60 protein-coding genes (1 of these 60 running past the window's edge) are annotated in these 56,237 nt (G+C 58.3%); 47 read left to right on the top strand and 13 right to left on the bottom strand.

Annotated features, from left to right (window positions below; all coding sequences use genetic code 11):
• From nusG to bfr, 41 genes are all read left to right on the top strand, one after another.
• On the top strand, window positions 1-3 hold the 3' portion of the coding sequence (gene nusG / locus D8U82_RS25670; RefSeq protein WP_007957598.1) for a transcription termination/antitermination protein NusG. It extends 531 nt beyond the left edge of the window; the window shows 3 of its 534 coding nt (coding positions 532-534); its start codon lies beyond the left edge, outside the window; the stop codon is at window positions 1-3.
• Between the two features lie 118 nt (window positions 4-121).
• Window positions 122-553 (top strand): 50S ribosomal protein L11, encoded by a 432-nt coding sequence (gene rplK, locus D8U82_RS25665; protein WP_003176435.1) that lies wholly within the window; start codon window positions 122-124, stop codon window positions 551-553.
• Complete coding sequence (gene rplA, locus D8U82_RS25660; protein ID WP_016772938.1) at window positions 553-1,248, top strand: 50S ribosomal protein L1; 696 nt, start codon at window positions 553-555, stop codon at window positions 1,246-1,248. The genes rplK and rplA overlap by 1 nt, the downstream gene beginning before the upstream one ends.
• 198 nt (window positions 1,249-1,446) lie before the next feature.
• On the top strand, window positions 1,447-1,947 hold the full coding sequence (rplJ, locus tag D8U82_RS25655; RefSeq protein ID WP_008081912.1) for a 50S ribosomal protein L10: 501 nt from the start codon (window positions 1,447-1,449) through the stop codon (window positions 1,945-1,947).
• 73 nt (window positions 1,948-2,020) lie between these two features.
• On the top strand, window positions 2,021-2,386 hold the full coding sequence (rplL, locus tag D8U82_RS25650; RefSeq protein WP_007962228.1) for a 50S ribosomal protein L7/L12: 366 nt from the start codon (window positions 2,021-2,023) through the stop codon (window positions 2,384-2,386).
• Window positions 2,387-2,607: 221 nt separating this feature from the next.
• Window positions 2,608-6,681 (top strand): DNA-directed RNA polymerase subunit beta, encoded by a 4,074-nt coding sequence (gene rpoB, locus D8U82_RS25645; RefSeq protein WP_016772939.1) that lies wholly within the window; start codon window positions 2,608-2,610, stop codon window positions 6,679-6,681.
• Window positions 6,682-6,745: 64 nt separating this feature from the next.
• A complete protein-coding gene (gene rpoC / locus D8U82_RS25640) occupies window positions 6,746-10,945 on the top strand; it encodes a DNA-directed RNA polymerase subunit beta' (RefSeq protein WP_016772940.1) in 4,200 nt (1,399 codons plus the stop codon).
• A gap of 216 nt (window positions 10,946-11,161) precedes the next feature.
• On the top strand, window positions 11,162-11,533 hold the full coding sequence (rpsL, locus tag D8U82_RS25635; protein ID WP_003186084.1) for a 30S ribosomal protein S12: 372 nt from the start codon (window positions 11,162-11,164) through the stop codon (window positions 11,531-11,533).
• A gap of 107 nt (window positions 11,534-11,640) precedes the next feature.
• A complete protein-coding gene (gene rpsG, locus D8U82_RS25630) occupies window positions 11,641-12,114 on the top strand; it encodes a 30S ribosomal protein S7 (protein ID WP_016772941.1) in 474 nt (157 codons plus the stop codon).
• A 30-nt stretch (window positions 12,115-12,144) separates the two neighbouring features.
• Window positions 12,145-14,250 (top strand): elongation factor G, encoded by a 2,106-nt coding sequence (fusA, locus tag D8U82_RS25625; protein WP_016772942.1) that lies wholly within the window; start codon window positions 12,145-12,147, stop codon window positions 14,248-14,250.
• A 31-nt stretch (window positions 14,251-14,281) separates the two neighbouring features.
• Window positions 14,282-15,475 carry an elongation factor Tu gene (tuf, locus tag D8U82_RS25620; protein WP_064361246.1) on the top strand — a complete coding sequence of 398 codons (1,194 nt, stop codon included), beginning with the start codon at window positions 14,282-14,284 and terminating at the stop codon, window positions 15,473-15,475.
• A 154-nt stretch (window positions 15,476-15,629) separates the two neighbouring features.
• Window positions 15,630-15,941, top strand: coding sequence for a 30S ribosomal protein S10 (rpsJ, locus tag D8U82_RS25615; RefSeq protein ID WP_003186070.1), 312 nt, complete (start codon window positions 15,630-15,632; stop codon window positions 15,939-15,941).
• A gap of 80 nt (window positions 15,942-16,021) precedes the next feature.
• Window positions 16,022-16,657, top strand: a complete 636-nt coding sequence (rplC, locus tag D8U82_RS25610) for a 50S ribosomal protein L3 (protein ID WP_003228738.1) — start codon at window positions 16,022-16,024, stop codon at window positions 16,655-16,657.
• Window positions 16,658-16,669: 12 nt separating this feature from the next.
• The gene (gene rplD, locus D8U82_RS25605; protein ID WP_003228735.1) at window positions 16,670-17,272 is read left to right on the top strand and encodes a 50S ribosomal protein L4; all 603 of its coding nucleotides are present in this window, start codon (window positions 16,670-16,672) and stop codon (window positions 17,270-17,272) included.
• Window positions 17,269-17,568 carry a 50S ribosomal protein L23 gene (gene rplW / locus D8U82_RS25600; RefSeq protein ID WP_002555488.1) on the top strand — a complete coding sequence of 100 codons (300 nt, stop codon included), beginning with the start codon at window positions 17,269-17,271 and terminating at the stop codon, window positions 17,566-17,568. The genes rplD and rplW overlap by 4 nt, the downstream gene beginning before the upstream one ends.
• Before the next feature lie 14 nt (window positions 17,569-17,582).
• Window positions 17,583-18,407, top strand: a complete 825-nt coding sequence (gene rplB / locus D8U82_RS25595; protein ID WP_016772943.1) for a 50S ribosomal protein L2 — start codon at window positions 17,583-17,585, stop codon at window positions 18,405-18,407.
• Between the two features lie 16 nt (window positions 18,408-18,423).
• Window positions 18,424-18,699, top strand: a complete 276-nt coding sequence (gene rpsS, locus D8U82_RS25590; RefSeq protein WP_011336172.1) for a 30S ribosomal protein S19 — start codon at window positions 18,424-18,426, stop codon at window positions 18,697-18,699.
• 11 nt (window positions 18,700-18,710) lie between these two features.
• Window positions 18,711-19,043, top strand: coding sequence for a 50S ribosomal protein L22 (gene rplV / locus D8U82_RS25585; RefSeq protein WP_003103908.1), 333 nt, complete (start codon window positions 18,711-18,713; stop codon window positions 19,041-19,043).
• A 13-nt stretch (window positions 19,044-19,056) separates the two neighbouring features.
• On the top strand, window positions 19,057-19,743 hold the full coding sequence (rpsC, locus tag D8U82_RS25580) for a 30S ribosomal protein S3 (protein ID WP_003176422.1): 687 nt from the start codon (window positions 19,057-19,059) through the stop codon (window positions 19,741-19,743).
• A gap of 12 nt (window positions 19,744-19,755) precedes the next feature.
• Complete coding sequence (gene rplP, locus D8U82_RS25575) at window positions 19,756-20,169, top strand: 50S ribosomal protein L16 (RefSeq protein ID WP_003228729.1); 414 nt, start codon at window positions 19,756-19,758, stop codon at window positions 20,167-20,169.
• On the top strand, window positions 20,169-20,360 hold the full coding sequence (gene rpmC / locus D8U82_RS25570; RefSeq protein ID WP_002555481.1) for a 50S ribosomal protein L29: 192 nt from the start codon (window positions 20,169-20,171) through the stop codon (window positions 20,358-20,360). The genes rplP and rpmC overlap by 1 nt, the downstream gene beginning before the upstream one ends.
• 2 nt (window positions 20,361-20,362) lie before the next feature.
• The gene (gene rpsQ / locus D8U82_RS25565; RefSeq protein ID WP_003194644.1) at window positions 20,363-20,629 is read left to right on the top strand and encodes a 30S ribosomal protein S17; all 267 of its coding nucleotides are present in this window, start codon (window positions 20,363-20,365) and stop codon (window positions 20,627-20,629) included.
• Between the two features lie 23 nt (window positions 20,630-20,652).
• Window positions 20,653-21,021, top strand: coding sequence for a 50S ribosomal protein L14 (rplN, locus tag D8U82_RS25560; RefSeq protein WP_002555479.1), 369 nt, complete (start codon window positions 20,653-20,655; stop codon window positions 21,019-21,021).
• Window positions 21,022-21,032: 11 nt separating this feature from the next.
• Window positions 21,033-21,347, top strand: coding sequence for a 50S ribosomal protein L24 (rplX, locus tag D8U82_RS25555; RefSeq protein WP_003186046.1), 315 nt, complete (start codon window positions 21,033-21,035; stop codon window positions 21,345-21,347).
• Window positions 21,348-21,367: 20 nt separating this feature from the next.
• Complete coding sequence (rplE, locus tag D8U82_RS25550) at window positions 21,368-21,907, top strand: 50S ribosomal protein L5 (protein ID WP_003210069.1); 540 nt, start codon at window positions 21,368-21,370, stop codon at window positions 21,905-21,907.
• Window positions 21,908-21,920: 13 nt separating this feature from the next.
• Complete coding sequence (gene rpsN / locus D8U82_RS25545; RefSeq protein WP_003186042.1) at window positions 21,921-22,226, top strand: 30S ribosomal protein S14; 306 nt, start codon at window positions 21,921-21,923, stop codon at window positions 22,224-22,226.
• Between the two features lie 208 nt (window positions 22,227-22,434).
• Window positions 22,435-22,827 (top strand): 30S ribosomal protein S8, encoded by a 393-nt coding sequence (rpsH, locus tag D8U82_RS25540; RefSeq protein WP_016772944.1) that lies wholly within the window; start codon window positions 22,435-22,437, stop codon window positions 22,825-22,827.
• 12 nt (window positions 22,828-22,839) lie between these two features.
• Window positions 22,840-23,373, top strand: coding sequence for a 50S ribosomal protein L6 (rplF, locus tag D8U82_RS25535; RefSeq protein WP_003228722.1), 534 nt, complete (start codon window positions 22,840-22,842; stop codon window positions 23,371-23,373).
• Between the two features lie 10 nt (window positions 23,374-23,383).
• On the top strand, window positions 23,384-23,734 hold the full coding sequence (gene rplR / locus D8U82_RS25530) for a 50S ribosomal protein L18 (RefSeq protein ID WP_003186037.1): 351 nt from the start codon (window positions 23,384-23,386) through the stop codon (window positions 23,732-23,734).
• 3 nt (window positions 23,735-23,737) lie between these two features.
• A complete protein-coding gene (gene rpsE / locus D8U82_RS25525) occupies window positions 23,738-24,238 on the top strand; it encodes a 30S ribosomal protein S5 (protein ID WP_007955637.1) in 501 nt (166 codons plus the stop codon).
• Between the two features lie 2 nt (window positions 24,239-24,240).
• Window positions 24,241-24,417 carry a 50S ribosomal protein L30 gene (gene rpmD, locus D8U82_RS25520; RefSeq protein WP_003176408.1) on the top strand — a complete coding sequence of 59 codons (177 nt, stop codon included), beginning with the start codon at window positions 24,241-24,243 and terminating at the stop codon, window positions 24,415-24,417.
• Between the two features lie 3 nt (window positions 24,418-24,420).
• Entirely contained in the window at window positions 24,421-24,858 is a 438-nt protein-coding gene (rplO, locus tag D8U82_RS25515; RefSeq protein WP_011336169.1) for a 50S ribosomal protein L15, read from the top strand.
• Window positions 24,859-26,187, top strand: a complete 1,329-nt coding sequence (secY, locus tag D8U82_RS25510; protein ID WP_016772945.1) for a preprotein translocase subunit SecY — start codon at window positions 24,859-24,861, stop codon at window positions 26,185-26,187. It begins immediately after the preceding gene.
• Between the two features lie 27 nt (window positions 26,188-26,214).
• Window positions 26,215-26,331: a 50S ribosomal protein L36 gene (rpmJ, locus tag D8U82_RS25505; protein WP_002555468.1), complete on the top strand. Its 117-nt coding sequence runs from the start codon at window positions 26,215-26,217 to the stop codon at window positions 26,329-26,331.
• A 130-nt stretch (window positions 26,332-26,461) separates the two neighbouring features.
• Window positions 26,462-26,818 carry a 30S ribosomal protein S13 gene (gene rpsM / locus D8U82_RS25500; RefSeq protein ID WP_003186020.1) on the top strand — a complete coding sequence of 119 codons (357 nt, stop codon included), beginning with the start codon at window positions 26,462-26,464 and terminating at the stop codon, window positions 26,816-26,818.
• Window positions 26,819-26,848: 30 nt separating this feature from the next.
• The gene (gene rpsK / locus D8U82_RS25495) at window positions 26,849-27,238 is read left to right on the top strand and encodes a 30S ribosomal protein S11 (RefSeq protein WP_002555466.1); all 390 of its coding nucleotides are present in this window, start codon (window positions 26,849-26,851) and stop codon (window positions 27,236-27,238) included.
• Window positions 27,239-27,256: 18 nt separating this feature from the next.
• Window positions 27,257-27,877: a 30S ribosomal protein S4 gene (gene rpsD, locus D8U82_RS25490; RefSeq protein WP_003176404.1), complete on the top strand. Its 621-nt coding sequence runs from the start codon at window positions 27,257-27,259 to the stop codon at window positions 27,875-27,877.
• A gap of 22 nt (window positions 27,878-27,899) precedes the next feature.
• Window positions 27,900-28,901, top strand: a complete 1,002-nt coding sequence (gene rpoA, locus D8U82_RS25485; protein WP_016772946.1) for a DNA-directed RNA polymerase subunit alpha — start codon at window positions 27,900-27,902, stop codon at window positions 28,899-28,901.
• 42 nt (window positions 28,902-28,943) lie between these two features.
• Window positions 28,944-29,330 carry a 50S ribosomal protein L17 gene (rplQ, locus tag D8U82_RS25480; protein ID WP_003176402.1) on the top strand — a complete coding sequence of 129 codons (387 nt, stop codon included), beginning with the start codon at window positions 28,944-28,946 and terminating at the stop codon, window positions 29,328-29,330.
• A gap of 239 nt (window positions 29,331-29,569) precedes the next feature.
• Window positions 29,570-31,006, top strand: a complete 1,437-nt coding sequence (locus D8U82_RS25475) for a catalase (RefSeq protein WP_130903218.1) — start codon at window positions 29,570-29,572, stop codon at window positions 31,004-31,006.
• Window positions 31,007-31,173: 167 nt separating this feature from the next.
• A complete protein-coding gene (gene bfr, locus D8U82_RS25470; RefSeq protein ID WP_016772947.1) occupies window positions 31,174-31,641 on the top strand; it encodes a bacterioferritin in 468 nt (155 codons plus the stop codon).
• A gap of 64 nt (window positions 31,642-31,705) precedes the next feature.
• Here bfr and uvrA read toward each other — a convergent pair whose 3' ends face one another.
• The gene (gene uvrA, locus D8U82_RS25465; RefSeq protein WP_016772948.1) at window positions 31,706-34,540 is read right to left on the bottom strand and encodes an excinuclease ABC subunit UvrA; all 2,835 of its coding nucleotides are present in this window, start codon (window positions 34,538-34,540) and stop codon (window positions 31,706-31,708) included.
• Between the two features lie 191 nt (window positions 34,541-34,731).
• Here uvrA and D8U82_RS25460 point away from each other — a divergent pair, with 191 nt between their 5' ends.
• Window positions 34,732-36,129: an MFS transporter gene (locus tag D8U82_RS25460; protein WP_110646972.1), complete on the top strand. Its 1,398-nt coding sequence runs from the start codon at window positions 34,732-34,734 to the stop codon at window positions 36,127-36,129.
• Between the two features lie 9 nt (window positions 36,130-36,138).
• Window positions 36,139-36,657, top strand: coding sequence for a single-stranded DNA-binding protein (locus D8U82_RS25455; RefSeq protein WP_003228709.1), 519 nt, complete (start codon window positions 36,139-36,141; stop codon window positions 36,655-36,657).
• A 195-nt stretch (window positions 36,658-36,852) separates the two neighbouring features.
• Here D8U82_RS25455 and D8U82_RS25450 read toward each other — a convergent pair whose 3' ends face one another.
• From D8U82_RS25450 to D8U82_RS25420, 7 genes are all read right to left on the bottom strand, one after another.
• Window positions 36,853-38,010: a glutathionylspermidine synthase family protein gene (locus tag D8U82_RS25450; RefSeq protein ID WP_130888364.1), complete on the bottom strand. Its 1,158-nt coding sequence runs from the start codon at window positions 38,008-38,010 to the stop codon at window positions 36,853-36,855.
• A gap of 1 nt (window position 38,011) precedes the next feature.
• Complete coding sequence (locus tag D8U82_RS25445) at window positions 38,012-38,713, bottom strand: DUF1190 domain-containing protein (RefSeq protein ID WP_130888363.1); 702 nt, start codon at window positions 38,711-38,713, stop codon at window positions 38,012-38,014.
• Between the two features lie 18 nt (window positions 38,714-38,731).
• The gene (locus D8U82_RS25440; RefSeq protein ID WP_016772952.1) at window positions 38,732-39,157 is read right to left on the bottom strand and encodes a DUF350 domain-containing protein; all 426 of its coding nucleotides are present in this window, start codon (window positions 39,155-39,157) and stop codon (window positions 38,732-38,734) included.
• Window positions 39,158-39,172: 15 nt separating this feature from the next.
• Window positions 39,173-39,823: a DUF2491 family protein gene (locus D8U82_RS25435; protein WP_130888362.1), complete on the bottom strand. Its 651-nt coding sequence runs from the start codon at window positions 39,821-39,823 to the stop codon at window positions 39,173-39,175.
• A gap of 210 nt (window positions 39,824-40,033) precedes the next feature.
• Entirely contained in the window at window positions 40,034-40,732 is a 699-nt protein-coding gene (locus D8U82_RS25430) for a PspA/IM30 family protein (RefSeq protein ID WP_016772954.1), read from the bottom strand.
• A 17-nt stretch (window positions 40,733-40,749) separates the two neighbouring features.
• The gene (locus D8U82_RS25425; protein ID WP_041477671.1) at window positions 40,750-41,418 is read right to left on the bottom strand and encodes a YjfI family protein; all 669 of its coding nucleotides are present in this window, start codon (window positions 41,416-41,418) and stop codon (window positions 40,750-40,752) included.
• Window positions 41,419-41,561: 143 nt separating this feature from the next.
• Window positions 41,562-42,116, bottom strand: coding sequence for a cysteine hydrolase family protein (locus D8U82_RS25420; RefSeq protein WP_130903217.1), 555 nt, complete (start codon window positions 42,114-42,116; stop codon window positions 41,562-41,564).
• A gap of 101 nt (window positions 42,117-42,217) precedes the next feature.
• On the opposite strand from D8U82_RS25420, the gene D8U82_RS25415 reads away from it, so the two are divergent.
• From D8U82_RS25415 to D8U82_RS25405, 3 genes are all read left to right on the top strand, one after another.
• On the top strand, window positions 42,218-43,198 hold the full coding sequence (locus D8U82_RS25415; protein ID WP_130903216.1) for a GlxA family transcriptional regulator: 981 nt from the start codon (window positions 42,218-42,220) through the stop codon (window positions 43,196-43,198).
• Window positions 43,199-43,495: 297 nt separating this feature from the next.
• Window positions 43,496-44,605 carry a DUF3182 family protein gene (locus D8U82_RS25410; RefSeq protein WP_130903215.1) on the top strand — a complete coding sequence of 370 codons (1,110 nt, stop codon included), beginning with the start codon at window positions 43,496-43,498 and terminating at the stop codon, window positions 44,603-44,605.
• Entirely contained in the window at window positions 44,595-45,353 is a 759-nt protein-coding gene (locus D8U82_RS25405; protein WP_016772959.1) for an alpha/beta fold hydrolase, read from the top strand. The genes D8U82_RS25410 and D8U82_RS25405 overlap by 11 nt, the downstream gene beginning before the upstream one ends.
• 111 nt (window positions 45,354-45,464) lie before the next feature.
• Here D8U82_RS25405 and D8U82_RS25400 read toward each other — a convergent pair whose 3' ends face one another.
• Genes D8U82_RS25400 through D8U82_RS25385 form a run of 4 tightly spaced genes read right to left on the bottom strand, consistent with a single transcriptional unit; the run spans window position 45,465 to window position 49,439 of the window.
• Window positions 45,465-46,451 (bottom strand): lysylphosphatidylglycerol synthase domain-containing protein, encoded by a 987-nt coding sequence (locus D8U82_RS25400; RefSeq protein WP_024014510.1) that lies wholly within the window; start codon window positions 46,449-46,451, stop codon window positions 45,465-45,467.
• Window positions 46,448-47,722, bottom strand: coding sequence for a cardiolipin synthase ClsB (gene clsB / locus D8U82_RS25395; RefSeq protein WP_016772961.1), 1,275 nt, complete (start codon window positions 47,720-47,722; stop codon window positions 46,448-46,450). Before clsB ends, D8U82_RS25400 begins: the two co-directional genes overlap by 4 nt.
• Complete coding sequence (locus D8U82_RS25390) at window positions 47,719-48,516, bottom strand: endonuclease/exonuclease/phosphatase family protein (RefSeq protein ID WP_056790768.1); 798 nt, start codon at window positions 48,514-48,516, stop codon at window positions 47,719-47,721. The genes clsB and D8U82_RS25390 overlap by 4 nt, the downstream gene beginning before the upstream one ends.
• Complete coding sequence (locus D8U82_RS25385; protein WP_130903214.1) at window positions 48,513-49,439, bottom strand: DUF72 domain-containing protein; 927 nt, start codon at window positions 49,437-49,439, stop codon at window positions 48,513-48,515. Before D8U82_RS25385 ends, D8U82_RS25390 begins: the two co-directional genes overlap by 4 nt.
• Before the next feature lie 291 nt (window positions 49,440-49,730).
• Here D8U82_RS25385 and D8U82_RS25380 point away from each other — a divergent pair, with 291 nt between their 5' ends.
• Window positions 49,731-51,833, top strand: coding sequence for a mechanosensitive ion channel family protein (locus D8U82_RS25380; protein ID WP_130903213.1), 2,103 nt, complete (start codon window positions 49,731-49,733; stop codon window positions 51,831-51,833).
• A 114-nt stretch (window positions 51,834-51,947) separates the two neighbouring features.
• Here the strand turns inward: D8U82_RS25380 and D8U82_RS25375 are convergent, their stop codons facing one another.
• A complete protein-coding gene (locus tag D8U82_RS25375) occupies window positions 51,948-56,234 on the bottom strand; it encodes a DEAD/DEAH box helicase (RefSeq protein ID WP_130903221.1) in 4,287 nt (1,428 codons plus the stop codon).
• Between the last annotated feature and the right edge of the window lie 3 nt (window positions 56,235-56,237).

The raw sequence follows: 56,237 nt of genomic DNA, 5'->3' as shown, positions 1-56,237 counted from the left end.
TAACTGGACAAGCAATCCCAACCCCGCAGCCTTAGGCTGTGGGGTTTTGTCGTCACTGGGATAAACGCGCAAGTAACCGGGGAGCCTTTCGAGGCGTTCGAACCCGTAATTGGAGTGCCTCATGGCCAAGAAGATTACCGCTTACATCAAGCTGCAAGTGAAGGCCGCTCAGGCTAACCCAAGTCCACCGGTTGGTCCTGCTCTGGGTCAGCACGGCGTGAACATCATGGAATTCTGCAAGGCTTTCAACGCCCGTACTCAGGGTCTTGAGCCAGGTTTGCCGACTCCAGTGATCATCACTGTCTACAGCGACCGTAGCTTCACTTTCGAAACCAAATCCACCCCTGCTTCGGTTCTGCTGAAGAAGGCGGCCGGTCTGACCAGCGGTTCCGCTCGTCCGAACACCGTTAAGGTTGGCACTGTTACCCGTGCTCAGCTGGAAGAAATCGCGAAAACCAAAAACGCGGATCTGACTGCAGCTGATATGGATGCAGCCGTGCGTACTATCGCCGGTTCTGCTCGTAGCATGGGCCTTAACGTGGAGGGTGTGTAATGGCTAAGCTGACCAAGCGTCAAAAGGCTATCGCCGGCAAAATCGAAGCAGGCAAGGCCTACAACATTGTAGACGCCGCTGCTCTGCTGGCCGAGCTGTCGACTGTCAAGTTCAGCGAGTCGTTCGACGTTGCTGTAAACCTGGGTGTAGACCCGCGTAAATCTGACCAGGTTGTTCGTAGCGCTACTGTGCTGCCGCACGGCACTGGCAAGACCGTTCGCGTTGCTGTGTTCACCCAGGGTCCAGCTGCTGAGGCCGCTCTGGCTGCCGGCGCTGACCGTGTAGGTATGGACGACCTGGCTGCCGAAATGAAAGGCGGCGACCTGAACTATGACGTAGTGATCGCATCCCCGGATGCCATGCGCGTTGTAGGTCAGTTGGGTCAGATCCTCGGTCCACGTGGCCTGATGCCTAACCCTAAAGTCGGCACCGTAACTCCAGACGTAGCCAACGCGGTCAAGAACGCCAAGGCTGGTCAGGTTCGTTATCGCACCGACAAAAACGGCATCATCCACACTTCCGTTGGCAAGATGGGCTTCGACGCCGTCAAGCTGAAGGAAAACGTTGAAGCCCTGATCGCTGATCTGAAGCGTATCAAGCCAGCTTCCTCGAAAGGCATTTACGTCAAGCGCGTTACCCTGAGCACCACCATGGGCCCAGGTCTGGTTATCGACCAGAGCTCGCTCGACGCGTAAGACAAAGGTTGGCGCGGTTTGCCGCGCCAATTGAAAGATTGGGGTCCCTGCCTGGCGGGGGCTATCCAAGACCGTAGGCGGCGCAAGCCTTAAACCTCAAGCCTACGCAGATGGTGCTCCCGGTTCCTTACCGAATCAGACACCAAAACGACATTCGGTTCCGATCGAATGAAACGGTAACAAGCAGGAGTTAAACCCGTGGCAATTAATCTCGAAGACAAGAAGGCCATCGTCGCTGAAGTCAACGAGGCTGCCAAAGTCGCTCTGTCCGCTGTCGTGGTTGATGCACGTGGCGTAACAGTAGGCGCAATGACCGGACTCCGTAAAGAGGCTCGTGAAGCTGGCGTTTACGTACGTGTTGTACGTAACACCCTGCTCAAGCGCGCTGTTGCTGACACTCAATACAGTGTCCTCAACGACGTGTTCACCGGCCCGACCCTGATTGCATTCTCGAACGAACATCCGGGCGCTGCTGCCCGTATCTTCAAAGAGTTTGCCAAGGGTCAGGACAAGTTCGAGATCAAGGCAGCTGCGTTCGAGGGCAAGTTCCTCGCAGCTAATCAGATCGACGTACTGGCAACTCTGCCGACCCGTGACGAAGCAATTTCTCAGCTGATGAGCGTGATTCAAGGCGCAACCAGCAAATTGGCTCGTACTCTGGCGGCAATTCGCGACCAGAAAGAAGCTGCCGCAGCCTAAGGCTCGTCACTTCTCGCGTTTTTTGTTTATTTCGATGGTCGCGTAGGCCGTCCCCCAATTCAGGAATTGAGTCATGTCTCTGACTAACGAACAAATCATCGAAGCAATCGGCCAGAAATCCGTAGTGGAAATCGTTGAGCTGATCAAAGCGATGGAAGAAACCTTCGGTGTTACCGCTGCTGCCGCTTCGGCTGGCCCAGCTGTAGCTGCTGCTGCTGTTGAAGAGCAAACCGAGTTCAACGTTGTTCTGCTGGAAGCTGGCGAGAAGAAGGTTAACGTGATCAAGGCAGTTCGTGAACTGACCGGTCTGGGCCTGAAAGAAGCCAAAGAGAAAGTAGACGGCGCTCCTCAGGTTGTAGCTGAAGGCGTTTCGAAAGAAGCGGCTGAAGACGCCAAGAAGAAGCTGGAAGAAGCAGGCGCTAAAGTCGAGCTGAAGTAAGCATCGACTTTGCTCCTCCAGCCCGAGCGTCAAGCGACAGGCTGATGGCTGGTGGCTCTTGCCACCGGCCTTTTTCCGTTATTGGCAGCCGACTGGGTCGGTGCTGATAAAGGCGCTGTAACCACCCGATGCGGTGGCGCAAACCATGGGGTTTGCACGATTTTCTGGCTGCTCCCGTCGGGAGGGGCCAAACAAGCAGGTGACCAAGCTGGGGAACGCTGATGGCTTACTCATATACTGAGAAAAAACGTATCCGCAAGGACTTTAGCAAGTTGCCGGACGTCATGGATGTGCCTTACCTCCTGGCCATCCAGCTGGATTCGTATCGTGAATTCTTGCAAGCGGGAGCGACTAAAGATCAGTTCCGCGACGTGGGCCTGCATGCGGCCTTCAAATCCGTTTTCCCGATCATCAGCTACTCCGGCAATGCTGCGCTGGAGTACGTCGGTTATCGCCTGGGCGAACCGGCATTTGATGTCAAAGAATGCGTATTGCGCGGTGTAACTTTCGCCGTACCTTTGCGGGTAAAAGTGCGCCTGATCATTTTCGACAAAGAATCGTCGAACAAAGCGATCAAGGACATCAAAGAGCAAGAAGTCTACATGGGTGAAATCCCCCTGATGACTGAGAACGGTACCTTCGTAATCAACGGTACCGAGCGTGTTATCGTTTCCCAGCTGCACCGTTCCCCGGGCGTGTTCTTCGACCACGACCGCGGCAAGACGCACAGCTCCGGCAAACTGCTGTACTCGGCTCGCATCATTCCTTACCGCGGTTCGTGGCTGGACTTCGAATTCGACCCGAAAGACTGCGTCTTCGTGCGTATCGACCGTCGTCGCAAACTGCCGGCTTCGGTACTGCTGCGCGCACTCGGTTACACCACCGAAGAAGTGCTGGACGCGTTCTACACCACCAACGTATTCCACCTGAGCGGCGAAACCCTCAGCCTGGAACTGGTGCCGTCGCGCCTGCGTGGTGAAGTTGCGGTTCTGGACATCCAGGACGAGAAGGGCAAGGTCATCGTTGAGCAAGGCCGCCGTATTACCGCGCGCCACATCAACCAGATCGAAAAAGCCGGTATCAAGACGCTGGACGTGCCACTGGACTACGTCCTTGGTCGCACCACCGCCAAGGCTATCGTGCACCCGGCTACCGGAGAAATCCTGGCCGAATGCAACACCGAGCTGAACACTGAAGTCCTGGCAAAAATCGCCAAGGCTCAGGTCGTTCGCATCGAGACCCTGTACACCAACGACATCGACTGCGGTCCGTTCGTCTCCGACACGCTGAAGATCGACTCCACCAGCAACCAATTGGAAGCGCTGGTCGAGATCTATCGCATGATGCGTCCAGGCGAGCCGCCAACCAAAGACGCTGCCGAAACCCTGTTCAACAACCTGTTCTTCAGCCCTGAGCGCTATGACCTGTCTGCGGTCGGCCGGATGAAGTTCAACCGTCGTATCGGTCGTACCGAGATCGAAGGTTCGGGCGTGCTGTGCAAGGAAGACATCGTCGCGGTCCTGAAGACTCTGGTCGACATCCGCAACGGTAAAGGCATCGTCGATGACATCGACCACCTGGGTAACCGTCGTGTTCGCTGCGTAGGCGAAATGGCCGAGAACCAGTTCCGCGTTGGCCTGGTACGTGTTGAGCGTGCGGTCAAAGAGCGTCTGTCGATGGCAGAAAGCGAAGGCCTGATGCCGCAAGACCTGATCAACGCCAAGCCAGTGGCTGCGGCGGTGAAAGAGTTCTTCGGTTCCAGCCAGCTGTCGCAGTTCATGGACCAGAACAACCCGCTGTCCGAGATCACCCACAAGCGTCGTGTCTCTGCACTCGGCCCTGGCGGTCTGACTCGTGAGCGCGCAGGCTTCGAAGTCCGTGACGTACACCCGACTCACTACGGTCGTGTCTGCCCGATTGAAACGCCGGAAGGTCCGAACATCGGCCTGATCAACTCCCTGGCTGCGTACGCTCGCACCAACCAGTACGGCTTCCTGGAAAGCCCGTACCGCGTGGTGAAAGAGGGTGTGGTCACCGACGAGATCGTGTTCCTGTCCGCTATTGAAGAAGCCGATCACGTGATCGCGCAGGCTTCGGCGACCATGAACGAGCAGAAAGTCCTGATCGACGAACTGGTTGCCGTACGTCACCTGAACGAATTCACCGTCAAGGCGCCGGAAGACGTCACCCTGATGGACGTTTCGCCGAAGCAGGTTGTATCGGTTGCAGCGTCGCTGATTCCGTTCCTCGAGCACGACGACGCCAACCGTGCGTTGATGGGTTCGAACATGCAGCGTCAGGCTGTACCGACTCTGCGCGCTGACAAGCCGCTGGTAGGTACCGGCATGGAGCGTAACGTAGCCCGTGACTCCGGCGTTTGCGTCGTGGCTCGTCGTGGTGGCGTGATCGACTCCGTCGACGCCAGCCGTATCGTGGTTCGTGTTGCCGATGACGAAGTTGAAACCGGTGAAGCCGGTGTCGACATCTACAACCTGACCAAATACACCCGCTCGAACCAGAACACCTGCATCAACCAGCGTCCGCTGGTGCGTAAAGGTGATCGCGTTCAGCGTAGCGACATCATGGCCGACGGCCCGTCCACCGACATGGGTGAACTGGCGCTGGGTCAGAACATGCGCATCGCGTTCATGGCATGGAACGGCTTCAACTTCGAAGACTCCATCTGCCTGTCCGAGCGTGTGGTTCAGGAAGACCGTTTCACCACGATCCACATTCAGGAACTGACCTGTGTGGCCCGTGACACCAAGCTTGGCCCAGAGGAAATCACTGCGGACATCCCGAACGTGGGTGAAGCTGCACTGAACAAGCTGGACGAAGCCGGTATCGTTTACGTAGGTGCTGAAGTAGGCGCAGGCGACATCCTGGTGGGTAAGGTCACTCCGAAAGGCGAGACCCAACTGACTCCGGAAGAAAAACTGCTGCGTGCAATCTTCGGTGAAAAAGCCAGCGACGTTAAAGACACCTCCCTGCGCGTGCCGACCGGCACCAAAGGTACTGTCATCGACGTACAGGTCTTCACCCGCGACGGCGTTGAGCGTGATGCTCGTGCACTGTCGATCGAGAAGTCCCAGCTGGACGAGATTCGCAAGGATCTGAACGAAGAGTTCCGCATCGTTGAAGGCGCGACTTTCGAACGTCTGCGTTCCGCACTGGTAGGCCACAAGGCCGAAGGCGGCGCCGGCCTGAAGAAAGGTCAGGACATCACCGACGAAGTACTCGACGGTCTTGAGCACGGCCAGTGGTTCAAACTGCGCATGGCTGAAGATGCGCTGAACGAGCAGCTCGAGAAGGCTCAGGCTTACATCGTAGATCGTCGCCGTCTGCTGGACGACAAGTTCGAAGACAAGAAGCGCAAACTGCAGCAGGGCGATGACCTGGCTCCAGGCGTGCTGAAAATCGTCAAGGTTTACCTGGCAATCCGTCGCCGCATCCAGCCGGGCGACAAGATGGCCGGTCGTCACGGTAACAAGGGTGTGGTCTCCGTGATCATGCCGGTTGAAGACATGCCGCACGATGCCAATGGCACCCCGGTCGACGTGGTCCTCAACCCGCTGGGCGTACCTTCGCGTATGAACGTTGGTCAGATCCTCGAAACCCACCTGGGCCTCGCGGCCAAAGGTCTGGGCGAGAAGATCAACCGGATGGTCGAAGAGCAGCGTAAAGTCGCTGAACTGCGCACCTTCCTGGACGAGATCTACAACCAGATCGGCGGTCGTAACGAAGATCTGGACAGCTTCTCCGATCAGGAAATCCTCGATCTGGCGAACAACCTGCGTGGCGGCGTTCCAATGGCCACTCCAGTGTTCGACGGCGCCAAGGAAAGCGAAATCAAGGCCATGCTGAAACTGGCAGACCTGCCGGAAAGCGGCCAGATGCAACTGACCGACGGCCGCACCGGCAACAAGTTCGAGCGTCCAGTTACCGTTGGCTACATGTACATGCTGAAGCTGAACCACTTGGTAGACGACAAGATGCACGCGCGTTCTACCGGTTCTTACAGCCTGGTTACCCAGCAGCCGCTGGGTGGTAAGGCGCAGTTCGGTGGTCAGCGTTTCGGGGAGATGGAGGTCTGGGCACTGGAAGCATACGGTGCTGCTTACACTCTGCAAGAAATGCTCACAGTGAAGTCGGACGATGTGAACGGCCGTACCAAGATGTACAAGAACATCGTGGATGGCGATCACCGTATGGAGCCGGGCATGCCCGAGTCCTTCAACGTGTTGATCAAGGAAATTCGTTCCCTCGGCATCGATATCGATCTGGAAACCGAATAACACGTGACGCGAATCGAGAGCGGGGCAGGAATGCCCGCTCTCTGCTCCGCCAGGAGGAAAGGCCTTGAAAGACCTACTGAATTTGCTGAAAAACCAGGGTCAAGTCGAAGAGTTCGACGCCATCCGCATCGGATTGGCCTCGCCGGAGATGATCCGTTCGTGGTCGTTCGGTGAAGTTAAAAAGCCGGAAACCATCAACTACCGTACGTTCAAACCCGAGCGTGACGGCCTGTTCTGCGCCAAGATCTTTGGTCCGGTAAAGGATTACGAGTGCCTGTGCGGTAAGTACAAGCGCTTGAAGCACCGTGGTGTGATCTGCGAGAAGTGCGGCGTTGAAGTTGCACTGGCCAAGGTTCGTCGTGAGCGCATGGCGCACATCGAACTGGCTTCGCCGGTTGCCCACATCTGGTTCCTGAAATCGCTGCCGTCGCGTATCGGCCTGCTGATGGACATGACCCTGCGTGATATCGAACGCGTTCTCTACTTCGAGAGCTATGTCGTTATCGATCCAGGCATGACCACCCTTGAAAAAGGTCAGCTGCTGAACGACGAGCAGTATTTCGAAGCGCTGGAAGAGTTCGGTGACGATTTCGACGCCCGCATGGGTGCCGAAGCTGTCCGTGAACTGCTGCACGCTATCGACCTGGAGCACGAGATTGGCCGTCTGCGCGAAGAGATTCCGCAAACCAACTCGGAAACCAAGATCAAGAAGCTGTCCAAGCGTCTGAAGTTGATGGAAGCCTTCCAGGGTTCCGGCAACCTGCCAGAGTGGATGGTGCTGACCGTTTTGCCGGTTCTGCCGCCAGATCTGCGTCCACTGGTCCCGCTGGATGGCGGTCGTTTCGCGACCTCCGACCTCAACGATCTGTATCGTCGAGTGATCAACCGTAACAACCGTTTGAAGCGCCTGCTGGATCTGTCCGCGCCGGACATCATCGTGCGCAACGAAAAGCGTATGTTGCAGGAAGCGGTCGATGCACTGCTCGACAACGGTCGTCGTGGCCGCGCTATCACTGGTTCCAACAAGCGTCCTCTGAAATCCCTGGCTGACATGATCAAGGGTAAGCAAGGTCGTTTCCGTCAGAACTTGCTCGGTAAGCGTGTTGACTACTCCGGTCGTTCGGTAATTACCGTAGGCCCGACCCTGCGTCTGCACCAGTGCGGTCTGCCGAAGAAGATGGCTCTCGAGCTGTTCAAGCCGTTCATTTTCGGCAAGCTGGAAATGCGTGGTCTGGCGACCACCATCAAAGCGGCCAAGAAAATGGTCGAGCGCGAGTTGCCAGAGGTTTGGGACGTTCTCGCTGAAGTGATTCGCGAACACCCGGTTCTGCTCAACCGTGCGCCGACCCTTCACCGTCTGGGTATCCAGGCGTTTGAACCGGTACTGATCGAAGGTAAGGCTATCCAGCTGCACCCTCTGGTCTGCGCCGCGTACAACGCCGACTTCGACGGCGACCAGATGGCCGTGCACGTACCGCTGACGCTGGAAGCCCAGCTCGAAGCGCGTGCGTTGATGATGTCGACCAACAACATTCTGTCGCCAGCCAACGGTGAGCCAATCATCGTTCCGTCGCAGGACGTTGTATTGGGTCTGTACTACATGACTCGTGAAGCGATCAACGCCAAGGGCGAAGGTCGTGTGTTCGCGGATCTGCAGGAAGTCGACCGTGTGTTCCGTGCCGGCGAAGCCGCACTGCACGCCAAGGTCAAGGTTCGTATCAACGAAACCGTCAACGACCGTGACGGCAACAGCGTGAGCGGTACCCGTATCGTCGACACCACTGTCGGCCGTGCGCTGCTGTTCCAGGTTGTGCCAAAAGGTCTGTCGTTCGACGTCGTCAACCTGCCGATGAAGAAAAAGGCGATCTCCAAGCTGATCAACCAGTGCTACCGCGTGGTTGGTCTGAAAGAGACCGTGATCTTCGCTGACCAGTTGATGTACACCGGTTTCGCTTACTCGACCATCTCCGGCGTTTCCATCGGTGTTAACGACTTCGTTATCCCGGATGAAAAAGCCCGCATCATCGGTGCGGCCACCGACGAAGTGAAAGAGATCGAGAGCCAGTACGCCTCCGGCCTGGTAACCCAGGGCGAGAAGTACAACAAAGTGATCGACCTCTGGTCGAAAGCGAACGACGAAGTTTCCAAGGCGATGATGGCCAACCTCTCGAAAGAGAAAGTCATCGACCGTCACGGCGACGAAGTCGACCAAGAGTCTTTCAACTCGATGTACATGATGGCCGACTCGGGTGCGCGGGGTTCCGCAGCACAGATTCGTCAGCTGGCCGGTATGCGTGGTCTGATGGCCAAGCCGGACGGTTCCATCATTGAAACGCCGATTACTGCGAACTTCCGTGAAGGTCTGAGCGTACTTCAGTACTTCATCTCGACGCACGGTGCTCGTAAAGGTCTGGCGGATACCGCGTTGAAAACCGCTAACTCCGGTTACCTGACTCGTCGTCTGGTAGACGTGGCGCAGGATCTGGTAGTAACCGAGATCGATTGCGGCACCGAACACGGTCTGCTGATGACTCCGCACATTGAAGGCGGTGACGTTGTAGAACCGTTGGGTGAGCGCGTACTGGGTCGTGTCATTGCCCGTGACGTATTCAAGCCGGGTACCGAGGACGTTATCGTTCCTGCCGGCACTCTGGTTGACGAGAAGTGGGTCGAGTTCATCGAGCTGAACAGCATCGACGAAGTGATCGTGCGTTCGCCGATCAGCTGCGAAACCCGCTACGGCATCTGCGCCAAGTGCTACGGCCGTGATCTGGCTCGTGGTCACCAGGTGAACATCGGTGAAGCGGTCGGCGTTATCGCTGCCCAGTCTATCGGTGAGCCGGGTACCCAGCTGACCATGCGTACGTTCCACATCGGTGGTGCGGCAAGCCGTACTTCCGCAGCCGACAGCGTTCAGGTGAAGAATGGCGGTACCGTCCGTCTGCACAACCTGAAGCACGTTGAGCGAGTGGATGGCCATCTGGTTGCTGTGTCCCGTTCCGGTGAGCTGGCAATCGCGGATGACTTCGGTCGTGAGCGCGAGCGTTACAAGCTGCCGTACGGTGCTGTGATTTCGGTTAAAGAAGGTGACAAGGTTGACGCTGGCGCAATCGTGGCCAAGTGGGATCCGCACACTCACCCGATCGTTACCGAAATGAAAGGTACCGTGACCTACGTGGGCATGGAAGAAGGCATCACGATCAAGCGTCAGACTGACGAATTGACCGGTATGACCAATATTGAAGTACTTGACGCGAAAGATCGTCCAGCTGCCGGTAAGGAAATCCGTCCAGCAGTGAAGATGGTCGACGACAACGGCAAGGATCTGTTGCTGCCAGGCACTGACGTTATCGCTCAGTACTTCCTGCCAGCCAACGCCCTGGTCGGTGTGGCTGACGGTGCGAAGATTGCGATCGGTGACGTTATCGCTCGTATCCCGCAGGAAACTTCGAAGACCCGTGACATCACCGGTGGTCTGCCGCGTGTTGCCGACCTGTTCGAAGCCCGTCGTCCGAAAGAAGCGTCGATTCTGGCTGAAGTCAGCGGCACCATCGCGTTCGGTAAAGAGACCAAAGGCAAGCGCCGTCTGGTCATTACCCCGAACGACGGTAGCGATCCGTACGAAGAGCTGATTCCGAAGTGGCGTCACCTGAACGTCTTCGAAGGCGAACAGGTAAACCGCGGCGAAGTTATCTCCGACGGTCCAAGCGATCCGCACGACATCCTGCGTCTGCTGGGTGTAAGCGCGCTGGCCAAGTACATCGTCAACGAGATCCAGGACGTTTATCGTCTGCAAGGCGTGAAGATCAACGACAAGCACATCGAGACCATCCTGCGTCAGATGCTGCGTAAAGTTGAGATCTCCGAGTCCGGCGATTCCAGCTTCATCAAGGGCGACCAGATGGAACTGACTCACGTTCTGGTAGAGAACGAGCGTCTGAGCGCGGAAGACAAGTTTGTCTCCAAGTTCACTCGCGTTCTGCTGGGTATCACCAAGGCGTCGTTGTCCACCGAATCGTTCATCTCGGCGGCTTCCTTCCAGGAAACCACCCGCGTACTGACCGAAGCGGCAGTCACCGGCAAGCGCGATTACCTGCGCGGCCTGAAAGAAAACGTAGTCGTGGGTCGTCTGATCCCGGCCGGTACCGGTCTTGCCTATCACAGCGAGCGCAAGCGTCGCCGTGATGCCGACAAGCCGTTGCGCGTAAGCGCCAGTGAAGTGGAAGCTGCACTGACCGAAGCGCTGAACTCGAGCGGTAACTGAGTTCTGCGATAAACGAGCGTGAGGCCCTGATCGCTCCGTTCGTCGAATCGAGACATCAAGTCAAGGTTCGATGGGCGGGGAGGTCGGGGCCTTGCCTTGACTGGAATCAAGATCCTCTTTAGACTCTTGATCCCCTAAATTTGGCGGGAATTCGTTCCTGCCATTTTGCTTTTCTTGCAAGACAATAGCGTCGCAAGACAACAGTGGAGCTAGTAGATGGCAACTATCAACCAGCTGGTACGTCAGCCGCGTAAGCGTATCGTCGAGAAATCCGACGTACCTGCGCTGCAGAACTGCCCGCAACGTCGTGGCGTGTGCACCCGTGTGTACACCACCACGCCGAAAAAACCTAACTCGGCACTGCGTAAAGTATGCCGTGTGCGTCTGACCAACGGTTTCGAGGTTTCCTCGTACATCGGTGGTGAAGGCCACAACCTGCAAGAGCACAGCGTGGTACTGATCCGCGGCGGTCGTGTAAAAGACTTGCCAGGTGTTCGTTACCACACCGTTCGCGGCTCCTTGGATACTTCCGGCGTTAAAGGCCGTAACCAGGGTCGTTCGAAGTACGGTACCAAGCGTCCGAAGTAATCGGCCGTTTTGCAGATTTTTATTTTATTGAGTCGATAAGAGTAAGGTCGGGCACGCATCCTCTGGATCTGTCCCGAGCTAACCTGAAGACCGCTTGAGGGCTTATCATGCCAAGACGTCGCGTAGCAGCAAAGCGTGAGATTCTGGACGATCCGAAATACGGAAGCCAGATCCTCGCCAAATTCATGAACCACGTTATGGAAAGCGGCAAGAAAGCCGTTGCCGAGCGTATCGTTTATGGTGCCCTGGAAACCGTTGCGGCCCGTAAGGCTGGCACCGATCCCCTGGAACTCTTCGAAAAAGCACTCGACGCCATCGCTCCGCTGGTCGAAGTGAAGTCGCGCCGCGTTGGTGGTGCTACTTACCAGGTTCCGGTCGAGGTTCGTCCTTCCCGTCGTAACGCTCTGGCAATGCGCTGGTTGGTAGACTTCGCCCGTAAGCGCGGCGAGAAGTCTATGGCTCTGCGTTTGGCTGGCGAACTGCTGGATGCTGCTGAAGGTAAAGGTGCTGCTGTTAAGAAGCGTGAAGACGTGCACCGTATGGCCGAAGCTAACAAAGCTTTCTCGCACTACCGCTTCTAATTTTAGCTTCACTAATTTTGCGAGGGCTTTATGGCTCGTACTACTCCGATTAGCCGCTACCGTAACATCGGTATCGTCGCTCACGTGGATGCTGGTAAAACCACAACCACCGAGCGCGTACTGTTTTACACCGGCAAAAGTCACAAAATGGGCGAGGTGCATGATGGCGCCGCGACCACAGACTGGATGGTTCAGGAGCAGGAGCGTGGTATTACCATTACTTCTGCTGCCATTACCGCCTTCTGGAAAGGTTCCGAGAAGCAGTACTCTCACGAGCACCGTTTCAACGTAATCGATACCCCGGGCCACGTTGACTTCACCATTGAAGTTGAGCGTTCCCTGCGCGTACTCGACGGCGCTGTCGTTGTGTTCTGCGGTACTTCGGGTGTTGAGCCGCAGTCGGAAACCGTATGGCGTCAAGCCAACAAATACGGCGTTCCACGTCTTGTTTACGTAAACAAGATGGACCGTGCCGGCGCCAACTTCCTGCGCGTGATCGGTCAGATCAAGCAGCGTCTGGGTCACACTCCGGTGCCGATCCAGTTGGCCATCGGCTCCGAAGACAACTTCCAGGGTCAGATCGATCTGATCAACATGCAAGCTGTCTACTGGAACGACTCCGATAAAGGTATGGTCCCTGTTCGCAAGGACATTCCTGCCGAGCTCCAAGAGCTGGCTGAAGAGTGGCGCAACAACATGGTTGAAGCTGCTGCCGAAGCCAACGAAGAGCTGATGAACAAGTACCTGGAAGGCGAAGAGCTGTCGATCGAAGAGATCAAGGCTGCTTTGCGTCAGCGTACTATCGCCGGCGAAATCGTTCTGGCCGTTTGCGGTTCTTCGTTCAAGAACAAGGGCGTTCCCCTGGTTCTCGACGCCGTTATCGACTACCTGCCTGCTCCGACCGACATTCCTGCTATCAAGGGTTCCAACCCTGATAACGAGGAAGAAGAGATGGAGCGTCATGCAGACGACAACGAGCCTTTCGCGGCTCTGGCGTTCAAGATCGCTACCGACCCATTCGTGGGTACCCTGACCTTCGTCCGCGTTTACTCGGGCGTGTTGAACTCCGGCGACGGCGTGATCAACTCGGTCAAAGGCAAGAAAGAGCGCGTGGGTCGTATGGTGCAAATGCACGCAAACGCCCGTGAAGAGATCAAGGAAGTACGCGCTGGTGACATCGCGGCCCTGATCGGCATGAAGGACGTCACCACTGGTGAAACCCTCTGCAACGCTGACAAGCCAATCATCCTGGTTCGCATGGACTTCCCGGAGCCGGTTATTTCGGTTGCCGTAGAGCCTAAGACCAAGGATGACCAGGAAAAAATGGGTATCGCTCTGGGCAAGCTTGCTCAGGAAGACCCGTCTTTCCGCGTTAAAACTGATGAAGAGACTGGTCAGACGATCATCTCCGGCATGGGCGAGCTGCACCTGGACATCCTGGTTGACCGGATGCGCCGTGAGTTCAACGTCGAAGCCAACATCGGCAAGCCTCAGGTTTCGTATCGTGAGCGCATCACGAAGAACTGTGAAATCGAAGGCAAGTTCGTTCGTCAGTCCGGTGGTCGCGGCCAGTTCGGTCACTGCTGGATCCGTTTTGCTCCTGCTGACGAAGGTCAGGAAGGTCTGCAATTCGTGAACGAAGTTGTAGGTGGTGTGGTTCCTAAGGAATACATCCCGGCTATCCAGAAGGGTATCGAAGAGCAGATGAAGAACGGCGTTGTTGCCGGCTATCCGCTGATCGGCCTGAAGGCTACCGTGTTCGATGGTTCTTACCACGACGTCGACTCCAACGAGATGGCGTTCAAGGTGGCTGCTTCCATGGCGACCAAGCAACTGGCCCAGAAGGGTGGTGGTGAGTTGCTCGAGCCGATCATGGCGGTAGAGGTTGTTACGCCTGAAGACTATATGGGTGATGTGATGGGCGACCTTAACCGTCGTCGCGGCATGATCCAGGGTATGGAAGACACAGTGTCCGGCAAGGTTATCCGTGCCGAGGTTCCACTGGGTGAGATGTTCGGTTATGCGACCGACGTTCGTTCCATGTCCCAGGGTCGCGCAAGCTACTCTATGGAATTCAAAAAATACGATACGGCTCCGTCGCACATCGTCGAATCCGTAACCAAAAAACAAGGCTGATTCAGCCCCTTTAGGCTAGGAGTTAATTGTCGTGGCTAAAGAAAAATTTGATCGTTCCCTACCGCACGTCAACGTTGGCACCATTGGTCACGTTGACCACGGTAAAACCACTCTGACTGCTGCTCTGACTCGCGTTTGCTCCGAAGTTTTCGGTTCTGCAATCGTTGACTTCGACAAGATCGACAGCGCACCAGAAGAAAAAGCTCGCGGTATCACCATCAACACCGCGCACGTTGAGTACAACTCGAAGATCCGTCACTACGCTCACGTTGACTGCCCAGGTCACGCTGACTACGTGAAGAACATGATCACCGGTGCTGCTCAGATGGACGGCGCTATCCTGGTTTGCTCGGCCGCTGATGGTCCGATGCCGCAAACCCGTGAGCACATCCTGCTGTCCCGTCAGGTTGGCGTTCCGTACATCGTGGTCTTCCTGAACAAGGCTGACCTGGTAGACGACGCTGAGCTGCTGGAACTGGTTGAGATGGAAGTTCGTGACCTGCTGTCGACTTACGACTTCCCGGGCGACGACACTCCGATCATCATCGGTTCGGCTCGTATGGCGCTGGAAGGCAAAGACGACAACGAGATGGGCACCACTGCCGTCAAGAAACTGGTTGAAACTCTGGATGCCTACATCCCAGAACCAGTTCGTATGATCGACAAGCCATTCCTGATGCCAATCGAAGACGTATTCTCGATCTCGGGTCGCGGTACTGTTGTGACTGGTCGTATCGAGCGCGGTATCGTTCGCGTTCAGGATCCGCTGGAAATCGTTGGTCTGCGTGACACCACCGTTACTACTTGCACTGGTGTTGAAATGTTCCGCAAGCTGCTCGACGAAGGTCGTGCTGGCGAGAACTGCGGCGTTCTGCTGCGTGGTACCAAGCGTGACGACGTTGAGCGTGGCCAGGTTCTGGTCAAGCCAGGTTCGGTCAAGCCGCACACCAAGTTCACCGCAGAAGTTTACGTTCTGAGCAAGGAAGAAGGCGGTCGTCACACTCCGTTCTTCAAAGGCTACCGTCCACAGTTCTACTTCCGTACTACTGACGTGACTGGTAACTGCGAGCTGCCAGAAGGCGTTGAAATGGTAATGCCAGGTGACAACATTCAGATGACTGTTACCCTGATCAAAACCATCGCGATGGAAGACGGTCTGCGTTTCGCTATCCGTGAAGGCGGTCGTACCGTCGGCGCTGGCGTCGTAGCCAAAATCATCGAGTAAGACTTTTAAAGTCAGCTTGATGGATTGAAAAAGCCCCCGCTCAGCGGGGGCTTTTTTATTGGGTTGACACCTATCAGGGGCGTCTATAGAATTGCGCCTCCTTTTAACGGGCGTATTGCGCCCGGTGGGAATAGCAGCCGGAGTCTGAAATCCAATGCAAAATCAGCAAATCCGTATCAGGTTGAAGGCTTTTGACCATCGCCTGATCGACCAATCAACCCAGGAAATCGTGGAAACCGCGAAACGTACTGGTGCTCAAGTGCGTGGTCCAATTCCACTGCCTACCCGTAAAGAGCGGTTCACCGTTCTGGTTTCCCCGCACGTCAACAAAGACGCGCGTGACCAGTACGAGATCCGCACTCATAAGCGTGTTCTGGACATCGTCCAGCCAACGGATAAAACCGTTGATGCGCTGATGAAGCTTGATCTTGCGGCCGGTGTGGAAGTGCAGATCAGCCTCGGCTAAGACTCGGTCTTGGTCGTGTAACGCTCTGAAATGGGCGGCCATAGCGGGTGAAAGCCCCGTACACTCATGAGGTTTACAACATGACTATTGGTGTAGTCGGTCGTAAATGCGGTATGACCCGTATTTTCACCGAAGAAGGTGTCTCCATTCCGGTCACGGTCATTGAGATCGAGCCGAATCGCGTCACCCAGTTCAAAACTGAAGAGACCGATGGCTATCGTGCAGTGCAAGTCACTGTCGGCGAGCGTCGCGCTTCGCGTGTAACAGCAGCTCAGGCTGGCCACTTCGCTAAAGCGAACGTTGCCGCTGGTCGCACCACCATGGAATTCCGCCTTGAAGAAGGCGAGTACCAGGCTGGCGATCTGATCAACGCTGAAATCTTCGCCGCTGGTCAACTGGTTGATGTAACCGGTCAGTCCAAGGGTAAAGGCTTCCAGGGTACGATCAAGCGTTGGAATTTCCGCGGGCAAGATAACACCCACGGTAACTCCGTATCCCACCGCGTCCCAGGCTCTATCGGCCAGTGCCAGACTCCTGGTCGTGTATTCAAGGGCAAAAAAATGTCCGGTCATATGGGCGCTGAGCGCGTGACCGTGCAGTCCCTGGAAGTAGTGCGCGTGGACGCTGAACGCAATCTGTTGTTGGTCAAGGGTGCTGTTCCTGGCGCTACTGGCGGCAACCTGGTTGTACGTCCAGCAGCCAAGGCTCGCGGTTAAGGGGAAGCTGACATGCAATTAAATGTAAATGACGCTCAAGCGATCGAAGTTTCCGAACTGACATTTGGCGGCGAATTCAACGAGACGCTGGTTCACCAAGCAGTCGTGGCCTACATGGCCGGCGGCCGTCAAGGTAGCAAGCAGCAGAAGACCCGTTCCGACGTTCGTGGTGGCGGCAAGCGCCCATGGCGTCAGAAAGGTACTGGCCGTGCTCGTGCTGGTACTATCCGTAGCCCAATCTGGCGTGGCGGCGGTACCACTTTCGCAGCTCGTCCACAGGATCACTCCCAGAAGCTGAACAAGAAGATGTATCGCGCAGCAATGCGTTCCATTCTTGCTGAGCTGGTGCGTACTGATCGTCTGGTCGTGGTTCAGGATTTCGCTGTTGAAACTCCGAAAACCAAAGATCTGCTGGGCAAACTGAACAACATGAGCCTGACCGACGTTCTGATCGTGTCGGACGCTGTTGATCAGAACCTGTACCTGGCTGCTCGCAACCTGCCGCACGTAGATGTACGTGATGTGCAAGGTTCCGATCCAGTTAGTCTGATCGCATACGACAAGGTGTTGATCACCGTGTCGGCCGTGAAGAAATTCGAGGAGCTGCTGGGATGAACCAGGAACGCGTATTTAAAGTTCTGCTTGGCCCGCACGTTTCCGAGAAGGCTACGGTTCTGGCAGACAAGAAAGGCCAGTTCGTTTTCAAGGTTGCTACTGATGCAACCAAGCTGGAAATCAAGAAGGCCGTCGAAAGCCTGTTCAGCGTGAAAGTAGAGCGCGTCACTACCCTGAACGTTCTGGGTAAGAGCAAGCGCACTGCTCGCGGTCTGGGCAAGCGTAATGACTGGAAGAAGGCAGTTATCTCCCTTCAGCCAGGCCAAGATCTCGATTTCAGCAGCAGTGCTGAGTAAGGAAGGGGTGCATCATGGCAATCGTTAAATGCAAACCGACTTCCCCTGGCCGCCGTTTTGTGGTCAAGGTGGTCAACCAGGAGCTGCATAAAGGCGCTCCTCACGCACCGCTGCTCGAGAAAAAATCGAAGTCTGGTGGTCGTAACAACAATGGCCGTATTACCACTCGTCACATCGGTGGTGGTCATAAGCAGCATTACCGTATGGTCGATTTCCGTCGCAACGACAAAGATGGCATCGTCGCCACTGTCGAGCGTATCGAATACGATCCAAACCGTACTGCTCACATCGCACTGCTCTGCTACGCAGACGGCGAGCGCCGCTACATCATCGCCCCTAAAGGCGTGAGTGCTGGCGACCAGCTGATCGCAGGCGCTCTGGCTCCAATCAAGCCAGGCAACGCTCTGCAACTGCGCAACATTCCAGTCGGTTCTACCGTACACGGCATCGAATTGAAGCCAGGTAAAGGTGCACAGATCGCTCGTTCCGCTGGTGCTTCGGCTCAGCTGATCGCTCGTGAAGGTGTCTACGTGACCCTGCGTCTGCGTTCCGGTGAAATGCGTAAAGTCCTGGCTGAATGCCGTGCGACCCTGGGTGAAGTCTCGAACTCCGAGCACAGCCTGCGTTCGCTGGGTAAAGCTGGTGCCAAACGCTGGCGTGGCGTTCGCCCAACCGTTCGTGGTGTTGCCATGAACCCGGTTGACCACCCACATGGTGGTGGTGAAGGTCGTACCTCTGGTGGTCGTCATCCGGTATCGCCATGGGGCTTCCCGACTAAGGGCGCGAAGACTCGTGGTAATAAGCGTACCGACAAAATGATCGTCCGTCGTCGCAAGTAAATAGAGGGATACGACAGTGCCACGTTCTCTGAAAAAAGGTCCTTTTATTGATCTTCACCTACTGAAGAAGATCGAAGTGGCGGCGGAAAAGAACGATCGCAAACCAATTAAAACCTGGTCGCGTCGTTCGATGATCCTGCCACAAATGGTCGGTCTGACCATCGCAGTACACAACGGTCGTCAGCACGTCCCAGTTCTCGTTAACGAAGACATGGTCGGCCACAAACTGGGCGAGTTCGCCGGTACCCGCAACTATCGCGGGCACGTGGCTGACAAGAAAGCCAAGCGTTAAGGGGTAAGGAAATGGAAGTAGCCGCTAAGTTGTCGGGCGCTCGAATCTCCGCCCAGAAAGCCCGCTTGGTCGCCGACCAGATCCGCGGGAAGAAGGTGGGCGAAGCGCTCAACCTGTTGGCTTTCAGCAGTAAGAAAGCCGCCGAGATCATGAAGAAAGTGCTGGAGTCGGCCGTAGCCAACGCCGAGCATAACGAAGGCGCAGACGTTGATGACCTGAAGGTCAGCACCGTTTTCGTCAACGAAGGGCGTTCGCTGAAGCGCATCATGCCACGTGCCAAAGGCCGTGCTGATCGCATCGTCAAGCGGTCTTGCCATATCACTGTCAAGGTTGCTGACAAGTAACGGAGTCGAAGAGATGGGTCAGAAAGTACATCCCATTGGCATTCGCCTGGGAATCGTCAAGGAGCACACCTCCGTCTGGTACGCAGACGGTCGGACTTATGCGGACTACTTGTTCGCAGATCTGAAAGTGCGTGAGTATCTCCAAGACAAACTAAAAAGCGCGTCCGTAAGCCGTATCGATATCCATCGTCCGGCCCAAACTGCACGCATCACCATCCACACCGCTCGTCCAGGTATCGTTATCGGGAAGAAAGGTGAAGATGTTGAGAAACTGCGTCAGGACCTGACCAAGCAAATGGGTGTGCCTGTGCACATCAATATCGAAGAGATCCGCAAGCCGGAGCTCGACGGTATGCTGGTTGCGCAGAGCGTAGCTCAGCAGCTGGAGCGTCGTGTAATGTTCCGTCGCGCTATGAAGCGCGCTGTACAGAACGCCATGCGCATTGGTGCCAAAGGCATCAAAATCCAAGTGAGCGGTCGTCTCGGCGGTGCTGAAATCGCACGTACTGAATGGTATCGCGAAGGTCGTGTGCCACTGCACACCCTGCGTGCCGACATCGACTATGCCAACTACGAAGCTCACACCACTTACGGTGTGATCGGTGTAAAGGTTTGGATCTTCAAAGGCGAAGTTATTGGTGGTCGCCAAGAAGAACTGAAACCACAAGCACCAGCGCCTCGTAAAAAAGCTGCTAAGTAAGGGGTACGCCAAATGTTGCAACCAAAGCGTACGAAGTTCCGCAAGCAGATGACCGGCCACAACCGTGGTCTGGCACTGCGCGGTAGCAAAGTCAGCTTCGGCGAGTTCGCGCTGAAGTCTGTTGCTCGTGGTCGTCTCACCGCTCGTCAGATCGAGTCAGCGCGTCGTGCTCTGACCCGTCACGTAAAACGTGGCGGCAAGATCTGGATCCGTGTATTCCCGGACAAGCCGATCTCCAAGAAACCTCTCGAGGTTCGTATGGGTAAAGGTAAGGGTAACGTGGAGTACTGGGTTGCCCAGATTCAGCCAGGCAAAGTCCTGTATGAAATCGAGGGTGTTTCTGAAGAGCTGGCGCGTGAGGCTTTCGCCCTGGCTGCTGCAAAGCTGCCGCTCGCCACCTCCTTTGTTAAACGGACGGTGATGTGATGAAAGCGAATGAACTTCGTGAAAAATCCGCACAGCAGCTGAACGAGCAACTGCTCGGCTTGCTGCGCGACCAGTTCAATCTGCGCATGCAGAAAGCAACTGGCCAGTTGGGGCAGTCTCATCTGCTCTCGCAAGTTAAGCGTGACATCGCTCGCGTGAAGACTGTGCTCAACCAGCAGGCAGGTAAGTGATCATGGCTGAAGCCGAAAAAACTGTCCGTACGCTGACTGGCCGTGTTGTCAGCGACAAGATGGACAAAACCATCACCGTTCTGATCGAGCGTCGCGTAAAGCACCCGATCTACGGTAAATACGTTAAGCGTTCGACTAAGCTGCACGCGCACGACGAAACCAATCAGTGCCACATCGGCGACAAAGTCACTATTCGTGAAACTCGTCCGATGGCCAAGACCAAGTCTTGGGCGCTGGTTGATGTTCTCGAACGCGCTGTGGAAGTCTAAGGGCTAGGGGTCGGAGAAATTATATGATTCAGACTCAATCCATGCTCGATGTGGCCGATAACAGCGGCGCTCGCCGTGTTATGTGCATCAAGGTGCTGGGTGGCTCCCATCGTCGTTACGCTGGTATCGGTGACATCATCAAAGTTACCGTGAAGGAAGCAATTCCTCGCGGTAAGGTGAAAAAAGGCCAAGTGATGACTGCTGTTGTAGTCCGCACTCGTCACGGCGTACGTCGTGCTGATGGCTCCATTATCCGCTTTGATGGCAACGCTGCTGTTCTTCTGAACAACAAGCAAGAGCCGATCGGCACCCGTATCTTTGGGCCAGTGACCCGTGAACTTCGTACTGAGAAGTTCATGAAGATCGTCTCGCTCGCCCCAGAAGTGCTGTAAGGAGATCCGACATGCAAAAGATTCGTCGTGACGACGAGATCATCGTGATCGCCGGCAAAGACAAAGGTAAGCGCGGTAAGGTGCTGAAGGTTCTTGCTGACAACCGTCTGGTTGTTGGTGGTCTGAACCTGGTCAAGCGTCATACCAAGCCTAACCCGATGTCGGGCGTACAGGGCGGTATCGTCGAGAAAGAAGCGCCACTGCACGCTTCCAACGTCGCCATCTTCAACGGCGAAACCAACAAGGCTGACCGCGTTGGTTTCAAAGTAGAAGACGGTAAGAAAATTCGTGTCTTCAAGTCGACCCAAAAAGCGGTTGATGCTTGAACACTGCTAGGTAGAAGACCATGGCACGACTAAAAGAGATTTACCGGAAGGAAATCGCTCCGAAACTTAAGGAAGAACTTAAGCTTTCGAACGTGATGGAAGTTCCGCGCGTTACCAAAATCACCCTGAACATGGGTCTGGGCGAAGCGATCGGCGACAAAAAAGTCATCGAGCACGCTGTTGCTGACCTGGAAAAGATCACCGGCCAGAAAGTCGTTGTGACCTACGCTCGTAAATCCATCGCTGGCTTCAAAGTCCGCGAAGGATGGCCGATCGGCGTCAAAGTGACCCTGCGCCGTGAGCGTATGTACGAGTTCCTGGATCGTCTGCTGTCGATCTCCCTGCCTCGGGTTCGCGACTTCCGCGGCCTGAATGCCAAGTCCTTCGATGGTCGTGGCAACTACAGCATGGGCGTGAAAGAGCAGATCATCTTCCCGGAAATCGACTACGACAAGATCGATGCTCTCCGCGGTCTGGACATTACCCTGACCACCACTGCCAAGAACGATGATGAAGGCCGCGCTCTGCTGCGTGCTTTCAAATTCCCGTTCCGCAACTGATTGGAGTAGGAAAATGGCCAAGAAGAGCATGAAGAACCGTGAGCTGAAGCGTCAGCTCACCGTTGCCAAGTACGCCACCAAGCGTGCAGCGCTGAAAGCTATCATCGTTGATCTGAACGCAAGTCCAGAAGCGCGTTGGGAAGCTACCGTAGCTCTGCAGAAGCAACCACGTGACGCAAGCGCTTCGCGCATGCGTAACCGTTGCCGCCTGACTGGTCGTCCGCACGGCGTGTACCGCAAGTTCGGCCTCGGCCGTAACATGCTGCGTCAAGCTGCAATGCGTGGTGACGTGCCAGGTCTGGTTAAAGCCAGCTGGTAATAGTCGTCAAAGTCTCGGTGTTCGGGTTCGCAAGAACCTGACCATCGGTGGCCTTGAATCTGAATCAAGCCCCTTTTGGGGCTTGATTCATTTCTGGGGTGTGTCTAGAATGACCGGCTCGCCTGAGCCCGTGTTTTTCTGCCCGGAAGTTCTCGGCGACAAGTAGTAGCCGCAAGGCTAATTTTTTTGTATTAGGAGCGTCTAGCCCATGAGTATGCAGGACCCGTTAGCGGACATGCTAACTCGAATCCGTAATGCCCAGATGGCTGAAAAGTCTGTCGTAAGCATGCCGTCTTCCACGTTGAAGGCAGCTGTAGCAAAAGTCCTGAAGGACGAAGGTTACATCGCGGATTTTCAGATCACCACCGACGCCAAGCCGTCGCTGTCCATCTCGCTGAAGTACTTCGAAGGCCGTCCGGTTATCGAAGAAGTGAAGCGCGTTAGTCGTCCAGGCCTGCGTCAGTACAAGTCCGTTGAAGATCTGCCGAAAGTTCGTGGCGGTCTTGGCGTGTCTATCGTCTCCACCAACAAAGGTGTGATGACGGATCGTGCTGCGCGCGCTGCCGGTGTCGGCGGCGAAGTTCTTTGCACTGTGTTCTAAGGGGGGATAAGCATGTCTCGCGTCGCTAAGAACCCCGTTAAGCTGCCAGCCGGTGTCGAAGTCAAATTCGCAGGCCAACAGCTTTCGGTGAAGGGTGCCAAGGGTACTCTTGAACTGAACATCCATTCGTCCGTTGAGATCGTTGAAGAAGCTGGTGAGCTGCGTTTCGCTGCTCGCAATGGCGATCAACAAACTCGCGCAATGGCCGGTACCACGCGTGCGTTGGTAAACAACATGGTCCAGGGCGTAAGCCAAGGCTTCGAGCGCAAGCTCCAGCTGGTCGGTGTTGGTTACAAAGCGCAAGCAAAAGGTCAGGTTCTGAACCTGGCTCTTGGCTTCTCGCACCCAGTGGATTACGAACTGCCGGAAGGCATCACCGCTGAGACTCCTAGCCAGACCGATATCCTGATCAAGGGCATCGACAAGCAGCTGGTAGGTCAAGTGGCCGCCGAGATCCGCGACTTCCGTCCACCAGAGCCATACAAAGGCAAAGGTGTGCGCTACGCGGACGAAGTCGTCCGTCGTAAAGAAGCCAAGAAGAAGTAGGGCATAGCAAATGACCGACAAAAAAGTTACTCGACTGCGTCGCGCTCGCAAAGCACGCCTGAAAATGCACGAACTCGAAGTCGTGCGTCTCTGCGTGTTCCGCTCGTCGCAGCACATCTACGCCCAGGTCATCTCGGCCGACGGCAACAAAGTCCTGGCAAGTGCCTCGACTTTGGATAAAGAACTGCGTGATGGTGCCACTGGCAACATCGACGCGGCCACAAAGGTTGGCCAGCTGGTCGCTACGCGTGCTAAGGCCGCTGGCGTATCGCAAGTGGCTTTCGACCGCTCTGGCTTCAAGTACCACGGCCGCGTTAAAGCGCTGGCTGATGCTGCTCGTGAAGCTGGGCTGGAGTTCTAAGTTATGTCAAATAACGACCAAAAGCGCGACGAAGGCTACATCGAGAAGCTGGTTCAAGTTAACCGCGTAGCCAAAACCGTTAAAGGCGGCCGTATCTTCACTTTCACCGCGTTGACCGTGGTTGGTGATGGTAAAGGGCGTGTTGGCTTCGGCCGTGGCAAGTCGCGTGAAGTGCCTGCTGCGATCCAGAAGGCAATGGAAGCTGCTCGCCGCAACATGATTCAAGTTGACCTGAACGGCACCACTCTGCAGTACGCAATGAAGTCCGCTCACGGCGCTTCGAAGGTGTACATGCAGCCTGCTTCTGAAGGTACCGGTATCATCGCTGGCGGCGCTATGCGTGCTGTCCTCGAAGTTGCTGGCGTTCAGAACGTTCTGGCCAAGTGCTACGGCTCGACTAACCCGGTAAACGTGGTTCACGCCACTTTCAAGGGTCTGAAGGCTATGCAGTCTCCTGAGTCCATCGCTGCCAAGCGTGGCCTGCGTGTTGAGGAGATCAAGTAATCATGGCTACCGTTAAAGTTACGCTGATCAAAAGCATGACCGGCCGCATCCCTAACCACAAACTGTGCGTTAAGGGTCTGGGTCTGCGTCGCATCGGTCACACTGTAGAAGTCCAGGATACTCCCGAGAATCGCGGGATGATCAACAAGGCTTACTACATGCTGCGTGTCGAGGGTTAATCGATGAAACTCAATGATCTGAGTCCAGCGCCGGGTTCCCGTCGCGAAAAGCATCGTCCGGGCCGTGGTATCGGTAGTGGTTTGGGCAAGACTGGTGGCCGTGGTCACAAAGGTCAGACCTCCCGCTCCGGTGGCACCATCGCTCCAGGCTTTGAAGGCGGTCAACAGCCGCTGCATCGTCGCCTGCCTAAGTTCGGTTTCGTTTCCCTGAAAGCCATGGATCGCGCAGAAGTGCGTTTGTCCGAGCTGGCCAAAGTGGAAGGCGACATCGTTACTGTGCAGTCCCTGAAAGATGCCAACGTGATCAACGTCAACGTACAGCGTGTGAAAATCATGCTGTCCGGTGAAGTGGCTCGCGCTGTCACTATCGGCAAGGGAATCGGCGCCACCAAAGGTGCGCGTGCGGCTATCGAAGCAGCTGGCGGCAAGTTCGAGGAATAAATGGCTAAGCAAGGTGCTCTCTCTGCGCTCGGCAAAGGCGGTATGTCTGAACTCTGGGCTCGTCTGCGTTTTCTGTTCCTGGCGATTATCGTCTACCGAATAGGCGCACACATCCCGGTTCCAGGTATCAACCCGGACCGACTCGCAGACCTGTTTCGACAGAATGAGGGGACCATTCTTAGCTTGTTCAACATGTTCTCCGGCGGCGCGCTGGAACGGATGAGCATCTTTGCACTGGGGATCATGCCGTACATTTCGGCATCGATCATCATGCAACTGATGACCGCCGTCAGCCCGCAGCTGGAGCAGTTGAAGAAGGAAGGTGAAGCTGGCCGTCGCAAGATTAGCCAGTACACCCGCTACCTCACCGTCGCTCTCGCTCTGGTCCAGGCTATTGGCATGTCCATTGGTCTGGCGGGGCAGGGCGTCGCGTTCACTGGTGACTTTGGCTTCCATTTCGTCGCGGTAACCACATTTGTGGCTGGTGCGATGTTCATGATGTGGCTGGGTGAGCAGATTACTGAGCGTGGTGTTGGCAACGGTATCTCGATGTTGATTTTTTCGGGTATCGTCGCCGGTCTTCCGAGAGCAATCGGGCAGTCTTTCGAGTCTGCGCGTCAGGGTGATATCAACATCTTCGCCCTGGTTGCCATCGGTTTGCTGGCAGTAGCGATTATCGGTTTCGTGGTTTTCATTGAGCGTGGCCAGCGTCGTATCGCTGTTCACTACGCCAAGCGTCAGCAGGGCCGCAAGGTTTTTGCTGCGCAGACAAGCCACTTGCCGCTGAAGGTGAACATGGCCGGTGTTATTCCGGCTATTTTCGCGAGCAGCATCTTGCTGTTTCCGGCTTCGTTGGGTGCCTGGTTCGGTCAGTCTGAAGGTATGGGCTGGTTGCAGGACATCTCGCAGTCGATCGCTCCTGGTCAGCCGTTGAATATTCTGCTGTTTAGTGCAGGGATTATTTTCTTCTGCTTCTTCTATACGGCGTTGATGTTCAATCCGAAAGACGTAGCGGAAAACCTGAAGAAGTCCGGTGCCTTTATTCCGGGCATCCGTCCAGGTGAGCAGTCTGCGCGCTATATTGATGGCGTTCTGACCCGCTTGACCCTGTTCGGTGCTCTTTACATGACGGCCGTGTGCCTGTTGCCCCAATTCCTGGTGGTTGCAGCAAACGTTCCGTTCTACCTTGGCGGGACCTCGTTGCTGATCGTGGTCGTGGTTGTGATGGACTTCATGTCCCAAGTACAATCGCACCTCGTTTCGCACCAGTACGAATCCCTGATGAAGAAAGCCAACCTGAAGGGTTACGGCAGCGGCATGTTGCGCTGAGTACCCATAAGGTTCGAGGAGTTGGTGATGAAAGTTCGTGCATCGGTGAAAAAGCTGTGCCGTAACTGCAAGATTATTCGCCGCGAAGGTGTTGTTCGAGTAATTTGCAGCGCGGAACCGCGTCACAAACAGCGCCAAGGCTGAGTGTGATTGTGCTTCAAGCCCGGTAGCTAGTGCGCTACCGGGTTGATTATTTGTTATTACAGCGATATTATCTCGCGCCCTATTTCTTGGCTTCCGGGGCGTAGGTAGCTGTCAATTGGAGTCCCACTGAATGGCCCGTATTGCAGGCGTTAACATTCCAGATAACAAGCATACTGTTATCTCGCTGACCTACATCTATGGTGTTGGTCGCACTACTGCGCAGAAGATCTGTGCAGTGACTGGGGTAAACCCAGCAGCAAAGATCAAAGATCTGAGCGACGAGCAAATTGAACAGCTGCGTGGCGAAGTGGCGAAGTTCACCACTGAAGGTGACCTGCGTCGCGAAATCAACATGAAAATCAAGCGCTTGATGGACCTCGGTTGCTATCGCGGTCTGCGTCATCGTCGTGGTCTGCCAGTACGCGGTCAGCGTACCAAGACCAACGCGCGTACCCGTAAAGGTCCGCGTAAGCCGATCCGCAAGTAATCGCCCCAGCGAATCGACAGGAATTTAATCATGGCAAAACCTGCTGCTCGTCCTCGTAAAAAAGTTAAAAAGACAGTGGTTGATGGCATCGCCCACATCCATGCATCTTTTAACAACACCATCGTGACCATCACCGACCGTCAAGGTAACGCTCTTTCCTGGGCTACCTCCGGTGGTTCGGGTTTCCGCGGTTCCCGCAAGTCCACCCCGTTCGCTGCTCAAGTAGCTGCTGAGCGTGCTGGTCAAGCTGCGCTGGAATACGGCCTGAAAAACCTCGACGTCAACGTCAAGGGTCCAGGTCCAGGTCGTGAATCCGCAGTCCGCGCTTTGAACGGCTGTGGCTACAAGATCGCCAGCATCACCGACGTGACGCCAATCCCGCACAACGGGTGCCGTCCGCCGAAGAAGCGCCGCGTGTAATCCAGGAGATTGTAAAGAATGGCTCGTTACATTGGTCCAAAATGCAAACTCGCTCGTCGCGAAGGCACCGATCTCTTCCTGAAGAGCGGCGTGCGCGCGATCGAATCGAAGTGCAACATTGAAGCAGCACCTGGTATCCACGGCCAACGCCGCGGTCGCCAGTCCGACTACGGCACCCAACTGCGTGAAAAGCAGAAGGTCCGTCGTATCTACGGCGTTCTCGAGCGTCAGTTCAGCGGCTACTACAAAGAAGCTGCTGGCAAGAAAGGTGCAACCGGTGAAAACCTGCTGCAACTGCTCGAATGCCGTCTGGACAACGTTGTATACCGTATGGGCTTTGGTTCGACTCGTGCCGAATCCCGCCAGCTGGTATCGCACAAGTCGATCAGCGTAAACGGTCAGACCGTAAACGTTCCGTCGTATCAGGTTCGTGCTGGTGACGTGGTTGCAGTTCGCGAGAAAGCAAAAAACCAACTTCGCATTGTCCAAGCTCTCGATCTGTGTGCCCAACGTGGCCGCGTAGAATGGGTAGAAGTAGACACTGAGAAGAAGTCGGGCGTTTTCAAGAACGTTCCTGCTCGCAGTGATCTGTCCGCCGACATCAACGAAAGCCTGATTGTCGAGCTCTACTCCAAGTAAGGGCTAGAAAATAGGTGCATCCATGCAGATTTCGGTAAATGAGTTCCTGACACCCCGCCACATTGATGTGCAGGTTGTCAGTCCAACCCGCGCCAAGATCACTCTCGAGCCTCTCGAGCGTGGTTTTGGCCACACCCTGGGCAACGCGCTGCGCCGCATCCTGTTGTCCTCAATGCCCGGCTGCGCAGTAGTCGAGGCCGAGATTGACGGTGTGCTCCACGAGTACAGCGCCATCGAAGGTGTACAGGAAGACGTAATTGAAATCCTGTTGAACCTTAAAGGTCTGGCCATCAAGCTGCACGGTCGTGACGAAGTTACGCTGACCTTGTCGAAGAAGGGTTCGGGGGTGGTTACCGCTGCCGATATTCAGCTGGATCATGATGTCGAGATCGTTAATCCCGATCACGTAATCGCTAACCTGGCGTCTAACGGCGCCCTGAACATGAAGCTCACCGTAGCTCGTGGTCGTGGTTATGAACCAGCCGACTCGCGTCAGAGCGATGAAGACGAAAGCCGCAGCATCGGTCGCTTGCAGCTCGACTCTTCGTTCAGCCCGGTTCGCCGTATCGCTTACGTGGTGGAAAACGCCCGTGTCGAACAGCGTACCAACCTGGACAAGCTGGTTATTGATCTGGAAACCAACGGTACCCTGGATCCTGAAGAGGCTATCCGTCGCGCTGCAACCATCCTGCAACAGCAGCTGGCTGCGTTCGTCGACCTCAAAGGTGAAAGTGAGCCGCTGGTTGTCGAGCAGGAAGACGAGATCGATCCGATCCTGCTTCGCCCGGTTGACGATCTGGAACTGACTGTACGTTCGGCTAACTGCCTTAAGGCGGAAAACATCTACTACATCGGCGACCTGATTCAGCGTACCGAAGTAGAGCTGTTGAAGACTCCGAACCTGGGCAAGAAATCCTTGACTGAAATCAAGGACGTTCTGGCCTCCCGCGGTCTGTCCCTCGGCATGCGCCTCGACAACTGGCCGCCTGCAAGTCTTAAGAAGGACGACAAGGCGACTGCCTGATCGTCGTAATCACCGAACGTAGTGTTTGGTAAGGAATGAACCATGCGTCATCGTAAAAGTGGTCGTCACCTGAGCCGCACCAGCTCGCACCGCAAGGCCATGTTCCAAAACATGGCGGTGTCGCTGTTCGAGCACGAGCTGATCAAAACTACTCTGCCAAAAGCCAAAGAACTGCGCCGCGTTGCCGAGCCGCTGATCACTCTGGCCAAGACAGACAGCCTGGCTAACCGCCGTCTGGCTTTCGACCGTACTCGTTCGAAAGCTATCGTTGGTAAGCTCTTCAACGACCTGGGCAAGCGTTACGCTACCCGTGAGGGTGGCTACCTGCGCATCCTCAAGTGCGGTTTCCGCGCTGGCGACAACGCGCCTATGGCGTACGTCGAGTTGGTTGATCGTGCTACTGCTGGCGAAGCTGTATCCGCCGAGTAAGACGTCAGTCTGAAACAAAGAACCGGGCCTAGTGCCCGGTTTTTTGTGCCTGTAAGAAATGCGTCGTCCGTACAAGTTTCTGACATGGTTGAACTGCCACTATGTGCCGGGAAAACATAATTAGTAATTATCTATCGATGCCTGCAAGTTAATGAATTTGTAGCTGTAACGTCGATGATCAATACTTCCCGCCAAGCCCATTAGCCGGCAGTTCAAGACTGACAGAGGAAGAAGACCGCATGAGCCAGACCAAGACGCTTACAACCGCCAGTGGCGCGCCAGTCGCTGACAACCAGAATTCCCGTTCCGCCGGCCCACGCGGTCCGCTGCTTCTCGACGATTTCCATCTGATCGAAAAACTTGCGCACTTCAACCGTGAAAACATTCCAGAACGCCGTGTCCACGCTAAGGGCTCGGGCGCTTACGGTACGTTCACCGTCACCAGTGAAATCACCGAATACACCAGTGCAAAGTTGTTCGAATCGGTAGGCAAACAAACGCCAACCTTTCTGCGCTTTTCCACCGTAGGTGGCGAGCGTGGTTCGGCCGACACTGAGCGCGATCCGCGCGGCTTCGCCTTGAAGTTCTACACCGAGGAAGGCAATTGGGACATCGTCGGCAACAACACGCCAGTGTTCTTCATCCGCGATCCGCTGAAATTTCCTGACTTTATCCACACGCAAAAGCGTCTGCCGCAAAGCAACCTGAAAAGCGCGCAGATGATGTGGGATTTCTGGTCGCATTCGCCTGAAGCGCTGCACCAGGTCACCATCCTGTTTTCTGATCGTGGCATCCCTGACGGCTACCGTCACATGCACGGCTTCGGTAGCCACACCTACAGCCTGATCAACGGCAAAGGTGAGCGTCACTGGGTGAAGTGGCACTACAAGACCCAGCAGGGCATCAAGAACCTGGCGCCAGCCGAGGCCGCCCGTTTGGCCGGTACCGACCCGGACTATGCGCAGCGTGACCTGTTCGAGGCCATCGAGCGCGGTGAATTCCCGAAATGGCGCGTGTGCATTCAGATCATGACCGAAGCGCAAGCGGCGGCTCATTACGAGAATCCGTTCGACGTGACCAAGACCTGGTCGCAGAAAGAGTTTCCATTGATCGAAGTCGGTGAGCTGGAGCTGAACCGCAACCCGCTGAACTACTTCGCTGAAGTTGAACAGGCTGCGTTTGGCCCGAGCAACATGGTGCCAGGCGTCGGTCTGTCGCCAGACCGCATGCTGCAAGGTCGCGTATTCGCCTACGCTGACGCACACCGCTATCGCGTAGGTACCAATCACCAGCAATTGCCGGTGAACGCTCCGCGCAGTCCGGTGAATACTTATCAGCGTGACGGCTCCATGGCGTTCGGCAGCAATGGCGGCGCGGCGCCGAACTATGAACCGAACAGCTACGTTGAGTCGCCGAAACAAGCGCCACATTACGCTGAGCCAGCGCTGGCCTTGAGCGGTGCTGCTGATCGTTATGATCACCGCGAAGACACCGACTACTACAGCCATGCCGGTGCCTTGTTCCGCTTGATGAGCGACGAGCAGAAAGCATTGCTGGTCAGCAACATTGCCGGCGCAATGGCGGGTGTTTCCAGCGACGTCGTGGATCGTCAGTTGCAGCATTTTTACAAAGCCGATCCGGCGTATGGAGAAGCAATCGCAAAGCTGCTCAACTGACAGCTTAACGTAGTCTAAACGAGAAGCAGAACCGCCCTCATTTGGGCGGTTTTTGCGTTATTTGGCCCGCTTTTCTCAGAATATCTTCGCTTTTATTGCGCGAAGCGAGTGACCTTCCGGTCAGGTTGGTTCAAACTACAGACTTTCAGGAAGGGAGATGTAGGGCGATGCAAGGCCACCCAGATGTAATCGATTACCTCAATACGTTGCTGACCGGCGAGCTGGCCGCGCGTGACCAATATTTCGTTCATTCGCGGATGTATGAGGACTGGGGGTTCACCAAGCTCTACGAGCGCATCAACCACGAGATGGAAGAAGAAGCCGGCCACGCCGATGCGTTGATGCGGCGGATTCTGATGCTCGAAGGCACGCCGCGCATGCGTCCGGATGATCTGGATGTCGGCACCACGGTGCCTACGATGCTCGAAGCTGATCTGCGCCTCGAATACAAAGTCCGCGCTGCGCTGTGCAAAGGCATCGAACTTTGCGAGCAACACAAGGACTATGTCAGCCGCGAAATTCTGCGGGTTCAGCTCAACGACACCGAAGAAGATCACACCTACTGGCTGGAAAAGCAGCTGGGCCTGATCAAGCTGATCGGTCTCGAGAACTACCTGCAATCCCACGCGTCCTGATTGCACGGCTACAAAAAAGCCCCTGTCACTTCAACGGTGACAGGGGCTTTTTCATGCCTGGCAGTTAAGCCCGATCGCGGATCAGCAACGGCTTGAGGTAATGGCCGGTGTGAGATTGCTTCATCTCGGCAACTTCCTCCGGCGTACCGGTGGCAATGATCTGCCCGCCCTTGGAACCGCCTTCAGGACCGAGGTCCACCAACCAGTCAGCGGTCTTGATCACATCGAGGTTATGCTCGATCACCACCACGGTGTTGCCGTGATCGCGCAGACGATGCAGAACATCGAGTAACTGCTGGATATCGGCGAAGTGCAGGCCGGTGGTTGGCTCATCGAGGATATACAGGGTTTTGCCCGTATCGCGTTTGGACAGCTCGCGCGACAACTTGACCCGCTGTGCTTCACCGCCGGACAGGGTCGTCGCCGACTGCCCCAGCTTGATGTAGGACAGGCCGACATCCATCAGCGTTTGCAGCTTGCGCGCCAGTGCCGGCACCGCATCGAAGAACTCCCGTGCTTCCTCGATGGTCATTTCGAGGGTTTCATGGATGCTCTTGCCCTTGTATTTGATCTCAAGGGTTTCGCGGTTGTAGCGCTTGCTCTTGCACACATCGCAGGGCACGTAGATGTCCGGCAGGAAGTGCATTTCCACCTTGATTAGGCCATCGCCCTGGCACGCTTCGCAGCGACCGCCCTTGACGTTGAACGAGAAACGCCCCGGGCCGTAACCACGGGAGCGCGACTCGGGCACGCCGGCAAACAGTTCGCGGATCGGTGTGAACAGCCCGGTGTAGGTCGCCGGGTTGGAGCGCGGCGTACGGCCGATCGGGCTCTGGTCGATATCGACGACTTTGTCGAGATGTTCCAGACCTTTGATGCTGTCATGCGCAGCCGCTTCCAGCGTGGTCGCGCCATTCAGTGCAGTGGCGCTGAGCGGGAACAGCGTGTTGTTGATCAGGGTCGATTTGCCCGAACCGGATACGCCAGTCACGCAAGTCAGCAGGCCGATCGGGATGTCCAGATCGACGTTGCGCAGGTTGTTGCCACGCGCACCTTTGAGCGACAGGTTGAGCTTCTTGTTGCGCGGCGTGCGTTTGGCCGGCACTTCGATCTTCACCCGGCCGGACAGGTATTTGCCAGTCAGCGAATCCGGGTGCGCCATGACTTCATCCGGCGTGCCCTCGGCAACGATCCGCCCGCCGTGTACACCTGCGCCCGGGCCGATATCGACGACATAGTCAGCCAGACGAATCGCGTCTTCATCATGCTCGACCACGATCACCGTGTTGCCGATATCGCGCAAATGCTTGAGCGTACCGAGCAGCCGGTCGTTGTCGCGCTGATGCAGGCCAATGGATGGTTCATCGAGGATATACAGAACACCGACCAGGCCGGCGCCAATCTGGCTGGCCAGACGAATCCGCTGCGCCTCGCCACCGGAGAGCGTGTCCGCGCTGCGATCCAGCGACAGATAGTCGAGGCCGACGTTGACCAGGAATTGCAGACGCTCGCGGATTTCCTTGAGGATCTTGTCGGCGATCTCGCCGCGGCGACCGGTCATCTTCAGCGCGCCGAAATATTCGCAGGCATCGCCGATCGGCAGATTGGTCACTGCCGGCAAGGTTTTCTCGCCGACCCAGACGTGCCGCGCTTCACGGCGCAGACGCGTGCCACGGCAATCCGGGCAGGCCTGATGACTGAGGAACTTGGCCAGCTCTTCGCGCACGCTCGCCGATTCGGTTTCGCGATAGCGACGCTCAAGATTCGGCACGATACCTTCGAACGGGTGCGAGCGTTTGACGATGTCGCCACGGTCGTTGAGGTATTTGAAGTCGACGTTCTGCGAGCCGCTACCGTGCAGGATGAACTTCTGCTGCTCGGCGCTCAGCTCGTTGAAGGGTTTATCCAGGCTGAACTTGTAGTGCGAGGCGAGTGAGCCGAGCATCTGGAAGTAATAAACGTTGCGCCTGTCCCAGCCGCGTATTGCACCTTCAGCCAGGGTCAGCTCGCCATTGACCAGACGCTTGATGTCGAAGAACTGCTTCACACCCAGGCCATCACAGGTCGGGCAGGCGCCGGCCGGGTTGTTGAAGGAAAACAGCTTGGGTTCCAGCTCGCTGATCGCATGGCCGCAGATCGGGCAGGCGAAGCGTGCGGAGAAGATCATTTCTTCGCCCGGCTCGTCGTCCATCGGCGCGACCAGGGCAATGCCGTCGGCCAGTTTCAGCGCGGTTTCGAAGGATTCGGCCAGACGTTGCTGCAGATCGGCGCGGACCTTGAAGCGGTCGACGATCACATCGATCGAATGCTTCTTCTGTTTATCCAGCTTCGGCAGCTCGTCGAGCTCGCAGATCCGCCCGTTGACCCGGGCGCGGACGAAACCTTGCGCACGCAATTCTTCGAAGACCGACAGGTGTTCGCCCTTGCGCTCGCGGATCACCGGCGCCAGCAGCATGAGTTTGCTGCCTTCCGGCTGCGCCAGCACCAGATCGACCATCTGGCTGACGGTCTGCGCTTCCAGTGGAATGTCGTGATCCGGGCAACGCGGCGTACCGACGCGGGCATAGAGCAAGCGCAGGTAGTCGTAGATTTCGGTGATGGTGCCGACCGTGGAACGCGGGTTGTGCGAGGTCGACTTCTGTTCGATGGAGATCGCCGGCGACAGGCCTTCGATGGTGTCGACGTCGGGTTTTTCCATCATCGACAGGAACTGCCGGGCATAGGCCGACAGCGATTCGACATAGCGGCGCTGACCTTCGGCATACAGCGTGTCGAACGCCAGGGACGACTTGCCGGATCCGGACAGGCCGGTGATGACGATCAGTTTGTCCCGTGGCAGGGTCAGGTCGATGTTCTTCAGGTTGTGGGTACGGGCCCCACGTATCAGGATCTTGTCCAAAGTGGCCTCGCTTGGCGGGCGTCGAAAACGTAGGAGTATACGGGCAAATACTGGATGGATGCACACTATCAAACGAAGGGCGTTTTGCCGTTCATGAAGAGAGTTTCATCTATACGCGTCATAGCGTCGCGATATACCCCGTCTTCCGATGGGACTGGTAGAATCGCCGCCGGTTCACACGAGGTTTTTCCATGCACGATCCCCACAGCGAACGCATGAGTGGCAGCGAGACCCGCGCGGCGAGCGGTCTGGCCCTGGTGTTCGCCTTCCGTATGCTTGGCATGTTCATGGTGTTGCCGGTGCTGGCGACCTATGGCATGGATCTGGCGGGAGCGACCCCGGCCCTGATCGGGCTGGCGATTGGCGCTTACGGTCTGACCCAGGCAATTTTCCAGATTCCGTTCGGGATCATTTCCGACCGCATCGGTCGCCGGCCGGTGATCTACCTCGGCCTGATCGTCTTCGCTCTCGGCAGTGTTCTGGCTTCCCAGGCCGATTCGATCTGGGGCGTGATCGCCGGGCGGATCCTGCAGGGCGCCGGGGCGATTTCTGCAGCGGTGATGGCGCTGCTTTCCGACCTGACCCGCGAGCAGCATCGGACCAAGGCCATGGCGATGATCGGCATGACTATCGGCCTGTCGTTTGCCGTGGCCATGGTGGTCGGGCCGTTACTGACCAGTGCGTTCGGGCTGTCCGGGCTGTTCCTCGCCACTGGCGCCATGGCGCTGGTCGGCATCCTGATCATCATGTTCATGGTGCCGCAGTCCACCGGGCCGTTGCAGCACCGGGAATCCGGCGTGGCCCGGCAGGCGCTGATGCCGACGCTCAAGCACCCGGACCTGCTGCGCCTGGATCTGGGCATCTTTGTGTTACATGCCATGTTGATGTCGAGCTTCGTTGCCTTGCCCTTGGCACTGGTGACAAAAGCCGGTCTGCCCAAGGAACAGCACTGGTGGGTCTACCTCACCGCGCTGCTGATTTCGTTCTTCGCCATGATCCCGTTCATTATCTACGGCGAGAAGAAACGCAAAATGAAACGAGTTTTGCTCGGCGCCGTCATGACATTGATGCTGACTGAACTATTCTTCTGGCAGTTCGGCGACAGCCTGCGTGCTCTGGTGATCGGTACGGTGGTGTTTTTCACCGCGTTCAATCTGCTCGAGGCATCGTTGCCGTCGCTGATCAGCAAGGTTTCACCGGCAGGCGGCAAGGGCACGGCCATGGGCGTGTACTCCACCAGCCAGTTCCTCGGTTCGGCACTCGGCGGGATACTCGGCGGCTGGTTGTTCCAGCATGGCGGTCTGTCGGTTGTGTTCCTCGGATGCGCCGCGCTGGCTGCACTTTGGCTGGCCTTTGCTGTTACCATGCGCGAACCTCCCTACGTGACGAGCCTGCGCTTGCCGTTGTCGCCCGAAGCGATCCGCGAAGCGGGTCTGGTCGAGCGCCTCAAGGCCCTGGTAGGGGTAACAGATGCAGTGATAGTCGCCGAAGAGGCGGCTGTTTACATCAAACTGGACAAAGAATTAGTGGATCGCAGCACCCTCGAACGCCTGGTCAACAACCCGGCCGGGGCTGCGTGCGACGCTTAGGAGAACGTTATGGCCCGTGGGGTTAACAAAGTCATATTGGTCGGCACTTGCGGCCAGGATCCCGAAGTTCGCTACCTGCCTAACGGTAACGCCGTGACCAACCTGAGTCTGGCCACCAGCGAACAATGGACCGACAAGCAGACCGGTCAGAAGGTCGAGAAGACCGAGTGGCACCGCGTGTCGATGTTCGGCAAGGTGGCCGAGATCGCCGGTGAATACCTGCGCAAGGGTTCGCAGGTGTACATCGAAGGCAAGCTGCAGACCCGCGAGTGGGAAAAGGACGGCATCAAGCGTTACACCACTGAAATCGTGGTCGACATGCAAGGCACCATGCAACTGCTCGGCGGCCGTCCACAACAGGGCGATCAGCAAGGCGGCGGCAACAACTACCAGCAGCAGGCGCCACGTCAGCAGGCACCGCGCCCGCAGCAGTCGGCTCCACAGCAGCGTTCGGCTCCGGCGCCTCAGCAGGCCGCACCGCAACCGGCTCCGGATTTCGACAGCTTCGATGACGATATTCCGTTCTGATTTGCCGCTGTAACCGTCTTGAATGAAAAGGGCCCGTCGCTTAAACGACGGGCCTTTTTTGTGAGGCAATATTTACGGTTATGTTCGATTACCTGTGGGAGCGAGCCTGCTCGCGAATGCGTCAGTTCAGTCGATGCACCTGTAACTGGCAGGACGCTTTCGCGAGCAGGCTCGCTCCCACAAGGTAACTTCGTCTTAATCCAGAATCAGATGCGGCAGGAAGCGACTGGAGTCCTTGGTGATCAGACTATTGTCCTCACGCACACCAATCCCTGCCGCCTCATCACCAATCACCCACGAGCCAATCAGCGTGTAGCTGTCGCCAAACTTCGGCAGCGGCGCGAACTCCTGCAGGATGAACGGCGCATCGGTGTAAGGCCCGTCCTCTTTGACGATCAGACCTTCCACTGTTTGCAGTTCGATGTTGGCACCTTCGCGGGAAAAGTACGGCTTGCGCACCCAGCCCTTCGGTACGGCACTTTGCGGATTCGGATCAAGGTGCGCAGCGAGCAGATTCGGATGTCCCTTGTGCAATTCCCACAGCAGCGGCAGCGCACCTTTGTTGGACAGGATCGCCTTCCACGCCGGCTCGAAAAACTGCGTATCGCATTCGGCGATCGCCGCGCCGAACGGTTCGTGGAAGATGAATTCCCAGGCGTGCAGCTTGAACAGGTGCGGGATCCAGCGATCCTGCAGATCGACGAAACGACCCTCAGCCGTCAGGCCGATGTCTTCGATATCGATATGGCGTGATTCGATGCCGACCTTTTCCGCGATCAGCCGCAGGTAGTCGGTGGTGCCTTTGTCTTCGACCGAATCTTTCATCGAGGCAAAGTAAAACGGCCGCTTCAGCTGCAACTCGGCGAAGGCCTGATGCAGCTTGGTGTCGATGCTGTTGAACTGGTCAGCATGCGGCGGCAGCGTGCCACGCTCGATGCATTGTTCCAGCCAGCCCCACTGAAACGCCGCCGCCTCATAAAGGCTGGTCGGCGTGTCGTAGTTGAGCTCCAACAGTTTCGCCGGCCCGTTGCCGCTGTAGGAAAAGTCCATGCGACCGTACAGATGCGGATGACCCTCGCGCCAGGAGGTGCGGATCATGTCGTAGTACGCCGCCGGGATGCTGAGGCGATCAAGCAACTCCTCGCTGTCGACCACGCGATCCACCAGGTCCATGCACATCTCGTGCAGTTCGGTGGTCGGGTCTTCCAGATCGTTTTCGATCTGCGCCAGGCTGAACTGGTAGTAGGCGCTTTCGTCCCAGTACGGTTCGTCGTCGATGGTGTGGAACAGGAAACCGAGGCTTTCGGCGGTGTGTTTCCAGTCGGGGCGCTCGGCGCAGTGGATCTTTTTCATGTCAGCTGCTCGAGCGTCCGGAACTGCTGCCCCAGCCACCCCAACCGCTGCGGGCGCTGGACTGGCTGCCGAAGCCGCCGCGCGAAGTCGACGACGCAACGTTCACCGGTTTGCTCTTGCTGCTCTCGTAATCCGACTGGCTGCGCGAGGTTGTGTCAGCTCGGCGGTACTGCGTTGAGGTGTTGTACGGCTGGCGCGTTTCGCGATCACGGTAAACGGTGCGTTCGGCGTTGTTGCTCATTGCGTTGCCGATCAGCCAGCCGGTCAGCCAGCCATTGCCGCCGCCACCTGAGCCACCGGAATAGTGCGAGCCGCCGTGGCTGGCGCTGCTGCTGCTCGTGGTGTCCCCCGCCGGCATTTGCGAATTGGCGATGGCATCGAGATCCTGCGGCGTCTCGGCATCGCCCGGCACTTTAAAGCCGCCGAGTTTCGGCACGAAACGGCCATCGGAATTTTTCTGACACCAGCCAGCGGCAAAGTCTGCGTCGCACTTGGCCTTGTCGCTGTAGGCCGGGGCGATGCGCCGGTGCTCGTTCAGGGCGGCGACGTAGGCGCTGGAGCAGAGATCGGCGGCCAATTCGGCGTCGACACACTGTTCAACGCTTTGGAAGTTGCGCGGCTGATCCAGCGCCGCTGCTTCACCGGAAATCGCCATCGCCACCGACGCGGCGAGGGACAATTGCACGTATTTGCTGCGTTTCATCGAGAGGCTTCCTGCCGGTCAGTGGGACGGTGTCATGCACGCGGCATTGAGCATGCCGACGCTGATCGCCACGGCGGCGACATAAATGCCGGCGGCGACTTCGCCGTTGGCGATGCGCTGGGACGTGCCCTTGAGCACCAGCCCGGTCGCAACGAACGCCAACAGCTGCACGACGGCGGCGATGACCGCCCAGAGGACAAAGTCGAGCACGTTGACCGAGTAGGCGATCACGTTGCTCGCCGGAATGGCGAAACCGATGATCGCCCCGGACAGAGCAATGGCGGCGGCAGTGTTGCCGGCACGGATCAGTTCGAATTCCTTGTGCGCGGTAATGCGCGTGTAGACGAATTGAAACAGCATGAACAGCAACACGGCGCCGATCAGGTAGACGACAAAACCGACCAGCGCGGTTTTGTTCAGGGAAACGGCCAAGACTTCCAGCATGAAAAACTTCCTTTTTTAGATGGCGCTCAAATCAGTCGTGTACAGCGAGATGCCCAGCGAGGTGCTCAGGCTGACGGTGCCTTCTTCGTCCTGTTCGACGGAGAACAGCAGCAGTTCGCGGCGATCGGTCAGGCCGGTGTCACGGGCATACAGCATGGCGTGGTGCTTGATGGTGTAGGACTCGTCCGGGTTGACCACGTGTTCGGTCATTGGCACCAGTTCGGTCTGATGTAACTCGGTGCCCCATTCACGGGTGTATTCAACACCGTCGTGGTGGTAGGTCGGCAGACCGATCAGGCTGTTCGGGCCGGCCAGACGCTGCAGTTCGGCGTCACTGTTGACCGTCACGTAGCTGAGGTAATTGAACAGGGTGACCGACTCGACCTGATCATCGCCAGTGACGTGGATCTGCACCCAGAAATCCTCGTCGTTCATGTAGTAGCGGTGCAGCTTGTTGGACTGGCCGAGATCGACCCAACCGGCGCTCCACACCGCTTGATCGAATGGCACCCGCACCGACGTCGAGCCTTCCAGCAGCAATGCCAGGGTCGTGTCGAAGCGCACGCCTTTGCCTTGTGCCATGCCCAGTGGACCGCTGGCGCCGGTGCTCGTTGGCGCAGCGGCCTGCCAATTGCTGGTGCCGAGCAAGTCTTTAAACCATCCCATGGGTACGTTCCTTGAAGCGGGTGGAGGTGTTCGGGGGTGAAAAAGTGGCGGTAGTGTAACGGGCGAAGCGGTGAACGAGCAGAGGCAATTACGCCGCAAAACCATGTGGGAGCGAGCCTGCTCGCGAATGGGTTGTGTCAGTCACTCGATTCTTAGACTGTCACGACGCTTTCGCGAGCAGGCTCGCTCCCACAAGTTACCGTTCAGTCATTACTGCGCGGACTTCTGCTTCAGCCGCTCAAGGATCGCATTGGCGCTGCCTTCGTTCGGCGTGATGCCGGCGTCGCGCAGTTTGCGTTCCAGGTCGTTGCCGGTAGAGGCGTCGGCCAGTTCGTCTGCGGCGTTCAGTTCGGCAGCGCGTTGCTGCTGCTTGGCTTGCAGGCGGTTCAGGGTGCCGACCGCGGTTTCCAGTTTGCCGTTGGCGCCGCCGCTGGCAATCGAGGCGCTGACCTGGGCTTTCTGCACGCTGTCGCGGGCCTTGGCCATGTCCACTTGCTGGCGCAGGCTCTTGATTCGCGATTCGGCTTTGCTGATGTCTTTGCGCATGTTGTCGGCGTAGGCGCCGAATTCATCGCTGAGCTTCTTCTCGGCAGCGAGGTCGTTGGTCAGGGTCGAAATCGCTTCGGCCACTTCCAGCGCCAGGTCTTCACGGCCGGCATTCAACGCGGCTACAGCCTTGGCTTCGAGGTCCTTGATCTTGGCGTCGTATTCGCTGACGCGGTCGGCGGCCAGTTTGTGCTTGGCCATGATCGTCACCAGTTCGCGGCGAGCATTGGACAGCGCGGTGTCGGCGTCGCGGATTTCCTGATCTAGGATGCGCAGTGCCTGCTGGTCGGCGATGGCTTCGCCAACTTCATTGGCGCCGCCGCGCAGTGCGGTGAACAACTTGCTCCAGATGGACTGAGTCATTGGATATTCCCTGTTGATTACTTGAAGAAGTGTTCGAAGGCTTCGCTGGCGCGCTGCACGTTGTCGACCAGGGTTTTCACCTCGGTGACCACGTTGGTCAGGCTCGAGTCGGCGCTGAGGGCGCCGAACATGTTGTAGACGGTCTGCCCGTTGGGCATCGACTCGATCCCGATCGACGACAGCGGGAACATCTCGCGGCTGCGCAGCACGGCATCGTTGAACGCCTGGACGTTGCTGATCGAATCGATGTCCACCAGCACGGTGTCGACGATGATCTGCTGGCCGGCCAGGGCGATGTGAATCGGCAAGCCGCCGAATTCGTTCATTTCCAGCTTGATGCTCGGTTCGGAGCTCTGGATCAGGGACAGCGAAATCTCTTGGGAAGCCACCTCGTCCAGCGCCTTGAGGGCATTGAAGAGGCTGTCGATGGTCCAGTTGTTGCCTGCGCTCATGTATTTCTCCGACATGAAAGAGCCAGCCAGAATCGGTTGGCGTAGCTGTTGCTCCATTTGCTTGAGCAAGCTTCGGTTTTCCGGAAGCACCCAAGTTTCGTGTTTCACATAACCGGCGGCGGCCAGGCCTGCGCGCATCTGCTTCATGTAGAAGCTCGACGGTTTTTTCGCTGACGTCTTGCCACGCTCGCCCTTGGGGCTGGCTGCGGCAGGCGTCGGAGTGCGGCTTGTCATGGCTGGAATCCGGTTATGAGCGTCTCACGCGTGGGCCACACTACAACCAATGCAAAGTGCCATCAATGACTCACGCGTGAGATTTTCATGACAGACGCAAAAAGGCCCGCAACGGGGCGGGCCAGGGGATTGCGCAGTTGTTGCTAGGCGTTGCTGTGCAGGAACTGCTCAGTCGATACCACGCTGGCGTAGGCAAAACCCAGCGCCGACATGAATGCTGCGTGCACATGAGCGGCGGGCACCGTCAGGCCGTTGAATTCCAGGTCACGGCTGGCGCAGGCATCGTGAATCACGGTCACGCTGTAACCCATGTCCGCCGCCGCGCGGGTGATGCCATCGACGCACATATGGCTCATGCTGCCGACCACCACCAGGTCGGTGATGCCGTGTTCGTCGAGCACCGCTTTCAGTTCGGTTTCACGGAACGAGTTGACGAAGTGCTTGAGCACCACCGGCTCGTCGGCGCGGTTGAGCACTTTCGGATGCAGTTTCGCGCCTTCGGAGCCGGGAGTGAAAAACGGCGCGTCTTCGGAGGTGAATTCATGCCGAATGTGCACCACCGGATCGCCCGCTGCGCGAAAGGCTGCGATCAGCCGTGCGGCGTTGTCGGCAGCGGCGTCGGCGCCGACCAGCGGCCACTTGCCTTGGGGGAAGTAGTCGTTCTGGATATCGACTACGATGAGCGCTTGCTTGGCCATGGGATTGTCCTCGAGACGGTGATTGGGTGTGGCCTCAGTATTGACGCTGGCCGAGGATTCGAGGATTGGCCGCACCGACAATAGACGGGGGAAAACTGACAATGGCTGCACAAAGAGCCGCCACCGCTGAACTGGGCGTGCTGATTTACCCCGGCGCGCAACTGGCGGCGGTGCACGGTCTGACCGACCTGTTCGCGGTGGCCAACCGCATTGCCGCCGAGTATCAGGCTGTGCAATTGCCCTTGCTGCGGGTCAGTCACTGGCAGGTCGAGGGCGAGCAGTTGCCGACGCGGGTTTACGACAGTCATCCCGGTGCCGAAGACGCTTTGCTCGCCATGCTGATTCCGCCGTCCCTCGGCGGGTTCGATGCGGCGCAGATGACCGCGAGTCTTGCGCAATGGCTGCGCGATCAGCATGCGCGCGGCGCAACCCTTGGTGGTGTTTGTGTGGGCTCGTTGATGCTCGCTGAAAGCGGCTTGCTCGACGGTCGCAGCGCCACCACCCACTGGACCTCGGCCCAGGCGTTTGCCGAGCGTTACCCGAAGATCAAACTCAAGGCCGACACGCCGATTGTCGACGACGGTGACCTGATCACCACGGCGGGGCTGATGGCCTGGTCGGAACTGGGACTGCGCCTGGTCGATCGCTTGCTCGGCCCGAGCATCGCCACCGCGACCGCGCGTTTTCTGGTGATGGAACACAGCGACAGCGCCAGTGAATGCGGGAGCAATTTCGCGCCGATTCTCAGTCATGGCGACGCGGCGATTCTCAAGGTTCAGCACTGGCTGCAAAGCACCGGGGCGACGGATGTTTCGCTGAACGCGATGGCCGAGCGCGCGGGCCTTGAAGAGCGCACTTTCCTGCGCCGATTCCGCGCCGCGACAGGCTTGAAACCGACCGAATATTGCCAGCACCTGCGGGTCGGCAAAGCGCGAGAAATGCTCGAGTTCACCAATGGCACGATCGACCACATTGCCTGGACGGTGGGCTATCAGGATCCGGGCGCGTTTCGTGCGATCTTCAAGAAGATTACCGGGTTGGGGCCGAGTGAGTACCGGGGGCGGTTTGGTCTGGCGCGGTAGCCTGGGCACTGGAGTAACCCTGTGGGAGCTGGCTTGCCAGCGATGCGATCAATCAGTTGCAAAACAGGTGACTGATCCACCGCCATCGCTGGCAAGCCAGCTCCCACAGGTTTTTGCACAGGACCACGGATCGTGCAATTTGCCGGAGTTTTGCGCGCCGTCGTGCAGTTTGAAACAGGCCTCATGCCAGCACATTCACGGCAAACTCCCGATTATCGGGCGGTTCGGCGGGATCGTTGTTTGGCCTGATCTCTGCAATTTCCTTTGAGAACCCATCGACTGATAAAAGGGGAACGCATGACCCCGACACCCAGCAACAAAATCGTCGTGGCCCATTCGGTGCGTGCCGAGGCGCCGCAACATGAAGTCGAGACCAACAAGGCTCTGGCGCGTTGGATGGCGCAGATTCTCGGCTGCAAATTCGGCGGCAGTTACGATCCGGCCAAACATCAGGGCCGCGAGCTGTATCTGCTGCCAACGCAAACCATCGTTGGCGCCGCCCACGCTCAAGCGCTGGGCATCAAAGGCCCCGATGACTTGTGGGGCGGTTACGTCGAATACGATTTCATCTGCACCAAAGCCATCAGCCACGGCTTGCGCAGCCATCTGGCGCACGCGCCGCAAGGCTGGTCGCCGCTGTTTTCGGAGCGGGTGCGCAACGTTGTGCTCGACGGTCTCAGCGTATTCGCCCTGGAAGATGCACGGCCCGCCGCCGAACATTTGCTGTACGCCGGGCCGATTCGCTTGAAGCCGGTTCACGCTTGCGCCGGTCGCGGTCAGGAAGTGATCAAAAGCCTCGACGCGTTCGATGAGATCCTCGCGCGGCCCGAGGCGCAAAATCTGTTCAAGGACGGCGTAGTGCTGGAGCAGGACTTGAGCAACGTCGTCACCCACAGCGTCGGCCAGTCGTTCATCGGCGGCAAAGTGTTGAGCTACTGTGGTGATCAATACTTGACCGAGGACGGCCAGGGCGAAGAGGTCTACGGCGGTTCGAATCTGCTGGTGGTGCAAGGGGGCTATGACCAATTGCTCGCGCTGGATCTGCCTGATGATGTGCGTCTGGCCATCGAGCAGGCGCAGGTCTTCGACAGTGCCGCCAACGAAGCCTACCCGCGCTTCTTCGCCTCGCGGCGCAATTACGATATCGCCCAAGGCCTCGACGCCAGCGGCAACCCGCGCAGCGGCGTGCTCGAACAATCCTGGCGCATGGGCGGTGCCAGCAGCGCCGAAGTGGCGGCGCTGCAAAGCTTCGTCAACGATCCACAGATGCGCGCGATTCGCGTGTCGTCGGTGGAAACCTATACCGATCAGGCGCTGCCGGCGGACGCCATCGAGGTCTATCGCGGACCGGCGGAAAACAGCGCATTTCTTCTCAAATATGTGACGGTCCAATCCTATGACGGCTAGAAGCGAAAGCATTCAAATCGACATTGATGACGAACAGATGAGTGGGACCTTTCTCAGTCCCAAATCGAAGGTCCCGGGGGTGTTGTTTGTGCACGGTTGGGGCGGCAGTCAGGAACGTGATCTGGAACGGGCCAAAGGCATCGCCGGCCTGGGTTGCGTATGCCTGACTTTCGACCTGCGCGGGCACACCGGCGGCACCGGAATCCCGCTGACCCGGGTGACCCGTGAAGACAATCTGCGTGATTTGCTGGCGGCCTACGATCGCTTGCTGGCGCACCCGGCCCTCGACACTTCGGCGATCGCCGTGGTCGGCACCAGTTATGGCGGCTATCTGGCCTCGATCCTGACCTCATTGCGCCCGGTGCGCTGGCTGGCGCTGCGCGTGCCGGCGCTTTACCGCGACGAGCAATGGCACACGCCCAAACGCGATCTGGACAAGGCCGACCTGCGCGATTATCGCGGCACGCTGGTGCGCGCCGACAGCAATCGCGCCCTGCATGCCTGCTCGCAATTCACTGGCGACGTGCTGTTGGTGGAATCGGAAACCGACGATTTCGTGCCCCACGCGACGATCATGAGTTACCGCGCCGCCTGTCAGCAGACCCACTCGTTGACCCACCGGATCATCGATGGCGCGGATCACGCGTTGAGTGACCCGGTGTCGCAGCAGGCCTACACCTCGATTCTGGTGGACTGGATTACCGAGATGGTGGTGGGGGAACGGTTGAGCATTATCCAATCCAGATGATCTGTCGCGTGTACCGGCCCCTTCGCGAGCAGGCTCGCTCCCACAGGTTGAGCGCATTTCAAATGTGGGAGCGAGCCTGCTCGCGAAGGGGCCATCAGCAGCAATGCACGGTCAGGACGGTTTCTTCTCGATGCGCAACGCCTTGGCCTTGGCTTCCACCACCAGATACATCACCACCGTAATCAACAGCGGCAGCAGAAAATAAATCGCCCGATACGCCAGCAATCCCGCGACCAGACTGCCGCGTGATGCCTCGTGCTGCAGCAGCGCCACGAACACTGCCTCAAGCACACCCAGCCCCGCCGGAATGTGCGTGATGACCCCGGCAATCGCGCTGATCAACAGCACGCCGAGCACCAGCGGATAATCCAGTTTGCTCGGCAGCAGAGTGAAGATCACCGCCGCCATCAGCGACCAGTTCAGCGCGCCCAAAAGCAATTGCAGCACAGCCATGCGCAGCGACGGCAGGTTGATTTCCACGCCGCGAATCGACCACTCGCGGCGCTTGGAAAACTGACACGCCGCCAGATAGCCGGCGCTGACCAGCAGCAATAACACACCGACCAGTTGCAAGGCCGAACTGCTGAGCTTCCAGCCCGGCGGCATCGTCACCAGACCGCTGCTGAACACTACGCCGGCGATGGTCATGTAGCCGAACCAGTTGGTCGCCAGGCTCAGGCCGAGAATCTTGGCAATGTTGCCTTTGCTTACGCCCAGCCGCGAATACAGGCGATAGCGCATGGCGATGCCGCCGACCCAGGCGCTGAGATTGAGGTTGAAGGCGTAGCTGATGATGCCCACCGGCAGGATCTGCTTCCAGGTCAGGTCCTGACGAATGTAGGTGCGGCCGATCAGGTCGAAACTGGCGTACACCAGAAAACTCAGCAGGGTCAGGCTGGCGGCGATGATCAGCGTGCGCACCTTGAAATCGGCGAGGGTTTCCAGCACCTCGGCCCATTCGATGCGCGTGGCGAACATCGTCAACAGGACGATCAGCGCGAGGAAAAACAGGATGGTCAGCGGACGTTTCCAGCGGCTCCATTTCGACGGCGCCGCCTGTGCCGAATGGCTATCGGAGTGCACTTCGGAATGACTCATGGACGCGCACCTCGGAAAGGCTTCAGACGCGGTTTATGCGCCGGCAGCCAACCGGCCATGGCCGGAAAGTGCCGCAGGAAGTGGAACACCAGAAAGCCCACGGTCATGTGCCAGATGCGCCCACGCGGCAAGAGTTTGGCGTCCATGGCTTTGCAGTGGTTCTGGCTGAGGTCTTCGAGGCGTTCGTACAGGTGCTGATTGAACGCGCGATCGCGGATCAGCACGTTGGCTTCCAGATTCAGCGACAGGCTCAGCGGGTCGAGATTGCTCGAGCCCACGGTGCTCCAGTCATCGTCGACCAGCGCGACCTTGCCGTGCAGCGGGCGCTGGCAGTATTCGTGAATCTGCACGCCGGCACGCAGCAGATAATCGTATGTCATGCGCGCCGCCAGTTTCGCCACGAGCATGTCCGGCTGGCCTTGCAGGATCAGCCGCACCTCGACGCCACGGCGGGCGGCGTTGCGGATTTCGCGCAGCAAACGGTAGCCGGGAAAGAAGTAGGCGTTGGCGATGATCACCCGGCGCTTGGCCTTGCGCAGCACCTGCAGATAGACGTCTTCGATATCGGTGTTGTGTTGATCGTTATCGCGGAACACCAGGCGCACCTGGCCGTCGTGATCGGTGAAGGCCATTTCCTCCAGACGCTGGCGCCGGCGCTGCCACCAGAACCGCGCGCGTCCGGGACGACCGCTTTGCAGCAGGGCGAAGTGATGGATATCGGCGACCACCGGGCCTTGGATCTCAACCGAGTAATCCTGCTTGGCTTCAGGGCCGAAATCGGCCAGGTGATCGCCGGAAAAATTGATCCCGCCAATGAACGCGATCAAGCCGTCGACCACCACGATCTTGCGGTGCAAGCGGCGGAACCAGTTGGTGCGGATGCCCAAGTGCTTTGGCGCCGGATCGAAGATCTGCAAATGCACGCCGGCATCGCTCAAGGCCGACAGATAGCCGGTGCTCAGCTCGCCACAGCCGAAGCCGTCGAGGCTGACCGTGGTGCGCACGCCGCGCTGGGCGGCTTCGATGAGGATTTGCTGCAACTCGGCGCCGACCTTGTCTTCGAAGACGATGAAGGTCTCCAGCAGGATCTCGCTCTTGGCTGCGCGCATCGCTTCGAATACCCGAGGGAAATATTCCTCGCCGTTCTCCAGCAGCTCTACGCGGTTATTGCTGTGCCATTGATACTCGACGTCAACGTGGCCGGGTTCGCGCACCGGCGGGTTTAGCGGAACCGGGTCGACGGCGGATTTTTCCAGTGGCGCACTGTTCATAGTTCAATCTCCACCGATAACGGTGCGTGGTCGGAAAGGTGGGACCAGGGCCGGTTCGTCAATACTTTTGGCCGGCTGGCCTTGAGGTTGCGTACGTAGATGCGGTCGAGTCGTAGCGCTGGCAGCCGCGCGGGAAAGCTGCGCGCCGGCTTGCCGTACTGCTCGGCGAACACTTCGCGCAGGCCACAGGGCTTGAGCTGCGCATCGGCGCGCTGGCGCCAGTCGTTGAAATCGCCAGCGACGATCACTGGGGCATCGGCGGGCAATTCGGCGAGACGTTGCATCAGCAGATCCAGTTGCGCATTGCGGTGGCTCTCGCGCAGGCCCAGATGCACGCAGATCGCGTGCACTTCGGTGCCGTCGCCAGGCAGGCGCAGCACGCAATGCAACAGGCCGCGGTTCTCATGGCCGCTGATCGACACGTCGAGGTTGTCGTGGCGGATGATCTGGAATTTCGACAGCAGCGCATTGCCGTGATCGCCCGCCGGGTACACGGCGTTGCGCCCGTAGGCGAATTGCGGCCAGAGGCTGTCGGCGAGAAATTCGTACTGCGGCATCGTCGGCCAGTTGTCGTAGCGTTTCGGATGCTGCTCGTGAGTACCGTGGACTTCCTGCAGAAACACCACGTCGGCAGCCACACTGCGCACCGCTTCACGCAGCTCCGGCAGAATGAAACGCCGGTTCAGTGCAGTGAAACCCTTATGGGTGTTGACCGTCAGTACGGTGAAAGTGCGCACCGAGGGCGCAACCACGGAGCCTTCGTCGGTAAAACCGACCGGTTCGGGAATGCTCATGACAGAACTCCTTCTGCGGCAACTTGCCCGGGAGTCGTGGCGAGGTCTTTATCGAGGTCGAAGCGCTGCAAGAGGTTGCGTGCGTCGTAGGGCGCGCGGACTTTGATGTCGTTGTCGAAGTAGCAGAACACTTCGCGGGGTTTGCGCGCGCGGGGTTTCAGGCGTGGCGCTATCAGGTGGGCGTCCTCTGGCTGTTTACCGTGATGCCAGGCGTCGATGCGCTCGGCCCAGCGCTTGAGCGCTTGTTCGGAATAACCGCTGGCGTAGAGCTCTTCGGCGCCATGCAAACGCAGGTAGACAAAGTCGCTGGTGAGGTCTTCGCGGTACGGCCATTTGCCGGCGGTGTCGGCGACCACCAGAGCCACGTTATGGCGCTTGAGCAGGCGTACGAACTCCGGGTCGATGAAACTTTCATGGCGGATTTCCACGGCATGGCGCAGTGGCTTCTTGCGCCAGGCTTTGACGCTGGCGTGGCCGGGCAGATGCGAATCGTGCTGGCGGGCGAGGGCGGCTGCGGCTTGGGTGTCGTGGGGCAGCTGCGCGAGAAACTGGTCGAAACGCTCGGCGTCGAATTTGAAGTTTGGCGGAAACTGCCAGAGGATCGGCCCGAGTTTTTCCTTCAGCTCCAGCACGCCCGAGGCAAAGAAATTCGCCAGCGGTTTTTCGATTTCGCGCAAACGGCGCACGTGGGTGATGAAGCGCGGTGCCTTGACGCTGAACACGAAGTCATCAGGGGTTTCGGCGTACCACTGGGCGTAACGTTCGGGGCGTTGCAGGGCGTAGAACGATCCATTGATTTCGATGCTGTTGACCGCGCGGGAGGCGAACTGCAATTCGCGCTTCTGCGCCAGTCCCTTCGGGTAGAAATCCCCGCGCCACGGGGCGTAGCGCCAGCCTGAAATACCGATGTGAATCGTCGCCATCCCATCCTCCCGTAGAAAGTCCTCGTGTTGCCGATGTTCTGTGATGACTGCGGCGGGTGCGGGAAAGTTTCGGTGGTGTTACGGACGGTCGCGATTGGGAATTGCTTGCGATTCATTGTGGGAGCGAGCTTGCTCGCGAATACGGACTGTCAGTAGACGATCCATCGACTGACCCAACGTTTTCGCGAGCAGGCTCGCTCCCACAGGGCATGTGTGTGGCGCTGGTCGCTGAACTTGCCGCGCAATTACCGATCAGTTCCTTACCAGGGTCAGCCACGGGAGATCGGAGCTTTGCGCAATTTCAGGATCGCCATTCTGCTGGGAGCGCTGCTGTGCTTCGGCGTCAACGCATCGCAAGCCGCCGCGCTACCGGGCGTTCCGGCTGCCGCCGATACGGCGGAAAAACCTGCCGAACCGGAACCGCTGGTGCAGGGTGGTTTGCTCGGGGCGATCAGTACGAGCATCGACGATGTGCAGGAAAAACTCGATCTCAACGAACACCTGGTCGATGCCTGGCGGCTGCGCGCCGACCGTGCGGCGGATGAGGTCGACAGGCTGGTCAAGCAACCGTCAAACCGCTCGGGCTGGAGCGTGGCCGGGGATTTCCTCACGTTGTCGGGAGTCTGGCTGGGCAGTTTCGCCCTGCTCACCGTGCTCGGCAGTCTGTTGGCCAAGCGTCTGCGTGAGGGCCGCTGGTTGCGCACCCGCCAGCGCAGTCAGGATCTGCTCGGCTACGTGCTGCCTTACACCGTGCCGGCGCTGATCTGCCTGCCGCTGACACTGTATGTCAGCCATTTTCTGCAAGCTTCGGTGGGCCGCGCGCTGGCGCTGTGTCTGGCCTATGCCACCAGCAGCGGCATTTTTTCCACGTCGATGTTGTTGTGCGTGGTGGTGATGTTCAACGTCGGCCACAAGCGCGCCGCCGCGCGAATCATCCGTGAATACTGCCCGCGCCCGCTGTTCCTGATCGGCTTTCTCGCCGCCCTCAGCGATGCCCTGACCAGCCCGCAGATCGCCCGACAATTGGGCGGCAATATCACCAGCAGCATCGCCGTGTTCACCGGGCTGATCGCCTCGGTCATCTTCGGTTTGCTGGTGATTCGCCTGCGCCGGCCCGTGGCGCATCTGATCCGCAATCGCCCGCTCGCTCAGCGTTTGAAACAACCGTCGCTGCAGGAGTCGCTGCGGATATTTTCCGGGCTGTGGTACTGGCCGATCGTGCTGATGGTGCTGGTCTCGGCAGTCAGCCTGATCGGCATCGGCGAGGACAATCAGAAAGCCCTGCGCTGCGCCTTGTTCACTACCGTGCTGCTGATCGCCACGGTGTTTCTCAGCACGGTGTTGCAGCACCTGTTCAAATCACGCAAGGCCGAGGCGATCCAGCGCAGCAGTGCCTACAAGGAACGTTTTCTCAGTCTGTTGCATGCGTTGCTGCGCATCGTCATGGCGATTGTGTTCATCGATATTCTCGGGCGGATTTGGGGCGTGTCGCTGCTCGATTTCGCCCAGAGCAGCACGGTCGGCCGGGCGATCAGCAATGCCTTGAGCAGCATCGGTCTGATCTTCCTGGTGACGTGGCTGCTGTGGGTGGTGCTCGACACGGCGATTCAGGAAGCGCTGAAACCACCGCTGAGCAAACGCGCGGCACGTCAACCGAGCACGCGGGTGAAAACCATCCTGCCGCTGCTGCGCAATGCGATCAAAATCATCCTCGTGGTGATCTGCGCGATTACCACCATGGCCAACCTCGGCATCAATGTCGCGCCGCTACTGGCCGGTGCGGGCGTGGTCGGTCTGGCGATCGGTTTCGGTTCGCAGCAATTGGTGCAGGACGTCATCACCGGGTTGTTCATCATCATCGAAGACACCCTGTCGATCGGCGACTGGGTGGTGCTCGATTCCGGCCACGCTGGCACGGTGGAAGGCCTGACCATTCGCACCTTGCGCCTGCGCGACGGCAAGGGTTTTGTGCATTCAGTGCCGTTCGGCCAGATCAAGGCTGTGACCAACCAATCACGCCAGTTCGCCTTCGCATTTTTCTCGGTGCAGTTCACTTACGACACCGACGTCGACAAGGCCATCGAGCTGATCCGCGAGGCCGGCGATTCGATCCGCGAAGACCCGTTCCTCAAGTACAACCTGCAAGGGCCGCTGGATGTGTTTGGCGTGGACAAGATGGACTTGAACGGAGTGGTGTTGACGGCGCAATTCCGCACAGTGTCCGGTGGCCAATATGCGGTGAGCCGCGCGTTCAACCAGCGCTTGAAGAAGCTTGTGGATAACACACCGAATGTGCATTTTGCGCAGACTTATCCACAGCAGGTTCTGTTGCCGAAGCGGCAGGAGGAGGGGGCGGTGGTTGCGGGTGAGGTGCCGCAGGAGTCGCGGACCTGAAGCATAATTTTGGGGTGGAGGGCCGGCCATTCGCGAGCAGGCTCGCTCCCACAGGGGAAACGGGATTGGACTGTGGGAGCGAGCCTGCTCGCGAAGACGCCGGTGCGAACACTCTCAATGCCGGATCAGCTTGGCATGCAGTTGTCCCATGGCTATCGGATCCAGCTCTACCCAAACCTGCTGCTTGCCGGCAATCACCGCCGCCACCGCCACCCCATCGCGATACACCAGCCGATTGCTCACCAGCGCCGGCACTTTCACCCCGGGCAACAACGTCCCGGCCAGATTCAGCGGATCAACCCCACACACCGCCACCAGGCTGCCGTCCTGCGGGCGTCGGCGTACTTCGCGCAGCAAGGGAATGGCTTCGGGCAAGGCAAACTGCTCGCCAGCCAGACCACTGACAAACCGCCCGCCACGAATCTCGCCCCGCGCTTCCAGACGATGAAAGGTGCGCAGCAATTCCCGCCAGCTCGGCAACCAGTCCGCTTCGCGTTCCAGCAGACGCCAGAACACCACGCCGTAGCGGCGCAGCAGGGTCATGGCGACATGTTCGAGCGTCTCGGCGGCATCGGCTGACGAACCCCGGCGCAGCAATGCCCAGCGCCCGGCATCGTCCATGCCGCCGATAAACGCGCCGCGCCCGCGTCGGCTGCTGCGCTGCTGGCGCTTGCTTGCGGGAGTGATCAGCGCGCGCAGACCGGCGAAGCTGTCGGCGTTCACCAAACCTGCGGCGACCAGTTCCTGCAAGGCGATTTCCAGTTCGCTGCGCAGCAGGCGCGCTTCATGAATCAGCTCATCGAAAAACAGCGCGCCGTGCTGGCTCAGCGCCTCGAAGACTTTCTGTGTTTTCGGCGATAACTCACTCACCGGCGTCTGTTCCGCCAATGCACTCCACAAACCCACTTGGCTACGCGGCAGCAGCACAATCGGTGTACTGCGCAATGCCGAGCCGCTGACCTTCTGCCGCGCATTGATGCGCGTCCACACCAGTTTGCCGTTGCGGCACAGTTCATCCAGCCAGCTCGGCGAATAGTCCTTGAGGCGTGCCGGCAGGATGTCGCTGTCCCACGCCGAAGCTGCCGCCGGGTAGCCTTCGAACTGGCCGACAATCGCCGGCAGCACCGCACTGCCCTGACCTTGGGTGGCCGGCGTCAGATGCTGCCAGTCGAACAGGAAACGCATGAAATCCTGCAATGCCACCGGTTCGATTTCCCGGCGCAGGCGCTTGACCGTGTAGCGATGGATGCGCGCCAGCAGATGGCGTTCGCACCATTCTTCAATCGCGCTGTTCGGCGTGAACTGGCCGCGCAAGACGTAGCCTTCACGCTCCAGTTGCGCGAGGGCCTGATTGACTTGCGCAACTGGCAGGGCGAGCGGCTCGGCAATGGCGGGCAACGGGATTGGCCCAAAGGCGCCGAGGCGGGCGCGGATCACTTCGACCAGCGCCTCATCGAATGCCCACGTATCGTCGAATCCGGGCAGCGCGACTGCTGCGCTTGCCAACGTCGCCTGTGGATAAAGTGCTTGTAGGCAACTCAAGCGTTCGCGGGCCAGCCATAACTGATGCTCGGCGTCGATCTGCAACAGGCAGGCGCGGCCGCTGGCCATCAGCGTTTGCAGCCAGTCCGGCCAACCCGCGTTGGCGCGCGCTTCGGTGTCGCTTATGCAGGCGAGGCTCATCAGCGCTTCGTGCATTTCATCCATGGAATTGGGCGACGGCCAGGCTTCTTCGCGTACTGCGGTGATCGCATCGGCATCGAGTGCGCCGAGATCATCGGTCGACTGCGGATCGCTCCAGCGTCGATTGATCACCGCTTGCGTGCGGCGTTCCTCCAGCGGCGCGTCGTCGAGAAACGTGTACGGTCGGGCGCTGAGGATTTCTGCCGCCAGCGGCGACGGCGCAGGTAAATCCCGGGCGATCAGGCGCACCTCGCCACGCTCCATGCGCCGCAGCAGGGTCAGCCAGCCTTCGCTGTCCATCGCTTCGTGCAGGCAATCGTCGAGGGTCTGTTCCACCAACGGATGTTCGGGGACTTCACGCTCGCCGGCGAGGTTTTCCAGGCAGGCGATCTGGTCGGGGAAGACGCTGGCGATCAGGTCTTCGCTTTTCATCCGTTGCAGTTGCGGAGCGACTTTGCGCCCGCCGGTAAAACGCGGCAACGCCAGCGCCACTCCGGCATTCCAGCGCCAGCGCACGCCGAACAGTGGCGCATCAAGCACGGCTTGAATGAGCGTGTGTTCGGCGCTGTTGCTGTGCAGGTAACGCCAGACTTCGTCGAGCTCGAAGCTGTGACTGGTGGACAGCGACAGCACGATCGCGTCTTCGCTGGCGGCGGCCTGCAACTCGAAGTTGAAGGTGCGGCAGAAACGCTTGCGCAGGGCCAAGCCCCAGGCGCGGTTGATGCGGCTGCCGAACGGCGTGTGAATGATCAGTTGGGTGCCGCCGGACTCGTCGAAAAACCGCTCCATCAACAGCGTGTCCTGCGAGGGCAGGGCTCCAAGGGTTTGCCGTGCGCGCGCCAGATATTCGACCAATTGCTCGGCGCTGGCGAGGTTGAGGCCGAGTGTGGTGGTCAGCCAGTCGAGCGCCGGTTGCAGATTCCCGGGGCTGGCGCTGAGCAATTCGTCCAACTGCGCTTGCAGGCGCGCGACGGCCGCCGACAGTTCATCACTGCGCCCCGGCGCTTCGCCGAGCCAGAACGGAATGGTCGGCGGCATGCCCTGCGCATCCTCGACCCGCACTTTGCCGCTTTCTACCCGCAGGATGCGATACGAGGTATTGCCAAGCTGGAACACGTCGCCGGCGATACTTTCCACGGCGAAATCTTCGTTGACGCTGCCGATGTTCAAGCCCTGGGGTTCTAGCAATACGCTGTAGTCGGCGTTGTCCGGGATGGTGCCGCCACTGGTCACGGCGGTCAGTTGCGCGCCACGCCGGCCACGCAAGGTGCGACTGACGGCATCGCGGTGCAGGTAGGCGCTGCGGATGCCTTGGCGGCCGTTGTAACCCTCGGCGAGCATGCTCAGCAGGGCCTGATAGTGTTTTTCATCGAGGTCGCGATACGGCCAGGCTCGGCGGAACATCGCCAGCAACGCGTCCTCCGACCATTCCTGGCAACTGACCTCGGCAATGATCTGCTGCGCCAGCACGTCCAGCGGCTTTTCCGGAATGTGCAGCGTATCGAGCTCGCCCCGGCGCACGCAGTCGAGCAGGGCGGCGCACTCGATCAGGTCATCGCGGGTGGTGGCGAACAAACGACCCTTGGGCGTGCCGCCGACCTGATGTCCGGAACGGCCAACTCTTTGCAGAAACGCAGCAATCGAGCGCGGTGAACTCATCTGGCAGACCAGGTCGACTTCGCCGATATCGATGCCCAACTCCAGTGATGCCGTGGCGATCAGCACCTGCAACTCGCCGCGCTTGAGCCGTTGTTCGGCGTCGAGGCGAAACTCCTTGGCCAGGCTGCCATGGTGCGCCGCCACGGCCTGCTTGCCGAGGCGTTCGCTCAAATGCCGGCTGAGGCGCTCGGCAAGGCGTCGGGTGTTGACGAAAATCAGTGTGGTGCGGTGCTCGCGGGCGAGTTCGGCGAGGCGCTCGTACACCAGTTCCCAGACATCGTTGGCCATCACCGCCGACAGCGGCACCGGCGGCACTTCGATACCCAGGTCTCGTGGGCGGGCGTGGCCTATGTCGACGATTTCGCAGGGGCGGGCATGACCGACCAGAAACCGCGCCACGGCTTCTACCGGCTTCTGCGTGGCGGACAGGCCGATGCGGGTCAGCGGTTCGGCGCAGAGTGCTTGCAAACGCTCGAGGCTCAAGGACAGATGACTGCCGCGCTTGCCGGCGGCCATGGCGTGGATTTCGTCAATGATCACCGTGCGCGTGGTGCCGAGCATCCTGCGCCCGGATTCTGAGCCGAGCAGCACGTACAGCGATTCCGGCGTGGTGACCAGAATGTGCGGCGCGCTCTTGCGCATGGCGGCGCGGTCTTTCTGCGGCGTGTCGCCGGTTCGTACGGCGGTAGTGATGGTCAGCTGCGGCAGGCCCATTTCGCGCAAATGCGCTGTAATGCCAGCCAGCGGATTCTGCAGATTGATCTGAATGTCGTTGGACAGTGCCTTCAACGGCGAGACATAGACCACCAGGGTTTCGGCGGGCAGACCGTCAGGATGCTCCAGACCTCGGTGCACCAGCTCATCGAGCACGGCGAGGAACGCGGTCAGGGTTTTCCCAGAGCCGGTGGGCGCGGCGATCAGCGTCGAACGGCGCTGGCGGATCAACGGCCACGCACGGGCCTGAGCGGCGGTGACCGCCGGGAAAGTCTTGTTGAACCAGGCGCTGACGGCGGGGTGAAAGCCGGCCAGCGCACTGGTGGCGGGGAGGGGCAGATTCATGAC

Origin of the sequence: Pseudomonas sp. Sample_23, assembly GCF_004307595.1 — a bacterium.
GTDB classification, from domain to species: Bacteria; Pseudomonadota; Gammaproteobacteria; order Pseudomonadales; family Pseudomonadaceae; genus Aquipseudomonas; species Aquipseudomonas atacamensis.
This window is presented reverse-complemented; position numbering and strand designations above follow the sequence as displayed.

Coding starts and splice junctions, on each gene's coding strand:
- secY (WP_016772945.1), top strand. CDS start 24,859: ATGGCTAAGCAAGGTGCTCTCTCTGCGCTCGGCAAAGGCGGTATGTCT.
- rplC (WP_003228738.1), top strand. CDS start 16,022: ATGACTATTGGTGTAGTCGGTCGTAAATGCGGTATGACCCGTATTTTC.
- D8U82_RS25385 (WP_130903214.1), bottom strand. CDS start 49,439: ATGGCGACGATTCACATCGGTATTTCAGGCTGGCGCTACGCCCCGTGG.
- rpsN (WP_003186042.1), top strand. CDS start 21,921: ATGGCCAAGAAGAGCATGAAGAACCGTGAGCTGAAGCGTCAGCTCACC.
- rpsD (WP_003176404.1), top strand. CDS start 27,257: ATGGCTCGTTACATTGGTCCAAAATGCAAACTCGCTCGTCGCGAAGGC.
- D8U82_RS25475 (WP_130903218.1), top strand. CDS start 29,570: ATGAGCCAGACCAAGACGCTTACAACCGCCAGTGGCGCGCCAGTCGCT.
- D8U82_RS25400 (WP_024014510.1), bottom strand. CDS start 46,451: ATGAGTCATTCCGAAGTGCACTCCGATAGCCATTCGGCACAGGCGGCG.
- rplB (WP_016772943.1), top strand. CDS start 17,583: ATGGCAATCGTTAAATGCAAACCGACTTCCCCTGGCCGCCGTTTTGTG.
- rplQ (WP_003176402.1), top strand. CDS start 28,944: ATGCGTCATCGTAAAAGTGGTCGTCACCTGAGCCGCACCAGCTCGCAC.
- D8U82_RS25420 (WP_130903217.1), bottom strand. CDS start 42,116: ATGGCCAAGCAAGCGCTCATCGTAGTCGATATCCAGAACGACTACTTC.
- rplN (WP_002555479.1), top strand. CDS start 20,653: ATGATTCAGACTCAATCCATGCTCGATGTGGCCGATAACAGCGGCGCT.
- bfr (WP_016772947.1), top strand. CDS start 31,174: ATGCAAGGCCACCCAGATGTAATCGATTACCTCAATACGTTGCTGACC.
- D8U82_RS25405 (WP_016772959.1), top strand. CDS start 44,595: ATGACGGCTAGAAGCGAAAGCATTCAAATCGACATTGATGACGAACAG.
- clsB (WP_016772961.1), bottom strand. CDS start 47,722: ATGAACAGTGCGCCACTGGAAAAATCCGCCGTCGACCCGGTTCCGCTA.
- rpmJ (WP_002555468.1), top strand. CDS start 26,215: ATGAAAGTTCGTGCATCGGTGAAAAAGCTGTGCCGTAACTGCAAGATT.
- rpmC (WP_002555481.1), top strand. CDS start 20,169: ATGAAAGCGAATGAACTTCGTGAAAAATCCGCACAGCAGCTGAACGAG.
- rpsH (WP_016772944.1), top strand. CDS start 22,435: ATGAGTATGCAGGACCCGTTAGCGGACATGCTAACTCGAATCCGTAAT.
- D8U82_RS25390 (WP_056790768.1), bottom strand. CDS start 48,516: ATGAGCATTCCCGAACCGGTCGGTTTTACCGACGAAGGCTCCGTGGTT.
- rpoA (WP_016772946.1), top strand. CDS start 27,900: ATGCAGATTTCGGTAAATGAGTTCCTGACACCCCGCCACATTGATGTG.
- D8U82_RS25455 (WP_003228709.1), top strand. CDS start 36,139: ATGGCCCGTGGGGTTAACAAAGTCATATTGGTCGGCACTTGCGGCCAG.
- rpsJ (WP_003186070.1), top strand. CDS start 15,630: ATGCAAAATCAGCAAATCCGTATCAGGTTGAAGGCTTTTGACCATCGC.
- D8U82_RS25445 (WP_130888363.1), bottom strand. CDS start 38,713: ATGAAACGCAGCAAATACGTGCAATTGTCCCTCGCCGCGTCGGTGGCG.
- rpsL (WP_003186084.1), top strand. CDS start 11,162: ATGGCAACTATCAACCAGCTGGTACGTCAGCCGCGTAAGCGTATCGTC.
- rplF (WP_003228722.1), top strand. CDS start 22,840: ATGTCTCGCGTCGCTAAGAACCCCGTTAAGCTGCCAGCCGGTGTCGAA.
- rpsC (WP_003176422.1), top strand. CDS start 19,057: ATGGGTCAGAAAGTACATCCCATTGGCATTCGCCTGGGAATCGTCAAG.
- D8U82_RS25430 (WP_016772954.1), bottom strand. CDS start 40,732: ATGACTCAGTCCATCTGGAGCAAGTTGTTCACCGCACTGCGCGGCGGC.
- rplE (WP_003210069.1), top strand. CDS start 21,368: ATGGCACGACTAAAAGAGATTTACCGGAAGGAAATCGCTCCGAAACTT.
- rplR (WP_003186037.1), top strand. CDS start 23,384: ATGACCGACAAAAAAGTTACTCGACTGCGTCGCGCTCGCAAAGCACGC.
- rpsM (WP_003186020.1), top strand. CDS start 26,462: ATGGCCCGTATTGCAGGCGTTAACATTCCAGATAACAAGCATACTGTT.
- rplD (WP_003228735.1), top strand. CDS start 16,670: ATGCAATTAAATGTAAATGACGCTCAAGCGATCGAAGTTTCCGAACTG.
- rpoB (WP_016772939.1), top strand. CDS start 2,608: ATGGCTTACTCATATACTGAGAAAAAACGTATCCGCAAGGACTTTAGC.
- rplP (WP_003228729.1), top strand. CDS start 19,756: ATGTTGCAACCAAAGCGTACGAAGTTCCGCAAGCAGATGACCGGCCAC.
- D8U82_RS25425 (WP_041477671.1), bottom strand. CDS start 41,418: ATGACAAGCCGCACTCCGACGCCTGCCGCAGCCAGCCCCAAGGGCGAG.
- fusA (WP_016772942.1), top strand. CDS start 12,145: ATGGCTCGTACTACTCCGATTAGCCGCTACCGTAACATCGGTATCGTC.
- rpsK (WP_002555466.1), top strand. CDS start 26,849: ATGGCAAAACCTGCTGCTCGTCCTCGTAAAAAAGTTAAAAAGACAGTG.
- D8U82_RS25415 (WP_130903216.1), top strand. CDS start 42,218: ATGGCTGCACAAAGAGCCGCCACCGCTGAACTGGGCGTGCTGATTTAC.
- rpmD (WP_003176408.1), top strand. CDS start 24,241: ATGGCTACCGTTAAAGTTACGCTGATCAAAAGCATGACCGGCCGCATC.
- D8U82_RS25375 (WP_130903221.1), bottom strand. CDS start 56,234: ATGAATCTGCCCCTCCCCGCCACCAGTGCGCTGGCCGGCTTTCACCCC.
- rplW (WP_002555488.1), top strand. CDS start 17,269: ATGAACCAGGAACGCGTATTTAAAGTTCTGCTTGGCCCGCACGTTTCC.
- rplA (WP_016772938.1), top strand. CDS start 553: ATGGCTAAGCTGACCAAGCGTCAAAAGGCTATCGCCGGCAAAATCGAA.
- rpsE (WP_007955637.1), top strand. CDS start 23,738: ATGTCAAATAACGACCAAAAGCGCGACGAAGGCTACATCGAGAAGCTG.
- D8U82_RS25450 (WP_130888364.1), bottom strand. CDS start 38,010: ATGAAAAAGATCCACTGCGCCGAGCGCCCCGACTGGAAACACACCGCC.
- rpsQ (WP_003194644.1), top strand. CDS start 20,363: ATGGCTGAAGCCGAAAAAACTGTCCGTACGCTGACTGGCCGTGTTGTC.
- rplL (WP_007962228.1), top strand. CDS start 2,021: ATGTCTCTGACTAACGAACAAATCATCGAAGCAATCGGCCAGAAATCC.
- rplX (WP_003186046.1), top strand. CDS start 21,033: ATGCAAAAGATTCGTCGTGACGACGAGATCATCGTGATCGCCGGCAAA.
- D8U82_RS25440 (WP_016772952.1), bottom strand. CDS start 39,157: ATGCTGGAAGTCTTGGCCGTTTCCCTGAACAAAACCGCGCTGGTCGGT.
- rplK (WP_003176435.1), top strand. CDS start 122: ATGGCCAAGAAGATTACCGCTTACATCAAGCTGCAAGTGAAGGCCGCT.
- D8U82_RS25435 (WP_130888362.1), bottom strand. CDS start 39,823: ATGGGATGGTTTAAAGACTTGCTCGGCACCAGCAATTGGCAGGCCGCT.
- D8U82_RS25410 (WP_130903215.1), top strand. CDS start 43,496: ATGACCCCGACACCCAGCAACAAAATCGTCGTGGCCCATTCGGTGCGT.
- rpsG (WP_016772941.1), top strand. CDS start 11,641: ATGCCAAGACGTCGCGTAGCAGCAAAGCGTGAGATTCTGGACGATCCG.
- rplV (WP_003103908.1), top strand. CDS start 18,711: ATGGAAGTAGCCGCTAAGTTGTCGGGCGCTCGAATCTCCGCCCAGAAA.
- rplO (WP_011336169.1), top strand. CDS start 24,421: ATGAAACTCAATGATCTGAGTCCAGCGCCGGGTTCCCGTCGCGAAAAG.
- D8U82_RS25460 (WP_110646972.1), top strand. CDS start 34,732: ATGCACGATCCCCACAGCGAACGCATGAGTGGCAGCGAGACCCGCGCG.